This is a genomic window from Streptomyces sp. NPDC023157, from assembly GCF_055560575.1.
Map to the genome: position 1 here is coordinate 221,733 of NZ_JBVHIL010000006.1, position 57,671 is coordinate 279,403.

The window sequence follows — 57,671 nt, forward strand, 5'->3', positions numbered from 1 at the left end:
AGGCGGCTGCCACGGCGGCGGCACGCTCCCCGGCGCGGAACGTGGAGCTACCCCCACCACCGCCCCGGGGGCCGGCACCCGTGTGCCAACCCGGGTGCGCGCCTAGCTTCGTTGACATGAAACGACCTCATATCTCCCTGCTGGGCGCCGGGTTAGCCCTCAGCTTCGCCATCGCGGGTGTCACCACGGCCGCGGCGGAGGCCCGGTCCGTGCCTCCGGCGCCTCAACTCCGCTGGGGCAGTTGTGTCCTGGGGCCCGATGACCGCGAAGGTCAGGACCTCGCGGCTGCCGGGGCCGAGTGCGCGGGTGTCACCGTGCCACTCGACTACCAGCGGCCTCAGGGGCGTACGCTCACCGTCGCGATCTCCCGGATCAAGGCCACGGACCGCGCCCACCGGATCGGGGCGCTGCTGCTCAACGACGGGGGACCCGGCGGGCCGACGATCGGCGCGCCGCCGCGTGTGCGCGACGCCCTGAAGGACGTCGCCAAGCGGTACGACATCATCGGCATGGACCCGCGGTTCGTCGGCCGGAGCAATCCGCTGGACTGCGTGTGGCCCGTGAGCAGCGGCATCACGGCTGCGGGGAACAGCCGGTCCAGCTTCGACCGGCAGGTGGCGTTGAACAAGGACCTGGCAGCCAAGTGCCGGGCGAACGCCGGTGACGTCCTCCCGTACGCGAGCACCCGGAACACCGCGCGGGACATGGACGTGATCCGGGCCGCGCTGGGGGAGCGGAAGCTGAACTACCTGGGCGTCTCCTACGGCACGTACCTCGGCACGGTCTACGGGCAGCTGTTCCCCGGCCGCGCCGGCCGGATGGTGCTCGACGGTGCGCTCGACCCGCGCGCGTACGGGCCGACGATGCTGCCGTCGCTGATCGGGCCGAGCGAGCACGCGCTGAGCGACTGGGCGGACTGGACGGCGGCCCGCGACGGCACGTACGGGCTCGGCGGGACCGGCGCGCTGGTGCTGGCCGCCGTCCGGGACGTCGCCGAGGCGGCCGGGCAGGCGCCGCTGACGCTCGGGGAGGGCGCGGACACCTTCCGGCTCGACGACACCCAGGTGCCGTTCCTGCTGTTCGGGCCCCTCATGGACGACGGCGACGAGAACCGCGGGTTCCTCGCCGACGCGGTGAGGTTCCTCAGGACCGCGGCCGAGGGGCGGCCGACCGGGCCACTGCCGGCGGAACTCGCCGGGCTGCTGCGGCAGTCCTTCACCGACGAGTACTCGGCTTCGGCGAGCGCCCAGATGGCCATCCTCTGCGCGGACGGTTCCGCGCCCCGCGACCCCGAGGTGTACTGGCGGGCCATCGAGGCGAGCCGCGCCGCGCACCCCGTCTTCGGACCCGCGCTGAGCAACCTCAACCCCTGCGCGTTCTGGGAGCGCCCGCGCGAGCGCCGCACCGAGGTCCGCCACGACGTCCCCGCCCTGATCGTCTCGGCGACGGGCGACCCCCGCACCCCGCACCCGGGCGCCGTCGCCCTGCACGGGATGCTGCCCAGCTCGCGCCTGGTGACGCTCGAGGGCGTCAACAGCCATGGCCTGTACGGTTTCTACGGCAACGCGTGCGTGGACGAGACCGTGAACGCGTACCTGGGCACCGGCCGACTGCCGCGGGCGGACGTCACCTGCGCCAAGCAGCGTTGACCGAACGGCCGGACCCGCGCTCCCGGACCTTGCCGCCGAGCAGGTGAGAGTGCCCGCCGGTCCCCGCCGTCAGCGGACGGGGACCGGCGTGGCCACGGCTTCGACGGCCTCCACGGCCGCGACCAGCGAGCTGAGCTCCGGGTTCAGCGCCGCTTCGTCGAGCGCCTCCCGAAGGGCCGCGTCGTTGGTCGGGCGGGCCTCGTCGAGGAGCGCGAGGCCGGACTCGGTGACGTCGGTGTAGATGCCGCGGCGGTCGGTGGGGCAGAGATACCGGGACAGCAGGCCGCGGTCCTCCAGGCGGGAGACCAGGCGGGTGGTGGCGCTCTGGCTGAGCACGACCGCGTCGGCGACCTGCTTCATCTGGAGATGCCCGCCCACGCCGTCGTGCTGGCGGCTGAGCACGTCGAGGAGCGCGTACTCGCGCACGCTCAGGTCGTGCCCGCTCTGGAGGGCGCGCTCGATACGCGTCTCGATCTTGCCGTGCAGGAGGGAGAGCGCGCCCCATCCGCTGGCGAGGGCGGTGAGGGCCGGGTCGGTGGCGGTCATGCTCCGTATCTCCTTCCAGGGGGACGGGGCCAAGGATACGCGCGAATGAAATTACCGGCCAGGGCTCATAGGGGGCTGTTGCAAGTATTCCGGTGGCCGAAATCCCCGGCCGCATCGCACGAGGGTTGGCAGCGTTTGCGCATAGAGCGCGTGTGCAAGTATTGTCTAAGCGTCTAAGGAGCTTGCTCAAGTAATCGTAGAAGGTCGAGCCCATGCCTCTCGCACTCCTCGCCCTGGCCATCGGGGCCTTCGGTATCGGCACCACAGAGTTCGTGATCATGGGGGTGCTGCCCCAGGTCGCCGGCGACTTCGGTGTCTCCATCCCCACCGCCGGCCTGCTGGTCACCGGGTACGCGCTCGGTGTCGTCGTCGGCGCGCCGGTGCTGACCGTCCTCGGGAACAAGGTGAGCCGCAAGCGGATGCTCATGCTGCTCATGGGCCTGTTCGTGCTCGGGAACGCGGTCTCCGCGCTCGCCCCGAGCTTCGGACTGATGCTCACCGGCCGCGTGATCGCCTCCCTCGCGCACGGCTCGTTCTTCGGCATCGGGTCCGTCGTCGCGGCGGAACTGGTCGCCCCGCACAAGAAGGCCGGCGCCATCGCCACCATGTTCACCGGCCTGACCGTCGCCAACATCGTCGGCGTTCCGCTCGGCACGTTCATCGGGCAGGCCGTCGGCTGGCGCGTCACCTTCGCGATCGTCGCCGCACTCGGCGTCGTCGGTCTGCTCGGCATCGCCAAGCTGGTGCCCGCCATGCCCCGCCCCGAGGGCGCCCACCTGCGCCGGGAGCTGACCGCGTTCCGCAACCCGCAGGTCCTGCTCGCCATGGCGATGACCGTGCTCGGCTTCGGCGGCGTCTTCGCCGCGATCACCTACATCGCGCCGATGATGACCGAGGTCGCCGGCTACTCCGAGGGCGCGGTCACCTGGCTGCTGGTCCTCTTCGGCGTCGGCATGTTCGCCGGCAACCTGCTCGGCGGCCGGTTCGCCGACCGTGCGCTGATGCCCCTGCTGTACACGACCCTCGGCGGGCTCGCGATCGTGCTGGCGCTGTTCACCGTCCTCGCCCACAACAAGATCCTCGCCGCCGTCGCCATCCTCCTCGTCGGAGCGCTCGGCTTCGCCACGGTGCCGCCGCTGCAGAAGCGCGTCCTCGACCAGGCCCACGGCGCGCCGACCCTGGCCTCCGCCGTCAACATCGGCGCCTTCAACCTCGGCAACGCGCTCGCCGCCTGGCTCGGCGGCATCGTCATCGCCGCCGGCTTCGGCTACACGGCCCCGAACTGGGTCGGCGCCGCCCTCGCCGCCGCCGCCCTCGGCCTCGCCTTCTGGTCCGCCGCACTCGAGCGCCGTAGCCCCGCGACCGGATCTGACGTGACCACATCGGCCGTGACCGCATCAGCCGCGACGGCGTCGGCCGCGACCGAGACGGCTGTGACGGCATCGGTCGCGACCGCCGGCGCGCCGGCCCGTACGCCCGTTCACCACTGACTTCCCTTTCCGCCTCCCCCCCGTAACCCGCATGCCCTCTAGGAGAAGCGCCATGAGCACCACCGCCACCCCCACCGCTGTCACCCCTCTGACCACCACCGAAGCGGAGGACCTGATCACCTCCGCTCGCCGGGCCGCCGAGGCGGCCGGGGTCACCGTCAGCGTCACGGTCCTGGACGCCGGCGGGCACCTGCTCGCCTTCCGCCGCGACGACCGGGCGGTGCTGATCTCGGGCGAGACCAGCACCCGCAAGGCCTACACCGCCCTCCAGCTCAACGCCCCCACGGCCGACCTGGTCGAACTCGTCAAGCCGGAGGGGCCGTTCCACTCGCTGCCCACCGCGCTCGACCGCCCGCTGCTCTTCATCGGCGGCGGCATCCCCGTCCACCGCGACGGGCACCTGATCGGCGCGATCGGCGTCGGCGGCGGTGCGCCCGAACAGGACCACGGCTTCGCCACCACCGCCCTCCAGGGCCTCTCCCGATGACCCGCACCCCGCAGGACCACGGCATCCGTTTCTACGGCACCGCCCCCTTCTACGGCGCCGGATACAGCACCTGACCCGCGGGCGCGAGCCCGCCGCAACGCCCAGCCCGGACAGGCACCACGCCTGCCCGGGCTGCGTTCGCCGGGCCCGCATCGCGCAACTGATCGATTGTCAGTGGTGGGTGAGACGGTAGGTACATCGATCCGAACGAGGGATCCGAACGAGGGGGATACGTCATGTCCGGGACCCAGAACTACATCAACCACGTCGCGCTCGTGCTGGACGCCAGCTCGTCCATGTCGCGCCTGCGGAACAAGGTCATCGAGGTCGCCGACCAGCAGATCGCGTACCTCGCGCGGCGGTCGAGGGAGCTGGACCAGGAGACCCGGGTCACGGTGTACGTCTTCGCCGACAAGGTGGAGTGCGTCATCTACGACAAGGACGTGCTGCGGATGCCGTCGCTGAAGCAGCTGTACCGGGTCGGCGGGATGACCGCGCTGCTGGCGGCGGCGCTGAAGTCGCAGCGGGAGCTGGCCCAGACGGCGCAGCTGTACGGCGACCACAGCTTCCTGACCTTCGTCCTGACCGACGGCCAGGAGAACGCGAGCCACCGCTCCCCGGACGCGCCGGCGAAGGATCCCCGCGCGCTGGTCGCGGCCGTGGCCGAGATGATCGAGGCGCAGCAGGACAACTGGACGCTCGCGGTGCTGGTCCCCGACCAGATGGGCAAGCGCGAGGCCACGCAGTGCGGCTTCCCGAAGGACAACATCGCCATCTGGGACGCCACGAGCACGCAGGGTCTGGAGGAGGCCGGGCAGGTCATCCAGGAGGCCACCGAGAAGTTCATGGTGGGCCGCACGAAGGGCATCCGGGGTTCCCGGTCGGTGTTCTCCGCGGGCGCGGCGGTCAGCAAGCAGAGCATCGAGGCGGCCGGCCTCACCCCGGCGAACCCGTCGACGTTCGAGCTGATCCCGGTGGCCCGTGACGCAGGGATCCGGGAGTGGGTCGTCGCGAGCGGACACAGCTACCGGACCGGCTGCGCCTACTACCAGTTGAGCAAGTCCGAGCGGATCCAGGCACGCAAGCAGATCGCGGTGCTGGAGAAGAAGACGGACCGGGTGTACACGGGCCCGCAGGCGCGTGCGCTGCTCGGCCTGCCGGACGACGAGGTCCGCGTGAAGCCGGACCACAACGACGAGTTCACCATCTTCGTGCAGAGCACCAGCGTGAACCGCAAGCTGGTCGCGCAGACGCGGCTCCTGCTGATGGTCTGACGCCACCGCCGAAGCCCTCCGGCCGGCGAGCCCCGCCGGCCGAAGGACCCCTTCGCGGCCACCGCCCCACGGACGGACCGCGAGACCTCCGCGCCGCCCGTCGGCGGGAGCCGACGCGGAGGGAGTCCAAACGCGGCGTCCACCGCTCCGCCGCCGCGCCACGGTGTCAGCTGGGCGTGCCGTAGGCCTGGATCACGGTGGCGTTCAGGTCGCACCAGACGGTGGACGTGCCGCCCGACGGAACGCGGTTCCCGAAGTGCCGGTACACGTAGCCGGTGTCGTTGCGCTTGCAGTCGATGACACCGGTGAACGAGGAGCCGCTGCAGGTGATGTCGGCGCCCCGGTGACCGCCGCTGCCGGTGATCAGACGGGCGGAACAGTTCAGAGCGGCCGGTGCCGAAGCGGACGCGGTGGCCGCCGGCGCCGTGGCCAGCAGACCACCTGCCGCGAGGGCCAGAGCGGCGACGATCCCCGTGAAGCGCGGACGAGCATGCATGAGAGCCTCCTCCTGTCGTGTGCTGGGGGCGGCGACTCACCACCACCCCCTCAGGAACCTAGGGCCGGTGTGTGCCGAACCGGGTGGAACGAGGGAAAGTTGGCGAACAGGCGCCACTTGTGACACTTTTCCCACCCGCGTCGGCCTGGGCGCCGGGCCGGGGCTACCGAACGGCGGGCACGGGGCGCACCGGGAGGGATTCGACGCTGTTGCCGATGAAGCTGCGCTGGTGGGGCAGTTCGGAAGCGGGGACGGCGAGGTCGAGGTCGGGGAAGCGGGTGAAGAGCCGCTCCAGGGCGATGGTGGCCTGGAGGCGGGCGAGCGGCGCGCCCACGCAGTAGTGGATGCCGTGGCCGAAGGAGAGGTGCCGGGCCGCACCGGGCCGGGTGAGGTCGAAGCGGTCGGCGTCGGGGCCGTGGAAGGCCGTGTCACGCCCGGCGGCGGTGTAGCCCGCGAGGACGGGGGTGCCCTGGAGGATCACGGTGCCACCGAGAGTCAGGTCCCGGGTGGGGTACCGGAACGGGAACCAGCTGACGGGACCGTCCCAGCGCAGTGTCTCGTCCACCACGTCCGACCAGGTGGCCTGCCCGTCCAGCACCAGCGCCAGCTGATCACGATGGGTGCACAGAGCCCGTACCGCGTTGGTGATGAGGTTGAGGGTGGTCTCGTGGCCCGCGACCAGCATCAGACGCATCATGCCGATGAGTTCGGCCTCGCTCAGCCGGTCGTCGCCCTCCTCGCGGGCGGCTATCAGCGCGCTCGTGAGGTCGTCGCCCGGATCTGCCCGACGGGCGGCCGCGATCGTCCCGAGCAGCTCGACCAGCTCGCGTACCGCGGCCATCACCTCCGCCGGGGTGGTGTCGGTGGCGATGATCACCGTGTAGGTGAGGTCGTGCAGTCGGCCCCGGTGCCCGGCGTCCACGCCGAGCAGCTCGCAGATGACGCTCATCGGGAGCGGCAGCGCGAAACGGTTCCGCAGATCCGCGACACCGTCCGGGTCCTCGGCGGCAGCCCGCCCGAGGTCGTCGAGGAATCCGGCGGTCAGCTCCTCGATCCGCGGCCGCAGCCGCTCCACCTGGCGGGCGGTGAAGGCGTTGCCGACGAGGGACCGCAGTCGTCGGTGGTCGGCGCCGTCGGCGGTGTGCATGCCCTGCGCGTTGGCGAAGACCCGCAGCGGCCAGTTCGCCGGGATCGTGCCGTCGCTCAGCGCCGGGCAGTGACGGGAGTCCTTGGCGACATCGGGATGGGAGAGGAACTCCTTGAGCGCGTCGTGCCCCAGGACGACCGCGGCGGGCACCCCACCGGGCAGGACGATGTCCGCGACGGGCCCCCGGGCCCGCAACTCGGCGTTCAGGGCGTGGGGGCACCCGCCGGCGGGGTCGACGACGTGCGCGGGTACGGGAGCGGGGGTGGGGGAGGACAAGCCGGGACTCCTGACCGTATGGACGAATATCGGCCAACAGTGCGGCCTCGGGGGCGGGTTGCACAACTCCGCGTCGCCGGCAGGGTCGGCAGCCGCCCGCAACCACGACCGCCGCTCCCGGCGAGCGAGCCGATCACGCAGATCGCCGCGATGCCCCGCGCCCGCATCGGCGGCACGCGCGGCCGGCTCGCGTGCTGCGGCATGATGAGCGTATGGACGAACAGGCTTTCGCATGGGTGACCCTCTTCTCCTACGAGAACGTCGCCGGCTGCCCTCGGGCAGGCGACCTGATGGCGGTTTGACTGCGGGACCGGGGCATCGACTGGCATCCGTTCGCCGATGAGGAGATCAAGATCGACTTGATGTGCGGGGTACGCGCGGACGGGCACTGGCACGGCACGATCGCTGTCCGCTTCCGTGCGGACGCCCTCCACCGGCTCGGACTCCACCCCGACCAGCCGACATCCGCTCCGGCGGACCCGTTGCCACCGAAGTGGTGGGGCCCGTGGACCCGGTGAACCGCAAGGCCGGGGACGCGGCCGGGCCGTTGCCGAGGCGGTCGCGTTGAGGGCTGCGTGCCCAGTTCTTCCTTCAGCGGCTCTACGTTCCGCCGGGGATGATCGTCGCGGCCATCGCCGGCGTGGGCCGCGAAGTGCACCTCGCGCCGCGTTCCACCAGCGCGGCCCCCGGAGCACCGGCGGAACCTCCTCGCTAGGCCTCGCCGAAGACCGAGGCCCACCTCGCGGGCGGTGGCGGCGCGCCCGCCCCGTACGCGAGGCCCCTCGGGCCGGGTCTCCTCCGGCTTCCCGCCCCGGTCGCGAGAAAGGGGCCGTCGGGGCAGGATGGGATCTTGTGGGCGCCGGTGGGGCGCATGTACCGCGTGGCTTCGGTTGGCGTGGCGCAGCGGAGCCGGGCGATCAGCCGCGCCCGCGTACGGGAAGCCGCCGCACCGCGCCTGCCCGCGTCCCCCCTCGGCGGTGCACCAGGCGCCGCCCCACCCGCCACCCGCGCAGGAAGGCCATCCCATGGATCCCGTGCTCAGCCCGGACACGCTCGCGAAGCTGCGGCAGCCCCGGCCGTACCCGGCGCTCTCCCTCGTGATGCCGACGCACCGGCGCGAACCCGACAACTCCCAGGATCCCGTCCGGCTGCGCAATCTCCTCGCCGAGGCGGAGAAGGCGGTCCAGGAGGACCCGGACGTGTCGCGCGAGCGGCGGGCGGACGTCCTCGACCAGTTGCGGAGGGCCGAGGCCGAGATCGATCTGGTGCACGCCGAGGACGGACTGGTGGTCTTCGTCGCCCCAGGAGAGCACCACGTGTGGTCGGTGGCCCGTGAGGTGCCGGAACGCGTGGTCCTGAGCGACACCTTCCTCACCCGGAACCTCGTCGCCGCGCAGGCCGCCGAGCAGCCGTACTGGGCGCTGGCCGTCGCCGCCGACCGGGTCTCCCTGTGGGACGGGAGCGCCGAGCGGGCCGCCGAGCACACCGGGGACGGGTTCCCGCTCTCCCGCAGCCTGGAGGACCCGGACGCGGAGCGCAAGGAGCGCATCGGCGACCTCCCCAGCACCTTCCAGGACGAGTCCACGCGCCAGTTCCTGCGCGAGGCGCACGAGAAGCTGCGCGCCCTGCTGGCCGCCGAACCCCGGCCGCTCTACGTCCTCGGATCGTCCGCCGCCCTCGCGCTGCTGACGGAGCTCGGCTCCCTGGGCCCGGCCACCCTGACGATCGAGCACGGCGGACTCGCCGCCGGCCCCGCCGCCTCCGTTCGGGACGCCGTCGAGCCGGTCCGTGCCGCACGCGAAGCCGCCGCGACGGCCACCGTCGTCGCCGAACTGGACGCCGCACGGGGCCAACGTGCGTACGCCGGAGGCATCGACGAGGTGTGGCAGGCCGTGAAGGACGGCCGGATGCGCCTGCTCGCCGTCGAGGAGCACTACCGGACGGTCGTCCGGGACAAGGGCGGCCACCTGGAGCCCGCGGGCCCCGAGGAGGCCGGAGCCAGGGACGACATGGTCGACGAGATCGTCGAACAGGCCCTGGAGACGGGGGCCGAGGTCCGCTTCGTGCCCGACGACTCCCTGAACGGCCGGGGGCGCATCGCCGGGGTGCTCCGGTACTGATACGGAGTGCCGCAGCAGCCGCCGTCTCACCGCTCCCCTACGAAGGAGAAACGATGTCCGAGCTCATCGTGATCGGCTATGAGGACCGCGCGGTCGCCGACAAGGCGTACGCGGAGGTGCAGAAACTGAAGGACGGGCACGTCGTCGACCTGATCGGGGTGGCCGTCGTCACGGTGGACGAGGACGGCACGACCCATGTCGACACGCCGAAGAGAACAGAGGAAGTGGCCCTGGCGGCCACCGCCGGCGCCCTGTGGGGCATGGTCTTCGGCATGGTCATCCTCACGCCGGCCATGGGTGTGGTGGGCGCCGCCGTCGGCGGCCTCATCGGCAAACTGAACCAGATGGGCGTCGACAACAAGTTCCGGGGCAAGGTCCAGGAGATCCTCCGCCCCGGCTCGTCGGCCGTGGTCATCATGGCCTCCAAGGTCACCGAGGACAGGTTCGCCGCGGCGATTGCGCCCTTCGGCGGAACCGTCCTCAAGACCTCGCTCTCCGAGGAGAACGAGAAGGAGCTCGCGGAGCAGCTGGCCGGCCCCGACACGCCGGCGTGAGCCCCACGGCCCACAGCGTCTGCGCAGCGTGCACCCCGCCGCCGCTGCCGCCCTCCCGTGGCCGATACTGCCTGTATGGGGGATCACCACGACACCGTCCGGACACGTCTGCGCGCCGCGTTGCGCGCCGACGACCAGTGGACCGCGCTGGAAGAGCTGAGCGCCGACCGGCCTGATCGTCTCGCCGAGACGGCCGAGGAGCTGTACCGGTCGGACACGGAGCCGGCGACCTTCCGCCCGTACCTCACCTGGCTCCTCCGGATCCTTGGCGATCCCGGCGACGCGGCGCTGCTGCGCCTGCTCGCCGAGCCGACGGCGTTCGCCGCCGCCGACCGCAGGGACCTGCTGAGCACCGCGGTCTCGCGCGAGCTGCGGCTGCCCGCACCCCTGCTGCACGCGTACGCCGAGACCGTTCCACCGTCCGACGGGGGCGACGCCCGCCCGGGCGGCACGCTCGCCCCCGAACTCGTCGACGCCATGGGGCTTTCCGGAGACCCGTCCCTCGCGCCCCGCCTCGGCGCCCTCCTCGAAGACCCCGCCGCCCCGCGGGGCCGCGCCGCGCTCGCACTGGGCCGCCTCGGCGCGCGCGAGTGGACGGTGCCGATCGCCGAGCGGCTGCCCGAGACGACCGGGCTCGAACACACCGCGTTCGCCGTCGCACTGGAGCTGATGGGCGACCCCGCCGCCGTACCGCACCTGCTGCGATGGCTGGCCGACAGCGGCGAGGAGCGGGTGTTCGACGTCCATCACGCGCTCGTACGGCTCACCGGACGCGACCCGCTCCTGCCCGAGGGGGCGCGGGGGGCGGTGTACGCGGCGGCAGTGCGCGCCGCCTGGGCCGACGGCCGCACCGAGCCCGCACCCGCGGAGGTGCGGGACATCGTCGTGGAGTCCGGGGCGTGGGCGCGGTTCTCCGTGGACGGGGGCGCGGGCCGGATCCGGGTCGCCTACGACCCGCCGTCGCCCGGATCCTCCTGGCCGCGCTGGGGCCGGTCCCTGACGTTCGACCGGAAACCGCTGTACGGGGTCGGCTCGATCTGCGACACCTGTGAACTGGGCCTGACCCTGCTGGACTGGCCGGACGACGAGGCGGCCCGGATCGCGGCCCGGATGCGCGAGCGGCTGGCCGGCCTGGACCGGCTCGACGCCGGGCTGCTCGTCGCCTGGGGTCCCGTACTCGGCGAGCTGAAGACCGGCCACTACCGCGCCCTCCTCCTCGACCTCCCGCTGGAGCGGGTCACCGAGCCGGCCCGGTCGTGGTGGTACCGCCGTGCCGCGGACCGGGAAGCCGAGGACGGAGACGACTCCGCGTACGCGGGCTGGCGCCCCGAGGACTCCTGGCCGGGCGTCGCGCACTTCCAGCTCACGGCACCCGTCCCGGGCGGCCGGGTGCCGTGCACGTACGGCGCGTTCCTGCCCTCGCAGCCGCCGGAGGCGCTCGACCCGGCGACCGTCGCCCGGCACGGGGCCGCCATCGCGGCGGGGGAGCGGCCCGCCGCCGTGGTCCTCGGCTGGATCGACGACCGGTCTCCGGAGGCCCGGGACGAGGAGCGGTGGCTCGTCGGCACGGTCCTGGACGGGCACCACCGGCTCGCCGCCTACGCGGCCGCCGGCGTGCCCGCCCGGGTGCTCCTGATCGCCCGCGTGGACGAGGGCTGTGGCGCGGACGGCGGCCGGGAGGGACTGGCGGAGGTGGCCGCGGCGTACGGCTGCCGGGGCTGATCCCTTCGTGGCCGACCGGCCCGAGCTTCGACGCTCGGGCCGGTCATGGGCCGCTCGTGGACCGCTCATGGGCGGGTCACGCCGCCGGGGTGCCGTACACCTTGAACTCCCAGAGGGAGTAGCCGTACGCGGTGGCCCGCTTGGTGCCGTACACGCGGATGTAACGCGCGGTACCGGAGACCGTCAGGTCGTCCGTGCCGCCGTCGCCGGTCGTGGTGGTGGAGAGGTCGGTCCAGGTGGTGCCGTCCAGGGAGCCCTGGACGCGGTAGGCGCTCGCGTGGGCGGCCTCCCAGTCGAGCCGGACCCGCGAGAGGGCGGCGGGCGCGCCGAGGTCGACGCGGAGCCACTGCGGGTCGGCGCCTTCGGCGGAGGCCCAGCGGCTGGTCGAGGACCCGTCGACGGCCTTGCCCGGTTCGAAGCCGGCGGCCTCGGTGGACGAGGCCGTGGCCGGGCGGCCCTGGGAGAGCAGGCTCTCGGTGCCGCCCCCGGTGCCGGTGAGCTGGTAGGCCTTCAGGTTCTTCAGGAGCAGGTACGTGTCGCGCAGCGAGCCGGACGTGTCGCCGAGCGAGCGGTAGATGCCCCACTTGGGCCGGACCCGGTCGGCGAGGAAGGTGTCGACGCCCGTCTTGGTGGCGTCCACGACGGTGGTGCCGCCGCTCTTGACCACCCAGCGCACCGAACCGGAGGTGCCGTCACCGATCTTCATCTCGTACTCGATGTCGATCCACTTGTTCTGCAGCGGCTCCAGGTTGGTCCGGCCGACCAGGATGTCGCCGTCGAAGATCTTGTGCTCGATGGTCTGCACCCCGTTGACCCGGCGCAGCGAGGTCACCGTGATCGGTGACGTGCCGCTGCCCGGCTGCTTCGTCTGCATGATGTGGGTGAAGGTCGTCGTGGCCATCAGCGAGCTGGGGATGTACATCGAGTACGTCACGCGCCAGGTCTCGCCCGGCCGCCACTCCAGGTAACTGGAGGGCGAGGTGCGGTTGCCGGTGACCTCCTGCCGCTGCCGGTCGTCGTACGAGTCGCGGTCCACCATGTGCATGTCGAACCGGTACGCGTCCCCGGCGACCTTGATGTGGGGCGCGCCCCCGGGATGGGAGCCCGCGCGGTCGTCCTCGACCGTCTCGAACGCGCCCAGGCCGTTCGTGGCGACGTCCGGCGACCACTTGAGCGTCCAGGCGGCCGCCGCGTGGGCGGGCGGGAGAGGGGAGACCAGAGTGAGCAGGGACAGGGCGACGGCCGCCAGGGCCGCGATCGCGACGGGGAACGCGCGTCGGCGTGTCATGTACCGCCTCCAGAGGGGGAGTTGGTGCCGAGTTGAGGGGGTGTCGAGTTGAGAGGGGTGTCGAGTTGAGGGGGTGCTGATGTCGATGACGCGCGTCATACTGCCCGTAGCGCAGTCGTTAGTAAAGGTTCCTGACAGTTCTGGGCTCCGAGTGGCGGACGGCCCCGGCCGCCGGACGGGTGCGCTCTGTGGCGGACCGGATCAGGCCGGGCGCGGGATGTACGCGAGGCCGTGGGCGCCGGGTTCCGCGAGTCGGGCGATGTCCAGCCGGGCCAGGGTCCGCAGCGTCTCCAGGTCGACGAGGTCGACGGTGGACGAGACGACGCAGGCCACGTAGGCGATGCGCCCGTCGGGCGACGAGGTGATGGTCAGAGGGAAGTGCCCCACCTCGACCTGGCCCAGCCGTTCGCGGGTGTCGGCGCGGAACACCGTGAGGCGTCCCGGCGCGTGGCGCCCGAGGGAGGACGTCGGGTCCGGTTCCATGAGGAGTTCGCCGGCGAGGAGCTTTCCCGTAGAGGTCAGATGCACCGGCAGGACGATGTTCTCGGTGGGCAGGATGTCGACGACCGAAGCCGTCTTGGCGTCGACGACCCGGATTCCCGGCGTCGGCCGCTGCTCGTCGGTGGCGGCGAACGAGCCGGCGTAGGGCGCGGCGACGAAGACCTGCGAACCGTCGGCCGCGACGGCGAGTCCCTCGCTGCCCGGCACCTCGACCTTCGCCGTGAGCGTGCCCCGTTCGAGGTCGACGACCGAGACGAACGGCGCCTCCTTGTTGGTGGCGTAGCCCGTCGTGCCCGACGGATCGATGGCGAACCAGTGCGGCCCGGGCGCGTCCGTGTCGATCCGGCCCACAGGTCGGCGGGTCTCCGTGTCGATCACGACCACACCGCCGGGCCGGTCCGCCGAACCCTCCACGCTGACATAGAGGCGGCGCCGTGACGTGTCCAAGGCCAGCCCGTGCGGGCCGTGTTCGGGGGCGAGGTCGACGACCTCGACGACGCGGCGCGTGTCGGGGTCGATGACCGTCAGTTCGGTGCGACGGCCGCTGTTGGCGTGGTAGTAGCCCGAGCGGTACGCCGTCGTGCACCACAGCAGCCGCTGCGTCGGGTCGAAGCACAACTCGTGCGGCTCGGCGGGGACTTCCACCGATCCGAGAAGGCGGTCGGAGGCGGCGTCGAAGAACGAGATGGTCGGGCCGCTCTGGCTGATCACGGCCAGAACGTCGCCGTCCCGGCCGGCGTGGGGAGACTGCAGCATGGAGGGCTCCTGTAGGGAAGAGGAAAGGGGGTGTGTCACGCGTTCTCGCGGACACCTCACTCTCGGCCCGGAGCGCCGTCCGCGACAATGCAAAGATGGGCAGTCAATCATTGCCGCAGACGCAAAAATGCAGCTCAGGAGTGTGGGTACGAACGTGGATCTCAACCTGCTGCGAGCCCTCGACGCCCTGCTCCAGGAGAACAGCGTGACGCGCGCCGCCGAGCGGCTCGGCACCTCCCCCGCCGCGACCAGCCGCACCCTGGCCCGGCTCCGCCGCGCCGTCGGCGACCCCCTGCTGGTCCGCGCGGGCCAGCAGATGGTCCCGACCCCGCGCGCCCTCGAACTCCGCGAGGAAGTCGCCGAGTTGCTGCGCGGCTGCGACAGCGTTCTGCGGCCGGGCGCCGGATTCGACGCCGTGCACCTCCAGCGCACCTTCACCGTCCAGGCCGCCGATCTGCTCCTGGCCGGGCTCGCCGGCACGCTGAGCGAGCGGCTCCACGCCGAAGCGCCCGACATGGACGTGGTCTTCCTGCCGGAGGCGCTGGAGGGCGGGCCCGCGCTGCGACAGGGCGGGGTGGACGTCGAACTCGGCGTCCTCGGGCACCTGGACCCCGAGATCCAGACCCGGCCCCTCACCCGCACACCCCTGGTCGGCATCGCCCGCAGCGGCCATCCCCTCTTCGACGGGAAGATCGACGCCCACCGTTTCGCCGCCGCCGACCACATCGGCATCTCCCGGCTCGGCAAACGCCACGGCCCCATCGACAGCGCGCTGGCGGAACGCGGACTGCGGCGCCGGATCGCCGTCGTCGTACCCAGCCACACCAGCGCGATGATGCTCGCCAGAGACACCGACCTCGTCGCGCTCACCCTCGCCGACTGGCTGCCCCGCACCACCGAGGCACTGGGACTGCGCACCTTTCCGCTCCCGTTCGACCTGCCGCCACTCGACCTCGCCATGGCCTGGCACCCCCGCAACGCCGCCGACCCGGGGCACCGCTGGTTCCGCGACCACCTGGCGGCGGCTGTTCTGACCCCGTCGGGGACGGGGGAAAGGGCAGGGGCGTCCGGGGCCTGAGGTCGTAACTCCTGGCCCGCGCACCTGAATTGGGGTGCCAGCCTCTCGGGTACCCCCCGCCCGTCTAGATGGCTTGTCGCGGACTTGACGTCCGACCTGACAAAGAATGCGGCGGGCGCATGCTCCCGCCACGGAAGGGTACGGACACCCCGCGCGACGCGTCGCGCACCACCCGGAGCAGCGGCCACACGCTCCGCACCGGAACCAGGGGGGACACGACATGGCCGGCGCCGCCGACCACATAGCCGACGCTGCCCGTGCCGACCGGCACGAGCCTGGCATCACGCCGACGCAGAGCGGGGGCGACCCGGACGGGCCCGCCGTCACGCCGACGCGGGCCGGGGGCGACCCGGACGGGCCCGGCCGCCCGCACGACACGCCCATCGCGGTCGTCGGAGTGGCGTGCCGGTTACCCGGGGCGGCTAACCCGGAGGAGTTCTGGCGGCTCCTGCGGGACGGCGTCGACGCCGTCGTCCCCACCCCTCCCGAACGTTGGGACGCCGACGCCCTCGCGGAGGCGGCGGCGAGCGGCCCGGGCGGCGCCGGTACGGAGCCGGCCAGCGCAGGTCTGCGGCACGGCGGCTTCCTCGACTGGTCCACCGTCACCGGGTTCGACGCGGCCTTCTTCGGCATCGGCCCCCGCGAAGCCGCCGCCATGGACCCCCAGCAGCGGCTCATGCTGGAACTGGGCTGGGAAGCCCTCCAGGACGCCCGCATGATCCCCGAACACGTCGCCGGCAGCCGGACCGGCGTCTTCGTCGGCGCCATCTGGGACGACTACGCCACCCTGCTCCGCCGCCAAGGGCCCGGCGCCGTCGGACGGCACGCCCTGACGGGCCTGCAGCGCGGCGTGATCGCCAACCGCCTCTCGTACCGCCTCGGACTGCGCGGCCCCAGCCTCACCGTCGACTCGGCGCAGTCGTCCTCCCTGGTCGCGGTGCACCTCGCCTGCGAGAGCCTGCGCAGCGGCGAGAGCGAACTCGCCCTCGCCGGCGGCGTGAACCTCGCCCTGGCCGCGGAGACCGCGGCGGTCGCCGCCGCCATGGGCGGACTCTCCCCGACCGGCCGGGTCCGCACCCTCGACGCGCGCGCCGACGGCTACGTACGAGGGGAGGGCGGCGCGCTCGTCGTCCTCAAGCGTCTCGACCGGGCGCTCGCCGACGGCGACCCGGTCCTCTGCGTGATCCGGGGCAGCGCCACCAACAACGACGGCGGCGGCGAGGGCCTCACCGTCCCCGACCCCCGCGCCCAGGAAGACGTCGTCCGGCAGGCCCACGCGCGCGCCGGCACAGGCCTGGACGCCGTCCAGTACGTCGAACTGCACGGAACGGGAACGCCCGTCGGCGACCCCGTCGAGGCCGCCGCGCTCGGTGCCGCGCTCGGCCGCTCCCGCGACGTGGCCGGGAACGGTCCGCTTCGCGTGGGTTCCGTCAAGACGAACATCGGCCACCTAGAAGGCGCCGCCGGCATCGCCGGTCTGGTCAAGGTGGTCCTCAGCCTGCGCCACCGCCGGCTCCCGCCGACCCTCCACCACCGGACACCCCCGCCGCACATCCCGCTCGACGCGCTCAACCTCCGGGTGCAGACCAGACTTGGGCCGTGGCCCGACGAGCACCGCGAACTCGTCGCAGGTGTCAGCTCCTTCGGCGTGGGCGGCACCAACTGCCATGTGGTGTTGAGCGAGGCGCCGGGGACGGTGGGGGCGGGGTCGGAGCCGGGGCCGGAGCGCTGGTCGGAGCCGAGGTCGGCGTCGGAGCCGGGGCGGGAGCCGGCGTCGGGTCGGGAGTCGGAGCCGGAGTCGGAATCGGAGCCGGAGACGGATTCGGCGCCCCGCCTCGGGCTGGGGCCCGATCAGGAGGCCGACGCGGTCCCGGACGCGGATGCTCCTCTTCCTGTACGTGAAACCGCCCCCGTTCCGTGGGTGCTCTCCGCCCAAGGCCCCGAGGCCCTCCGTGCTCAGGCCGCGCGCCTCGCCGAGCTCGTGACCCGTCGCCCCGGCCTCGACCCCGTCGACGTGGCCCACTCCCTGGTGGTCACCAGGTCGCTCTTCGAGCACCGCGCGGTCGTCGTCGGCACCACCCGCGAGGAGCTGGTGAGCGGACTCGCCGCAGTCGCCGAGGGCAGGCCCGCCAGGACCGCGGTCGTGCCGCAGGGCCCGGCTGCCCGGGGAAGGACCGTCCTCGTCTTCCCCGGCCAAGGGTCCCAGTGGGCCGCGATGGGCCGGGACCTGCTCGACCAGGACGAGGTCTTCGCCGAGCGCATCGCCGCCTGTGCCCGCGCCCTCGCCCCCTTCACCGACTGGTCGCTCACCGACCTGCTGCGCGGCGAGCCCGATGCGCCCTCGCTGGAGCGGGTGGACGTCGTGCAGCCCGCGCTGTGGGCCGTCATGGTGTCGCTCGCGGCGGTGTGGAAGGCCCACGGTGTGGTGCCCGACGCGGTCGTCGGGCACTCCCAGGGCGAGATCGCCGCCGCCCACGTCGCGGGCGTGCTGAGCCTCCGCGACGCCGCGAAGATCGTCGCGCTGCGCTCCCGCGCCCTGGCCCGGCTGGCCGGGACCGGCGGCATGCTCTCCGTGCCGCTGCCAGCCTCCGAGGTCGTCGAACGCATCGCGCCCTGGCAGGACCGGGTCGCCGTGGCGGCCGTCAACGGCCCCTCCTCCACGGTCCTGGCAGGCGACGCCGCCGTACTCGACCGCCTGCTCACGGCATACGCGGCCGAGGACGTACGAGCCCGGCGCATCGACGTCGACTACGCCTCGCACTCGCCGGGCGTCGAGGCGGTACGGGACGAACTCCTCACCACCCTCGCCGACATCACCCCCCGACCCGTCACGGACACCGCCTTCTACTCCACCGTGACCGCGTCCCGCACCACCGACACCACCCGGCTCGACGCCGCGTACTGGTACCGCAACCTGCGCGGGACCGTGCGCTTCGAGGAGACCGTCCGCGCCCTGCTCGCCGACGGGCACCGGCTGTTCGTCGAGTCCAGCCCGCACCCCGTCCTCGCCGTCGGCGTCCAGGAGACCCTCGACCTCGCCACCGACCCGGACGACCCGGCGGCGGTCGTCGGGACCCTGCGACGCGACCAGGGCGACCGAGCCCGACTGCTCACCTCCCTCGCCCAGGCCCACGTGGCCGGCGCGGCCGTCGACTGGACCCCCGCGATCCGCGGCGGCCGGGCGGTCGACCTGCCCACGTACCCCTTCCAGCGACGCCACCACTGGCTGCCGACCGCCGGAGCGGCGGTACCGGTCGCGGCTACGGCCCCCGCCGTACCAGCCGCGCCCGCTCCCAGTCCCGTCGAGGCCGCGGGCACCGGGACTTCGTGGCGGCAGCGGCTCGACGCGGCGCCCGACGCCGAGGCGACGGCCGCCCTGCTGCTCCGCCTCGTCCAGGACGAGGCGACGGCCGTTCTCGGACTGGACCCGGCGGCTCCGGTCGACACCCACCAGGAGTTCAAGGCGCTGGGCTTCGACTCGCTCGCCGCCGTCGAACTGCGCAACCGGCTCGCCGCCGCCACCGGCCTACGGCTGCCCACCACCGTCGTCTTCGCCCACCCGACGCCCCGCGCCCTGGCCACCCGGCTCCGCGACGAACTGTCCGGCCGCGCGCCGGAGGGCACCGTCCAGGAAGCTCGGCCGACGGTCTCCACCCCCGGCGACGACGGCCACGACGATCCCGTGGTCATCGTGGGCATGGCCTGCCGCTACCCCGGCGGTGTCACGAGCCCCGACGACCTCTGGCGCCTGGTCGCCGAAGGCCGCGACGCCGTGACGGGCTTCCCCGACAACCGGGGCTGGGACCTCGACGCGCTCTACCACCCGGACCTCGCCCACCCCGGCACGACGTACACCCGGCACGGTGGATTCCTGCACGAGGCCGACCGGTTCGACGCCGAGTTCTTCGGCCTGTCCCCGCGCGAGGCGCTGGCGATGGACCCCCAGCAGCGCCTGCTCCTGGAGACCTCCTGGGAGGCGTTCGAGCGCGCGGGGATCGCCCCTGCTTCTCTGCGCGGCAGCGGCACCGGCGTCTTCACCGGGCTCATGGCCTCCGACTACGGCCCGCCCCTGCACGAGGCCGCCGGCGACACCGAAGGGCACCTGCTCACCGGCAGCGCGGGGAGCGTGGCCTCCGGCCGCATCGCGTACACGCTGGGCCTGGAGGGTCCGGCGGTGTCGGTCGACACGGCCTGCTCCTCTTCGCTGGTGGCGTTGCATCTGGCGGTGCAGTCGTTGCGTCAGGGGGAGTGCTCGCTGGCGTTGGCGGGTGGTGTCACGGTGATGGCCAGCCCCGGGGTCTTCCTGGAGTTCTCGCGCCAGCGTGGTCTTTCGGTGGATGGGCGCTGCCGGGCTTTTGCGGCCGGTGCGGACGGTACGGGGTGGGGTGAGGGTGTCGGCGTCGTGGTTCTGGAGCGGTTGTCGGACGCTCGGCGCCATGGGCATCGTGTGCTGGCGGTGGTGCGGGGTTCGGCGGTCAATCAGGATGGTGCGAGTAATGGTCTGACGGCTCCGAACGGTCTCGCGCAGGAGCGGGTGATCCGGCAGGCGCTGTCCCACGCGGGCCTGACCCCCGACGAGGTCGACGCCGTGGAGGCGCACGGGACCGGCACCCGGCTCGGCGACCCCATCGAGGCCGAGGCCCTGCTCGCGGCGTACGGGCGGTCCCGCCCCGAGAACCGGCCGCTGTACCTCGGCTCGGTCAAGTCGAACATCGGGCACTCCCAGGCCGCGGCCGGTGTCGCCGGTGTCATCAAAATGGTGATGGCGATGCGTCACGGCGTGCTGCCGAAGACCCTGCACGTCGACGACGCGTCGCCGTTCGTCGACTGGGCGTCCGGTGCCGTGGAACTGCTCACCGAACCGACCACCTGGCAGCGGCGGGGGAGCGGACCGCGCCGGGCCGGGGTCTCCTCGTTCGGGATCAGCGGTACCAACGCCCACGTCATCCTCGAAGAGCCCGCGACAGCGGCAGACCCGGCAGACCCGGCAGAACCGGGCGACCCGGCACAGCGGCCGGAGTTCGCGGCCGGTGCGTCGTTGCCCCTCGTCCTGTCCGCGAAGTCGCCCTCCGCCCTGCGCGAGCAGGCCCTGCGCCTCGGGCGCCACCTGGGCGCCGAGGACGCGCCGAGCCCGTCGGACACGGCGTACACCCTCGCCGTCCACCGCGCGGTGTTCGAGCACCGCGCGGTGGTGCTGGGCACCACCCGGGAGGAGCTGCTGGCAGGTCTCGCGGCGGTGGCGGCCGGTACCGAGGGAGTGGTGCCGCCCTCCGCCGGCCCCGCCGTGGAGGGCGGGCAGGCAGCCCCGCTCTCCAGGGAGTTCGCCCGGGGCGGGGACGTCGACTGGGCGCCGCTGTTCGCCGACGGCGCGGCCCGCACCGTCGAACTCCCCACCTACCCCTTCGTGGGGGAGCGCTACTGGCTGATGCCCCAGATCCAGACTCCGACCCAGCCACCGCTGACGTCGTCCGGCGCCGCGACCGACGAGGCTGAACACCGCTTCTGGGCCGCCGTACGCGCCGAGGACCCGAAGGCCCTCGCCGAGGAACTGGGCCTCCTCGCGGCCCCCGCGACCAGCCGCCTCGACGCGGAATACGAGGAAGACGACGCACACGAGCCGGACGCGGACGCGCCCCCCGCGACCGGCCAGGAAGACGCACCGGCACTCGCCGCGCTCGGCGCGGCACTGCCCGCGCTGGCACGGTGGGACGGACGGCGGCGCTCCGAGGCCGCCATGGACGCCCTGCGGTACCGGATCGGCTGGCGGCGCGTGGACGTCGCCGCCGGAGCGGTCGCGGACGGGCCCTGGATCGTGATCGTGCCCGAGGGGCTGAGGTCCCACCCCTGGGCGGGCGCCGCGCAGGAAGCGCTGACCGCACGCGGCGGCGCCGTACGCACCGTGACCGTGGATCCGGCGGCAGACCGTGAGCGGATGGGCGCCCTGCTGCGCCCCCACCTCGACGAGGCACGCCCGGTCGGCGTCCTCTCCCTCCTGGCCTTCGCCGAGGGCCGCGCGCCCGGACATCCCTCGGTCCCCGCGGGCCTCGCGGCCACCCTCGCCCTGACCCAGGCGCTGGGCGGCGAACCGGCGGCAGCCCGTACCCGTGTCTGGTACGCGACGACGGGCGCCGTCGCCACCGGTGCCGAAGACCCGCCGACCTACCCCGACCAGGCCCAACTGTGGGGACTGGGACGGATCGTGGCCCTGGAGCACCCGGAGCGGTGGGGCGGCCTCCTCGACCTTCCCGAGCGGCCCGACGGAGCCTCCGCCGACCGGCTCGGCGCCGTCCTCGCCGGGGCCGCGGGCGCCGAGGACCAACTCGCCCTGCGCCTCGGCGGCGACCTCCTCGCGCGCCGCCTGGAGCGCGCTCCCCTCCGTACGCCCGCTTCCCTCCGTACGCCGGCCCCGGTGCGTGCGGAGTCCCCTGTGGGTACGCCTGGCCACCGCCGACGCCGACGGCCCCGTGGCACCGCTCTCGTCACCGGCGGCACCGGAGCCCTGGGGGCCCAGGTCGCCCGCAGGCTCGCCGAAGCGGGCGCCGAGCATCTGCTCCTCATCAGCCGGAGCGGTGAACAGGCCCCAGGAGCCCAGCAGTTACGCGCGGAGCTGACCGGCTTCGGCGCGCGCGTCACCTTCGCCGCCTGCGACGTCTCCGACCGCGACGCCCTCGCCGACGTACTCGCCGGCATACCGGACGCCCTTCCCCTGACCACCGTCGTCCACGCGGCCGGCCAGCTCGACGACGCCCTCCTCACCGCGCTGACCCCCGCCCAGCTCGAACGGGCCCTGGGCGCCAAGGCGTCGGGCGCCCGCAACCTGGACGAGCTGACCCGCGACACACCGTTGGACGCCTTCGTCCTCTTCTCCTCCGTCGCGGCCACGTGGGGCCTGCCCGGCCAAGGCGGATACGCCCCCGGCAACGCCTTCCTCGACGCGCTCGCCGAGCGCCGCCGCGCCGCCGGACTGCCCGCCACCTCGATCGCCTGGGGCGCGTGGGACGGCGCCGGAATGGCCGCGGACACCGCCGTGGCGGACGAGTTCGCACGTATCGGCCTGGGCCGCCTCGGGACTCAGGAGGCCCTGGCCGCCCTCGACCTTGCCCTGACCGGTGACGACGTCTGCGTCACCGTCGCCAGGGTCGACTGGGCCCGATTCCTGCCCGCCGCCACCGCGGGCCGCCCCCGGCCGCTGTTCGCCGAGCTGCCCGAGGCGCGGTACGCGACCGACGACACGGCGGGTGGCGGCGCGGCACCGGCCCGCGAGGGCCTGGCCGTCCGGTTGGCCGGCCTCGACGCGGCCGAGCGCGAGCGGGCGGTGTCCGGCGTCGTCCGAGGCGTCGTCGCCGCCGTCCTCGGCTTCGCCTCTCCCGAACGCATCCGTGACGGGCGGCCGTTCTCCGAACTGGGCCTGACCTCCCTCACCGGCCTGGACCTGCGCAACCGGCTCGGCGCCGCCACCGGACTCGTCCTGCCCGCCACCCTCGTCTTCGACCACCCCACCCCGAAGGCGGTGACCCGCCTCGTCCTTTCCCTGCTCACCGGCGAAGGCCAAGGGGAACGCGAAGGCGATGACGGCAGCGGAGGTACCGGCGGCGGCGAGGTCGTTCCCGCGCCGTCCGCCCCGCGCGCCTCGTCCGCCGCCGATCCGATCGCCATCGTCGGCATGGCCTGCCGCTACCCCGGCGACGTCACCGGCCCCGAGGACCTGTGGGAGCTCGTCGCCTCGGGCGGCGACGCCATCGGCGAGATGCCGCGGGACCGTGGCTGGGACCTGGACCGGCTGTTCCACCCGGAGCCGGGCCGGCCGGGGACCACGTACACCCGCAGCGGTGGATTCCTCTACGGCGCCGCCGAGTTCGACGCCGAGTTCTTCGGGATCAGCCCGCGTGAGGCGCTGGCGATGGACCCGCAGCAGCGGCTGCTCCTGGAGACCTCCTGGGAGGCGTTCGAGCGCGCGGGGATCGACCCGGCCTCACTGCGCGGCACCGACACCGGCGTGTACGTCGGCACCTCCCTCGGCGAGTACGGCCCCCGCCTGTCGGAGCCGGCCGAGGGCGCCGACGGCTACGTCCTGACCGGCGGCGCGGCCAGCGTGGCCTCCGGCCGCATCGCCTACGCGCTGGGCCTGGAAGGCCCGGCGGTATCGGTCGACACGGCCTGCTCCACCTCGCTGGTGGCGTTGCATCTGGCGGCGCAGTCGTTGCGTCAGGGGGAGTGCTCGCTCGCGTTGGCGGGTGGTGTCACGGTGATGTCCAGCCCCGGGGTCTTCCTGGAGTTCTCGCGCCAGCGTGGTCTTTCGCCGGACGGACGGTGCCGTGCCTTCTCCGCCGACGCGGACGGTACGGGGTGGGGCGAGGGCGCCGGTGTCGTGGTCTTGGAGCGGTTGTCGGACGCTCGGCGCCATGGGCATCGTGTGCTGGCTGTGGTGCGTGGTTCGGCGGTCAATCAGGATGGTGCGAGTAATGGTCTGACGGCTCCGAACGGTCTCGCGCAGGAGCGGGTGATCCGGCAGGCGCTGTCGAACGCCGGTCTCGCTGCGGACGAGGTCGACGCCGTGGAGGCGCACGGCACCGGCACCCGACTCGGCGACCCCATCGAGGCGCGCGCCCTGCTCGCCACCTATGGCCGAGGGCGTAACGCCGACACCCCCGTCCGTCTCGGCTCTCTCAAGTCGAACATCGGCCACACCCAGGCCGCGGCCGGAGTCGGCGGCGTCATCAAAATGGTGATGGCGATGCGTAACGGCGTACTGCCGAAGACCCTCCACATCGACGAGCCGACCCCGCACGCCGACTGGTCCACGGGGGCGGTCGAACTCCTCACCGAAAGCCTTCCCTGGCCCGCGGCTGGCCGGCCGCGTCGGGCAGCGGTCTCGTCCTTCGGGATCAGCGGCACCAACGCCCACGTCATCCTCGAAGAGCCCGTGAGAACGACCGACCCGACCGGCCAGGCGGCCCCAGGAGACCCGGTGGCCCCGGCGGCCCCGGCGTACCCCGCAGACCGGCCGGATCCGGAGGAGCCGCACGGCGTCGGCGGCACCGTCCCCTGGACGCTATCCGGCCGTACCCCCGACGCGCTGCGCGCCCAGGCCGCACGGCTGCGGACCGCGCTGACGGAAGGCGCGGACGCTACGGACCCGCTCGCCATCGCCCGTGCGCTGACCACCACCCGTACCGTTTTCGAGCACCGCGCGGTGGTGCTCGGCACCACCCGGGACGAACTGCTCGCAGGTCTCGCGGCCGTCGCCGCCGGTGCCGAAGGGGTCGTGGCCACGGCCGTGACCGGCACCACCGACGGGCCCGTGACCGCCGTCGCCGAGGAGTTCGCCCGGGGTGGCGACGTCGACTGGACGCCCGTCCTCGGGCGAGCCGCAGGGACCTGGGCGGCGGAACTTCCCACGTACCCCTTCCAGCGCAGGCGCTACTGGCTGCCGACGCCCGCCGCCCACGCCGCCGCCGCGCAGGGCCCGGGCCAGGAGCCGCTGGACCATCCGATGCTCTCGGCGGTCCTGCGACTCGCGGGGACGGACGAGTACGTCCTCACCGGCCGGGTGTCCGAGGACGCGCAGCCCTGGCTCACGGATCACCGGGTCGGCGACACCGTGCTGCTGCCCGGCACCGCCTTCGTCGACCTGGCGCTCCGCGCGGGCGGTCGGGCCGGTTGCGGCGTGCTCGCCGAACTCGGCGTGACCGCACCGCTCGTGCCCCCGTCTGACGGCGGGGTCGCGCTCCAGGTGGCGGTCGGTGCGGCCGACACGGAAGGCCGCCGCTCCGTACGGATCTTCTCGCGCCCCGAGAACGCCACCGAGGAGCAGGGGTGGCAGCTGCACGCCACAGGCCTGCTCGCCCCCGCCCCCGTCGAATCCGCTCCCTCGGAGGAGACGCTTGGCGCATGGCCGCCGCCGGACGCCTCTGCGATCGACGTGACCGACCTCTACGACCGGCTGGCACGCCGAGGCTACGGATACGGGCCCGCCTTCCAGGGGCTCACCCGGGCCTGGCGGACGGACGGAGCCGTGTACGCCGAAGTCGCCCTGGACGAGCCCGAACCCGAACCCGTACTCGAAGCCTGGCCCGGGTCCGATGGCGGCGCCGAAGCCGTCGCGGAGGACCGGTACGTCCTGCATCCCGCCCTCCTCGACGCCGCCCTCCACACCCTCGGCCTCGCCGCCGACGCACCGGAATCCGGCGCCCCTGAAGAAGCCGGTGTCCTGCTGCCGTTCGCCTGGCAGGACACCACCGTCGAGGTCGAAGGAGCGACGAGGCTGCGCGTCCGGCTCACGACCGAGGGGCCCGATGCCGGGCGGCTGACCGCGTACGACGAGCAGGGTCGGCGCGTGGCGTCTGTCGGCTCCGTCGTCCTGAGGCCCGCGCCGGGCGCCCTGACCGCCGGACCGTCCGTACGGACCGACTCGGGAGGTCCGGGGCTCTACCGGCTCGACTGGCCCCCCGTCGCGATCCCCGCCGCCGTGGGGGACCAGGCCAGTGGTGCGGTGCTGCTCGGCGACACCGACGCACCGCCGCTCGGAGGAGTGGCGCGCCGCCATACCGATCTCACCGCCCTGCGCGACGCGCTCGACGCGGGCGAACCCGTACCCGGGCTCGTCCTCGCCGACGCCGGGCATCATCCACCCGCTCGGGCGGCCGTCAGCGTGCCCGAGACGGCCGCCGCCACGACGGGGCGCGTTCTCGCGCTGGCCCAGGAGTGGCTGTCCGACCCGCGACTCGAAGCCTCCCGCCTCGTCGTGGTGACCCGTTCGGCCGTCGCCGTGTCGTCGAACGAGTCCGCCGATCCGGCCCAGGCCGCGGTGTGGGGCCTGATCCGTTCCGCCCAGACCGAGCACCCCGGCCGGTTCGTCCTGGCCGACCTCGCGGACCTCGCGGACCTCGCCGAGCGCGCCGACCTGGCGAACCTCGCCGCCCTCGCGGCGGACGAGCCGCAACTGGCCCTGCGAGACGGCGTACCGCACGTGCCCCGCCTCGTACGCGCCACCCCGTCGGACGAGCACCCACCGACCGCACCCACCGCCTTCGACCCCGACGGCACCGTGCTCGTCACCGGCGGCACCGGGCTGCTCGGCCGACTCGTCGCCCGGCACCTCGTGACCCGGCACGGCGTTCGCCATCTGCTGCTGGCAGGCCGCAGCGGTGCCGCGGCGCCGGGAGCCGAGGAATTGCGCGCCGAGCTCGCGGCCCACGGCGCGCACGCCACCCTGGCCGCCTGCGACGTCACGGACCCCGACGCCCTGGCCGCACTGCTCGCCGGCATCCCCGACGCACACCCCCTGACCGCCGTCGTCCACGCCGCCGGCGCTCTCGACGACGGGGCGATCACGGCGCTGACCCCGGAACGGCTGCACCGGGTACTGCGCCCGAAGGCCGAAGCCGCCTGGCGACTCCACGAACTGACCCGCGATCTCGACCTGTCCGCGTTCGTGCTCTTCTCCTCGGCCGCCGGAGTGCTCGGCTCGGCCGGGCAGGGCAACTACGCCGCCGCCAACGCCTTCCTCGACGCCCTGGCCGCCCAGCGCCGCACCGCGGGACTTCCCGCGACCGCGCTCGCCTGGGGCCTCTGGGAGGAACGCAGCGACCTGACCGCCGGGCTCGACGAGACCGCCCTGCGGCGCCTCGCGCGCACAGGCGTCCAGCCGCTCGCCACGGCCGACGGACTCGCGCTCCTCGACGCCGCCCTCGCGGCGGACGAGCCCGCCCTCGTGCCGATACGGCTGGTCCTGACCGGCCCCGCCGGCCAGGACCAGCCCGTTCCGGCACCGCTGCGCGAGCTGGTTCGCGGGCAGGTGCACGGCCCGGTCCGCCTGGTCCGGCAGGACCGCCCGCTGCGCCGCCGGACCGCTCCCCAGGGCACCACCACCGCCCCGTCCCACGCCCACGCCCTCGCCGAGCAGGTCCGGTCCATGGCGGACGCCGAGCGTACGAGGACCCTCACCGCCCTCGTACGCGCACAGGCCGCTGCCGTGCTCGGGCTCGACGCGCTCGACGAGACGCAGGACGAGCGGGCGTTCTCGGAGCTGGGCATGGACTCGCTCACGGCTCTCGAACTACGCAACCGGCTCGGCGCGGCGACCGGGCTCACCCTGCCCGCCGGGCTGGTCTTCGACCGCCCCACCCCGCGCGAGCTGGCCGCCTACCTGGCCTCCCAACTGCACGGAGACCCCACGGATTCCGCGGAGACCACACCGACCGGCCCGGGGCTTCACGGCGCGCCGCCGCTCGCCGCCGCCGCAAAGGACGAGGACCCGATCGCCATCGTCGCCATGGCCTGCCGCTACCCGGGCCGCTCAGCGGACACGGCTGGCGGCGACACCACCGGGGACATCACCACTCCGGAAGCGCTGTGGGCCCTCGTCGCCGGAGGCGGCGACGCCGTCGGGGACATGCCGCGCGACCGGGGCTGGAACCCCGACGAGCTGTACGACCCCGAGCCGGGCCGCCCGGGTCGCAGCTACACGCGGCGGGGGTCGTTCCTGCGGGGAGCGGCCGGGTTCGACGCCGAGTTCTTCGGGATCAGCCCGCGCGAGGCGCTGGCGATGGATCCGCAGCAGCGGCTGCTCCTGGAGACGTCCTGGGAGGTCGTGGAGCGGGCGGGCATCGACCCGGCGAAGCTGCGCGGTACCCGGACCGGGGTCTTCGCGGGAGTGATGTACCACGACTACGGGTCCTGGGTGCGCCGGGTTCCCGAGGAGGTCGAGGGGTACCTCGGGTCGGGCACGGCGGGCAGTGTCGCCTCCGGCCGGATCGCCTACACGCTGGGCCTCGAAGGCCCCGCCGTGTCCGTCGACACGGCCTGCTCCTCCTCGCTCGTGGCCCTGCACCTCGCCGTGCAGTCCCTCCGGTCCGGCGAGAGCGAACTCGCCCTGGCCGGCGGTGTGACGGTCATGGCGACGCCGACGCCGTTCGTCGAGTTCTCCCGGCAGCGCGGCCTGGCGTCCGACGGACGCTGCAAGCCGTTCGCCGCCGCCGCCGACGGCACCGGCTGGGGCGAGGGCGTCGGCGTACTGCTCCTCGAACGCCTCTCGGACGCACGCCGCAACGGGCACCCCGTCCTCGCCGTCATCCGCGGCTCCGCCGTCAACCAGGACGGTGCCAGCAACGGCCTCACCGCGCCCAACGGGCCCTCGCAGCAGCGGGTCATCCGCCAGGCACTGGCCGGTGCCGGACTCACCCCGGCCGATGTGGACGCCGTCGAGGCGCACGGGACCGGCACCTCCCTGGGCGACCCCATCGAGGCGGAGGCGATCCTCGCCGTCTACGGCGCGGACCGCGCACCGGACCGGCCGCTGTTCCTCGGCTCGGTCAAGTCGAACATCGGCCACACCCAGGCGGCAGCCGGAGTCGCCGGTGTCATCAAAATGGTGATGGCGATGCGCCACGGGTCCCTCCCGAAGACCCTCCACGTCGACGAGCCGACCCCGCACGTCGACTGGTCCTCCGGCGCGGTGGAACTCCTCACCGAGAGCCTTCCTTGGCCCGCGGCGGGCCGCCCGCGCCGGGCCGGCGTCTCCTCCTTCGGGATCAGCGGCACCAACGCCCACGTGATCCTCGAACAGGCCCCCGCCGAACCGGCCGCGAGCACGACCCCGCGACCCCGCGGACCCGTCAACTCCGCCGCCCTGCCGATGCTGCTGTCCGGCCGCACCCCCGCCCACCTGCGGGACCAGGCCACGCGGATACGCCGACGGCTCGACGAGCGTCCCGACCTGCGCCCGCTCGACGTCGCCGCCGCACTCGCCACCGGCCGCACGGCCTTCGAACACCGGGCGGCGCTCCTCTCCACCTCCCGCGAGGACTTCCTCGAACGTCTCGACGACCTCATCGACGGCGACGGCACACCAGGACCGCCCGGACAGGCGTGGGGACGCCCGACCGGCGGCGGCCTCGCCCTCGTGTTCGCCGGCCAGGGCAGCCAGCGCCTCGCCATGGGCCGGCACCTCGCCGAACGGCACCCCGTCTTCACCGAGGCCTTCGCCGAGGTCCGCGCCGCCCTCGACCCCCACCTCCCGCGCCCCCTGCACGAGGTGATCGACGCCGACGCCGACGCCGGAACCCGGGAGGACGCGGACGAAGCCGCGTTGCTGCACTCCACCGCGTACACCCAACCCGCCCTGTTCGCCGTCGAGGTGGCACTCTTCCGGCTCCTCGACCACCTCGGCGTACGGCCCGACGCCCTCGCCGGCCACTCCGTCGGCGAACTCGCCGCCGCGCACGTGGCGGGGGTGCTCGACCTCCCGGACGCCGCCACCCTGGTGACCGCCCGCGGCCGCCTCATGCAGGCCCTCCCGCCGGGCGGGTCGATGGTCGCGGTGGACGCGCCCGAGGAGAAGATCCTGCCCCTGCTCACGGCGGGCGTGTCGATCGCCGCCGTCAACGGCCCCTCCGCCGTGGTCCTCTCGGGCCCGACCGAACCCGTCCTCGCCCTCGCGCGGCGCCTCGGCGACGCCGGACACCGGGTCACCCGGCTCCGCGTCAGCCACGCCTTCCACTCCCCGCTGATGGACCCGATGCTCGACGAACTGCGGGCCGTCGCGGAGAAACTGACCTTCCACCCGCCCGCGCTGCCCCTCGTGTCCACGGTGACCGGAGAGCCGGTGACCGCCGAGACCTTGTCCTCGCCCGCGTACTGGGCGGAGCAGGTGCGCAGGCCGGTACGGTTCCACGACGCCGTGCGCCGACTCGCCGACGACGGCGCACGGACCCTGCTGGACGCCGGGCCCGACGGTTCGCTCGCCGGGCTCATCGCGGGCTGGGGCGACCCGTCCCTCGCGGCCGTCGCCGCCCTGCGCCGCGACCGGCCCGAGGCCGACGCCCTGGCCGACGCCCTCGGCCGCCTGCACGTACGAGGGGTGCCCGTCGACTGGGAGACCTACTTCGCGGGCACCGGTGCCCGCCGGATCGACCTGCCGACCTCCGCCTTCCGCCCCGAGCGCTACTGGCTGCCGACGGACGCCGAGAACCGGGGCGGGGAAGGCCGCGGCACCGGGGATGGATCCCACGGCGCCGTCGACGGCGCCGGACTCCAGACCCCCGGCCATCCGCTGCTCGGCGCGCGGCTCGAACTCCCCGACACCGGCGAGCTCGTGCTCACCGGCGCGCTGTCCCTCACCACCCACCCCTGGCTCGCCGACCACGAGGTCGACGGCGCGGCCCTGCTGCCCGGCACCGCGTTCGTGGAACTCGCGCTCTGGGTCGGCGCCAGGGCCGGCTGCGGCCATCTCGCCGAACTCACCCTCGGTCGGCCGCTGAACCTGCCCGAGCGCGGCGCCGTGCAGCTGAACGTGCGCCTCGCGGCGGCGGACTCCGGCGGCGAGCGCCGCCTGACCGTCCACGCACGCCCCGTCCCCGCCGAAGGCACCGCCCCGGACACTCCCTGGACGCTGCACGCCACCGGCACCCTGACGCACTCGGATCCGACGGACTCCCCGTCCGAGAAAGCCCCTTGGGCGGACAACGCCGCCTGGCCGCCGCCCGGGGCCACCCCCGTCCCCGTCGAGCCGCTCTACGAGCGGCTGGCGGCGACGGGCGTCGGCTATGGGCCGGCGTTCAGGGGGCTGCGTTCGGCGTGGACCCTCGGCGAGCACCTCTTCGCCGAGGTGGCCCTGGCACCGGAGGAGGCCGCGGACGCCGGGCGGTTCGCCGCCCACCCCGCCCTGCTGGACGCGGCCCTGCACGCCGCCGCGCTCCGCACCGGAGCGGCGTCGGCACCGCTGCTGCCCTTCGCCTGGAGCGGCGTGACGCTGCACGCCGAAGGCGCCGACCGGCTGCGGGTCCGGCTCACCGTGCGGGACTCGACCATCGCGCTGGACCTCGCGGACCCGACGGGCCGGCCCGTCGCCACCGTCGGCTCCCTGTCGCTGCGGCCGGTCCCGGTGCGTACAGCTTCGTCCACCGCGCCGTCGCCCGACGGAGCGGCGGGCGCGCTGTACGCGGTGCGCTGGCGGCCCGGCCGGCCCGGAACAGACCCCGCCCTCACCTCTTCCGTACGGCTCGCCGTCGTGGGGCAGGACCCGGCGCACGGTCTCGCGGACCTGCCCGGCAGCGCGCGCCACGCCGACCTCGAAGCCCTGGTGGCCTCGCTCGAACACGGCCTCCCTGTGCCGGAGTTCGTCCTGGTGCCCGTACCGACCGGTGACGAGGACGAGCACGCGGACGCGGACCTCACGCGACGGACGCGCACCGCTCTGCACCACACCACCGCGCTGCTGCGGTCCTGGGCGGCCGAACCGCGCCTCGACGCCACCCGTCTGGTCCTCGTGACCCGGGGCGCCGTGGCCGCCGGTCCCGACGACGCCCCCGCCGCCCCGGCCACCGCTGCTGTGTGGGGCCTCGGGAGGTCCGCGCAGCGCGAACACCCCGGCCGCGTGATCCTGCTGGACACCGACGGAACGGCCGCGTCGACTGCCGAACTGGCCACAGTGCTGGGTTCCGAAGAGGCCCGACTGGCCCTGCGACAGGGCGCGTTGCTCATCCCCCGGCTCGTGCTTGAAGCGGACCCTCCCTCCCGTACGGAGGGAGGGCAGCGGCCCGCGCAGCGCTTCGGGCCCGACGGCACCGTCCTGATCACCGGCGGCACCGGAGCACTGGGCGGCGCGGTCGCGCGGCACCTGGTCGCCGAGCACGGCGTACGGCATCTGCTGCTCACCGGCCGCCGCGGCCAGGAGGCCCCCGGTGCCGACCGCCTGGCCGCCGAACTCGCCGCGCTGGGCGCCGAGGTGCGCGTCGAGGCCTGTGACGTCTCCGACCGCGACGCGCTCGCCCGGCTGCTCGACTCCGTCCCGGCCGACCGGCCGCTGCGGGCCGTCGTGCACTGCGCCGGCGTCCTCGACGACGGCGTCCTCGCCACCCTCACCCCCGACCGCCTCGCCCGGGTCCTCGGCCCCAAGGCCGATGCCGCCCGGCACCTGCACGAGCTGACCCGCGACCGGGAGCTGACGGCCTTCGTGCTGTTCTCCTCGGCCGCCGGTGTGCTCGGCTCGGCGGGGCAGGGCAACTACGCCGCCGCCAACGCCTTCCTCGACGCGCTCGCCGCCCACCGCCGCCACCTCGACCTGCCCGCCACATCCCTCGCCTGGGGCTGGTGGGACGACGCCCAGGGCATGGCGGGCCGGCTCGGCGCGGTCGACCGGGCCAGGATGAAGGCCTCCGGAGTCATGCCGTTCGCGCCGGGGGAGGGGCTCGCGCTGTTCGATGCGGCGCTCCTGAACGATGGGGCGGCCCTCGTTCCGGTCCGTCTGGACGCCGCCGCCCTGCGCGAGCAGGCCGCACAGGGCCGGCTCGATCCGTTCCTGACGGAGGTCATGCCCGACTCCGAGCGGGGCGGGGCCACGGACACGCCCCCGCCTCGGGCGGCCACCTCGGGACGACCAGGCTCGCGCGTGCCGGTGTGGCGCGAGCGCCTGCGGGGCAGCGCGCCCGAGCGGCGCGCCGATCTGCTGCTCGACCTGGTCCGCCGGGAGGTCGCCAAGGTGCTCGGCCGGCGCTCGCACGTCGGCGTCGACGCCCACGACCGGCTGCTCGACCTGGGCCTCGACTCCCTGACCGCCGTCGAACTCCGCAACCGGCTGGCCGAGTCGAGCGGCCTCCCACTGCCGACGACCTTCGTCTTCGACCATCCGACCCCGGCCCGCCTGACCGGCCGCCTGGGCGAGCTGCTCGCCGAGACGGCGTCCCCGGAGGAGAAGCCGGGCGACGCCGGTGGGAGCGGGGACGCGGAACCCGGAGCCGCCCCGGCCGAGGACGTGCTCGCCGCGCTCGACCTGCTGGAACGTTCACTCGGCGCCGCTTCCCCCGATCCACGGGTCCGTACGCGCCTGGCGGCGCTGCTCGGCCGGCCGGGGGAAGGCGCCCCGACCAGGAAGCCGGGAAACCGACAGGAACCGGGGCACCGACCGGCGGTCGGCAGCCCTCCCGCGCCCGGGAACGCCGTCGGCCCGCCGCCCGCCAGTCCGCCGCCGGCCGGCCCGCCGCCCGCCGGCCCGCCACCGGCCACCGCCGACGAGCTGCTCGCCTTCATCGACGAGAACCTCCGAAAGCCCTGACCCGGGCGATGAGCTGAGCACCGCCCCGCTCGCCCCACCAGCACGCCCCCGACACCCGCCCCGCGCGACACGAGTGAGGATCCGATGGCCGACGACGAGAAGCTCGTCGAGTACCTGCGGTGGATGACCGCGGACCTGCAGGAGACCCGCCGCAGGCTCGACGAGGCCGAGACGGCCGCCCAGGAGCCGATCGCCGTCGTGGCGATGAGCTGCCGCCTGCCCGGCGGCGTCCGCTCGCCCGAGGAACTGTGGCGGCTGGTCGCCGACGGCACCGACGCCGTGACCGGCTTCCCCACCGACCGTGGCTGGGACCTCGACGCGCTGTACGACCCCGACCCGGACCACCCGGGGACCTCGTACACACGCCACGGCGGGTTCGTCGACGGCTACGCCGACTTCGACCCCGCGTTCTTCGGCATCAGCCCGCGCGAGGCCGTCGCCATGGACCCACAGCAGCGGCTGCTCCTGGAGGTGGCGTGGGAGGCGTTCGAGCGCGCGGGGATCCCCGCCGAGCGGATGCGGGGCAGCCGCACCGGCGTGTTCGCCGGGGTCATGTACCAGGACTACGGCAGCCGGGTGCGGCGGCCCGACGAGGAGACCGAGGGCTACCTCGGCACCGGCAGCGCGGGCAGCGTCGCCTCCGGCCGTATCGCCTACACCTTCGGCCTGGAAGGCCCGGCCGTCACGCTCGACACGGCCTGCTCCTCGTCCCTCGTCGCCGTGCACCTCGCCGCCCAGGCGCTGCGCCAGGGCGACTGCGACCTCGCCCTGGCCGGCGGGGTGTCGCTGATGGCCACCCCGGCCACCTTCGTCGGGTTCAGCAGGCAGCGCGGCCTGGCGCCCGACGGGCGCTGCAAGGCGTTCGGCGCGGGCGCCGACGGCACCGGCTGGGCCGAGGGCGCCGGGTTGCTCCTCCTCGAACGCCTCTCCGTCGCCCGGGCCAACGGGCACCCCGTCCTGGCCGTCGTCCGGGGCAGCGCCGTCAACCAGGACGGCGCCAGCGGCGCGCTCACCGCCCCCAACGGACCCGCCCAGCAGGCCGTCATCGCCCGCGCCCTGGACAACGCGGGCCTTCAGCCCGCCGAGGTCGACGTCGTCGAGGCGCACGGCACCGGCACCACCCTCGGCGACCCCATCGAGGCCCAGGCGCTCACGGAGGCGTACGGACGCGAGCGGCCGGCCGGGCGGCCCCTCTGGCTCGGTTCGCTCAAGTCGAACATCGGGCACACCCAGGCCGCCGCCGGAGTCGCCGGCATGATCAAGACCATCATGGCGATGCGCCACGGCGTGTTGCCCAGGACCCTGCACGCCGACGAGCCCACCCCCCACGTGGACTGGGCCTCCGGCCCACTCGCACTGCTCACCGAGGCACGCCCCTGGCCCGCCCCCACCGGCGCGCCGCGCCGCGCGGGCGTCTCCGCGTTCGGGATCAGCGGCACCAACGCCCATGTCGTCCTTGAGGAGGCACCCGGGGCGGGGAGCGAGGCCGAGCCCGAGGTGGGGGACGAGCCCGAGCCCGGGGCGGGGTCCGAGCCTGGGCCCGGTTCCGCGCAGGAAGCGGAGGCGGGCCCTGGTGCCGGCTCCCGTACCGATACCGGGGATACAGAAGGCAGCGGCCCGGCGGCAACCGGACTCCCGCCCCTGTGGACGCTGTCCGCCCGGACCGCCGAAGCCCTCCAGGCCCAGGCCGAGCGCCTGGCCGGGCACGTCCGCGCGTACCCGGAACTGCGGCCCGAGGACATCGGCTGGTCGCTCGCCCGGACCCGTACCGCCTTCCCGTACCGCGCCACGGCCGTCGGCGGCGACCGCGAGGAACTCCTCGCCGCCGTCGACGCGCTCGCCGCCGGCGCCACCGCTCCCGGCACCGCGCGGGCCCTCGCCGGGAGCGGCAGGGTCGCCCTCGTCTTCCCGGGCGCCGGGGCCGGCTGGTCCGGCCGCCTGGCCGGTGAACTGCTCGACTTCTCACCCGTGTTCGCCCGGCGGATCGACGCGTGCGCGGAGGCCCTGCGCCCCTTCACCGACTGGTCGCTGACCGACGTCCTGCGGGGCGCGCCCGGTGCTCCGGCGGCGGACCGCGTCGACATCGCCCAGCCCGCGCTGTGGGCCGTGATGGTCGCGCTGGCAGCCCTGTGGGAGTCCTCCGGCATCGAGATCTCCGGGGTCGTCGGACACTCCCAGGGCGAGATCGCCGCAGCCGCCGTCAGCGGGGCGCTGACACTGTCGGACGCGGCGCGCGTGGTGGCCCGGCGCTCCCAGGCACTCGCCGCCATCACCGGGCGCGGTGGTCTGCTCTCGGTCGCCGCCTCCGCCCGCGACGTACGCGCCCTCATGGCCGAACTCGGTGCGACGCGGGGCTCCCTGTCGATCGCGGTGCTCAACGGTCCGCGTTCCGTCGTCGTCTCCGGCCCCCCGGCCGACCTGGACGCGCTGCACGCCCGGTGCGAGGCCGCCGGGGTGCGCGCCCGGCGCCTCTCCGTGGACTACGCCGCCCACTCGCCGGAGGTCGAGGCGGTACGGGAGGAGCTGTCCGCCGCCCTCGCGCCCGTGGTGCCGCGCGAGGCCCGGCTCCCCGTCTACTCCGCCGCCACCGGCGCGCCCGTCGAACCCGCCGGCCAAGACGCCGCGTTCTGGTACCGGAGCCTGCGCGAGCCGGTGCGGTTCGAGGAAGCCACCCGCAGCATGCTGGAGGACGGCTTCGACCTCTTCGTCGAGTGCAGTCCCCATCCCGTCCTCACGCAGGCCCTGTACGAGACCGCCGAGGACGCCGGTGCCGACATCGCGGTCGTGGGTTCCCTCCACCGTGACGACGCCGGCCCGCGCCGGTTCGCCGGAGCGGTCGCCGAGGTGGTGGCCGCCGGCGCACGACTGGACGCCGACCGGTACTTCGGCCCGGCCCGCCGCGTCGAGCTCCCCACGTACGCCTTCCAGCGCACCCGCCTCTGGCTGCCCGGCGACGACGTGCCCAGGCCCATGTCCACCCCCGCCGCCGGTGTCCCGGGTGCGGGCGCGGACACGGGGCCGTGGCGCCTCGCCGTCACGGAACCCGGCAACCTGGCCAGCCTCGTCGCCGTGCCCGCGCCGGACGTCCGGCGCGCTCTCGCTCCGTACGAGATCCGGGTCGGGGTGAAGGCCACGGGCCTGCACTTCGGCGACGTGCTGACGGGGCTCGGCCTTGCGGCATTCGGCTCGTTCGGCTCGGTCGGCGGGGACGGTCCGTTGGGTGCGGTGGGCGCCGTGGGTGCGGCGGGCGCGTCGAGCGGAGGGCTCGGGGCCGAGGCAGCCGGAGTGGTCCTGGAGACGGGGTCAGAGGTCACCGAACTCGCCCCAGGTGACCGGGTGATGGGCCTCTTCCCCGAGGGCGCCGCCGGGCCCGTCGGGGTCACCGACCACCGTTTCGTGGCTGCGATGCCGACGGGCTGGACCTTCGCCCAGGCCGCCGCCGCCCCACTCGTTCATCTGACTGCCCACCACGCCCTGTTCGGACTCGGCGCGCTCGCCCCGGGCGACACGGTCCTGGTCCACGCGGCGAGCGGCGGCACCGGTCTCGCGGCGGTGCGGCTCGCCCGCCACCACGGGGCACAGGTCCTCGCCACCGACGCCCCCGGCGCGATGGCGGCCCTGCACGCCCTGGGACTGTCCGAGGACCGGATCGCCTCCTCCGCCACGCCCGGGTTCGCCGAACCGCTCCTTAAAGCGACCGACGGACGCGGAGCGGACGTCGTGGTCAACTGCCTGACGGGCGAGCACATCGACGCGGGCCTGCGGCTGCTGCCCCGAGGCGGGCGCTTCGTCGAGACCGGCCGCACCGAACGCCGCGAGCCCGCCCGGATCGCCGCGGACCACCCCGGCGTCCGCTACCTGGTGGCCGACCTGGCCGAAGCGGGACCCGACCGCGTCCAGTCGGCCCTCGCCGAGCTCGCCCCGCTGTTCGCCGACGGCACGCTGCCCCCGCCGGACGTCCCGAGCTGGCCGACGGAACGAGCGGCCGATGCCCTGGACCACCTCGCCGAGGCCCGGCACACCGGACAGGCGGTCCTGCTCGCCCCGCCCGCAGCCGCGCCCGCGCAGGTCACCTCGACACAGCCCGCCCCGACCTACACGGCGACGCTGCGCGCGCTCGCCGCCCCCGACCGCCGCCCCCACCTGGTCCGCCTCGTCCGCACGGAGGCCGCGGCGGTGCTCGGCCACGCGGACGCCGACGCGATCGGCTCCGACGCGCGTTTCCAGGACCTCGGGATCGACTCGCTCACCGCCGTCCAGCTACGGAACCGGCTCGCCACCGCCACCGGACTCCGCCTCCCAGCCACCCTCGTCTTCGACCACCCGACGCCCGGAGCCGTCGCCGACCACATCCTGACGCTCGGGGCGGGGGAACCACCGGCGCCCACCTCCCCGCCCACCGACTCGCCTGACGCACCCGACGCGTCCGTCGCATCCGTCGACGCCGACCCCGTCGTGATCGTCGGGATGAGCTGCCGCTTCCCCGGCGGAGTCAGCTCTCCCGAGGACCTCTGGCGCGTCCTCGACTCCGGTGCCGACGTCATCGAGGAGTTCCCCCGTGACCGCGGATGGAACCTCGCCGAGCTGTTCCACCCCGACCCCGACCGCCCCGGCACCACGTACGCGCGGCACGGCGGCTTCGTCGACGGCGTCGCCGACTTCGACGCGGGCTTCTTCGGGATCTCGCCGCGCGAAGCCCTCGCCATGGACCCGCAGCAGCGCCTGCTCCTGGAGGCGACGTGGGAGGCGTTCGAACGCGGCGGCATCGACCCCGAGTCGGCCGCCGGAGCGTCCGTGGGCGTCTTCGTGGGCACCAACGGCCAGGACTACCCGAGGGTGCTGGCCACCGGGAAGGACGACCTGGAGGGGTACGTCGGGACCGGAAACGCGGCGAGCGTCCTCGCCGGGCGCCTCGCGTACGCCTTCGGCTTCGACGGCCCGGCCGTCACCCTGGACACCGCCTGCTCCTCCTCCCTCGTCGCCCTGCACTGGGCCGCGCAGGCGCTGCGCCGGGGCGAGTGCTCGCTCGCCCTGGTCGGCGGCGCCACCCTCATGACCAGCCCTTTGCTGTTCACTGAGTTCAACAGGCAGAAGGTGCTGTCGCCCGGCGGCCGAGCCCGGTCCTTCTCGGCGGACGCGGACGGCACGAGCTGGAGCGAGGGCGTCGGGGTGCTCCTCGTCGAGCGCCTGTCGGACGCCCGCCGTCTCGGGCACCGGGTGCTCGCCGTCGTCCGGGGCTCCGCCGTCAACTCCGACGGCGCCAGCAACGGCCTCACGGCCCCCAACGGCCCCGCCCAGGAACGGGTGATCCGGCGCGCGCTCGCCGACGCCGGTCTGACACCCGGGCAGGTCGACGCGGTCGAAGCGCACGGCACGGGCACGAAACTCGGCGACCCGATCGAGGCGCAGGCCCTGCTCGCGACCTACGGGGCCGAGCGCCCCGAGGACCGGCCCCTTTGGCTGGGCTCCGTGAAGTCGAACATCGGCCACACCCAGGCCGCGTCCGGCGTCGCCGGCATCATCAAATTGGTTGAGGCGATGCGGCACGAGCGTCTTCCGAAGACCCTGCACCTGACCGAGCCGAACCCGCACGTCGACTGGGCGTCCGGCGCGGTCGAACTGCTCACCGAGGCCCGCCCGTGGCCCCGGGGCGAGGCCCCGCGCAGGGCCGGCGTGTCCTCGTTCGGCATCAGCGGCACCAACGCCCACGTCGTGATCGAGGAACCGCCGACGGAGACAGGCGTGGGGGAGCCGGCGACGGAGACCGCCGTGCGGGGATCGGCGATCGAGACCGCCGTGGGGGAGTCGGCGACTGCGACCGCCGTGCGGGGACCGGCGATGGAGACCGCCGCGGGGGACCTGCCGGGGGAGACCGGTGTGAGGGAGCCGGCGCCCCAGACCGTCGGCTCCGAGACCCGCCCCGTCCCGTGGGTGCTCTCCGCGAGGACCCCGGAAGCGCTGCGCGCCCAGGCCCGCGCGCTCGCCGCCCGGCTGGCGGACACCCGGCCCGAGCCGCGCCCCCTGGACGTCGGCTGGTCCCTCGCCACGACCCGCGCCGCCCTCCGCCACCGCGCGGTCGTCACAGCCGAGGACCCGGCCGCCAACCTGGCCGCGCTCACGGCGCTGGCCGAGGGCCGTGAGGCTCCTGGGGCGGTCCGTGCCGAGGCACGCGAGGGGCAACGCCTCGCGTTCGTCTTCGCCGGGCAGGGCAGCCAGACCGTCGACATGGGCCGGGACCTGTACGCCGCCCACCCCGTCTTCGCAGCCGCCTTCGACGCGGCGTGCACAGCACTCGACCCGCACCTCACTCGACCCCTGAGGGAAGTGGTCTTCGCCGAGGACGCCCAGCACGCCGAGGACGCCGAGCACGCCGACGTCATCGGGGATCCGGAGGCCCGGCAGGCCCGGATCGACCGCACCGAGTACGCCCAGCCCGCCCTGTTCGCCTTCGAGGTGGCACTGTTCCGGCTCCTGGAGTCCTGGGGGGTCGTGCCCGAGCTCCTGGCCGGTCACTCGGTCGGCGAGATCGGGGCCGCCCATGTGGCGGGGGTGCTCTCCCTCTCCGACGCCGCCGAACTCGTCGCCGCCCGGGGCCGACTGATGCAGGCGCTACCCGAGGGCGGCGCCATGGCCGCCGTCGGAGCAGACCCCGACGAGGTGGCCGCCCTACTCGCCGGAGCAAAGGCCAAGGCAAAGGCCAAGGCCAAGGCCGAAGTCGAGGCCAAGGCAGAGGCCGAGGTGCGCGTCGACGGCGACACCGACCTCGTCGGGATCGCGGCTGTCAACGGCCCCCGCTCCACCGTCCTGTCCGGCGCACGCGACGCGCTGGCGCCCCTGGTCGCCGAGCTCGCGGACCGGGGCCACCGGGTGTCCTGGCTCCGGGTGAGCCACGCCTTCCACTCCCCGCTGATGGACCCGATGCTGGACGCGTTCGCGCGCGTCACCGAACGGCTGACCTACCACCCGCCGCGCATCCCGGTCGTCTCCACCCTCACCGGGCGCCCGGCGAGCGACGCCGAGCTGTGCTCGCCCGCGCACTGGGTACGCCATGTCCGGGGCACCGTACGGTTCCACGACGCGGTCCGTGCCCTCGACGAGGCCGGCGCGACGGCGTACCTGGAGGTGGGCCCGCTCGGCGGACTCGCTTCCGCCATTGCAGACGGCCTGGACGGCGGCCAGGGCACGGTCGTCGTCGCCGCGCAGCGCAAGGACCGCCCCCAGGAGGCCTCGCTGCTGCAGGCCCTCGGCCTGCTGCACGCGCACGGCGCCCCGGTGGACTGGCGCGCCGTCCTCGGTGGGCGCGGTGCGCGGGTCGTCGACCTCCCCACGTACGCCTTCCAGCGCAGCCGCTACTGGCCGCGCCGGAACCTCACCGGACACGGCGCGCCGGGCGCCTTCCCGGCCGGCGCGCAGGACACCGGACACCCGGTGCTGGACCCGTTCGTACAGCTCGCCGACGGGGACCGGTGGCTGGCCACGGGCCGTGTGGCGGTGACCGCGCTGCCCTGGCTCGCCGAGCACGAGATCTTCGGTGCGACGGTGGTGCCCGGCACGCTGTGGGTGGAACTGGCCGTACGGGCCGGGGCGGCGGTCGCCCTCCCGGCGGTACGCGAACTCACCCTCCACGCACCGCTGTTGCTCGCCTCCGACGACACCGGCGAAGCAGTCGCTGCTGTCGCCCTGCAAGTGCTGCTCGGTGAGCCGGACGATTCCGGCGCGAGGCCGCTCCACATCTACGCCCGTCCTTCCGATGACGCCATGTCCGGAGCGGGGGAGTGGACCCTGCACGCGAGCGGCACCCTCGCAGCCGACTCTCCGCCCACGGCCACGCCCATGGCCGGCGGCCTGCGCGACTGGCCGCCGACCGGCGCCGATTCCGTACCGGTGGACAGCCTGTACGAGGACTTCGCCACCCAAGGCGTACGGTACGGCCCGCTGTTCCGGGGCGTCCGGGCGGCGTGGCGGGACGGTGACGTGCTGTACGCGGAGGTGACCCTCCCGGACGACGCCGACCCCGGGACCTTCGCCCTGCACCCGGCGCTGTGGGACGCGGCGCAGCACCTGGCCGCGATGGACGGCTTGGGCTCCGGTTCGGGGGCGGCCGTGCCGTTCTCCTGGGCGGGCGTACATCTGCACGCCGCCGGGTCCACGCGGCTACGGGTGCGGATCGCACCGGTCGGTGAGTCCACGGTGACGATGGAGCTCGCCGACACCCACGGCGACCCGGTGCTCGCGGTCGAACGCCTCACCGCGCGCCGGGCGTCCGCCCAGCAGATGGGCGGCACGGGCACCCAGCGGACCGGCGCCCTGTACAGCCTCGACTGGCTGCCGCAGGACCTGGCCCGGACCGGCGAACCGCCCACGCTGACCTGGCTCGGCGACGCCACGCCGCCCGAACCGCTCGGCCCTCTCCTCGCCGCTCCGTCCGCGCGCGAGGCCGCCTTCACCCTCGTACCGGTCACGGCCCCGGACGACGCCGACCCGGCACGGTTCGCGGCCGCCGCGACGAGGGCGCTCTCAGCGGTACGGTCCTGGCTCGCCGACGAGGAAGGCCCGGCTCAGGGGCAGCTGGTGCTGCTCACCACCGGCGCGGTCGCCTGCGCCCCCGACGAGCGCGTGGACAGTCCGGCCCGCTCGGCGGTCTGGGGCCTGACCCGCGCCGCACAGGCCGAGTACCCCGGGCGGGTCGTCGTGGCGGACGTGGACGGTGCCGAAGCCACCTGGGCGGCCCTGCCGACGGCTCTCGCCTCGGGCCACGAACAGTTCGCCCTGCGCGCGGACCGCCTGTCCGTACCGCGACTGGCCCTCGCCGACGAGCCGACGCGCGGACCCGCCGACGTGCCCGCCTCCAGGGCGGACGCCGCTCGCCCCGGCGATGGCGCGGGGAACGACGTCCGGCCCGTCCCCCCGGCCCGTCCCGGGTCCGTCACAGCCCCTGAGGGCTCGGGGAGCGACGCCCCGTACGTCCTCGACCCCGACGGCAGCGGGAGCGATGCCCGGCCCGCCCTGGACCCGGAAGGCACCGTGCTCGTCACCGGCGGTACGGGGGACCTCGGCGCGCTCGTCGCCCGCCACCTCGTCACGGCGCACGGTGTCCGGGGGCTCCTCCTCGCGAGTCGTCGCGGGCCGGACGCCGAAGGGGCCGCGGAGCTCGTCGCGGAACTGCGCGCGGCGGGAGCGGAGGTGACGCTGGCGGCCTGCGACGTGGCGGACCGCGAGGCGCTGTCCGCCCTGCTCGCGGCCGTACCGGCAGAGCGGCCGCTGACGGCGGTGGTGCACGCCGCCGGCGTCCTCGACGACGGCGTGATCGCCACCCTCACCCCGGAGCGCCTGGCGCGCGTCATGGCCCCCAAGGCCGCCGCCGCCCTGCACCTGCACGAGCTGACGAAGGACCGGGACCTGGCGGCCTTCGTCCTGTTCTCCTCCGCGTCGGCCGTCCTCGGCTCCGCCGGTCAGGCCGCCTACGCCGCCGCCAACGGCTTCCTCGACGGACTCGCCCGGTGGCGGGCGGCCGAGGGGCTGCCCGCGACCTCGATCGCCTGGGGCCTGTGGGAGCAGGCCGGGCGCGGTATGGCGGGCGGACTCACCGAGGCCGAGCGGAACCGGATCGTCCGCGCGGGGTTCGGGGCGATCTCGCGGGACATCGGGCTCGCCCTCTTCGACCAGGCCCTGCGCCGGCCCGAACCCGAGCTCGTCGCGGCCCGCTTCGACGTGTCCGCGCTGAGGGCACGCCGTGCGGAAGCCGCCTTCCCCGCCGTCCTCCGCTCCCTGGTGCGCCCCCTGCCCGGCGCGGCCAACGGCACTGCGCCCGGCGGAGCCGCAGCGCCCGCCGACCGGACGACCGCCGAGGGCCCCGCGCTCGCCGAGCGGCTGCGGCCGCTGGACGACGCCGGGCGCGAGTCCCTGCTGCTCGACCTGGTGCTCACCCAGACCGCCCTGGTCCTCGGCCACAGCACACCGAGGGCCGTCGCGGCGGACCGGCCGTTCACCGAGTCGGGACTCGACTCCCTCGGCGCCGTGGAGATCCGGGGCCGGCTGGAGGCGGCCACCGGCGTCCGGCTGCCGGTCACGGCGGTCTTCGACCACCCCACCCCCGTGGCCCTCGCCGGGTGGCTCAAGGACGAACTCGTCCCGGCAGGACCCGGGGCCGCCGACACCGCACTCGCCGACCTCGACCGGCTCCGGGACACGCTCCCCGAACTCGCCGCGGACCCCGGGGCGGCCGAACCGGTCCGGCTGCGGCTCAAGGCCCTGCTCGCGGCCTTGGACCAGGCCACCGCCCGGGCGGACGCCTCAGCGGGCCCGGCCGACCCGACCGTACGCACCGGTGCCGACGACCACCACGCCCTGGACGCCGACGAGCTCGACGCCGCCGACATCGATCAACTGCTCGCCATCATCGACGAGGAACTGGGGGACGCCTGATGACGGGCACCACGGGTACGACGGGCACCACCGGCACCGCGGGCACCACGGGCGCCGCGGGTGCGGCCGGCACCACTGGCCCCACGGGCACGACTCCCGGGTCCGACAAGGTCCTGGACTCGCTCAAGCGGCTGACCGCCGAACTCCGTCAGACGCGTAAACGCCTGCGCGACACCCAGGACGCGGCCCGCGAGCCCATCGCCGTCGTCGGCATGGCCTGCCGCTACCCCGGCGGCGTCCGCACCCCCGAGGACCTGTGGCGGCTCGTGTCGCAGGGCCGCGACGCGGTGTCCGCGTTCCCCACCGACCGTGGCTGGGACCTGGAAGCCCTGCACGGCCCCGATGCCGACGCCACGGGCACGAGCGACGCGCACGCGGGCGGTTTCCTCTACGACGTCGCCGACTTCGACCCGGCGCCCTTCGGCATCGGACCGCGCGAGGCGACGGCCATGGACCCCCAGCAGAGGCTGCTCCTGGAGACCGCGTGGGAGGCGTTCGAGCACGCGGGCATCGACCCGGCGACCCTGCGCGGCAGCAGAACCGGTGTGTACGCGGGGGTCATGTACCACGACTACGCCGCCCGGCTGCCCGAACTCCCCGAGGAGGTCATGGGCTACCTCGGCACCGGGACCTCCGGCAGCATCGCCACCGGACGCGTCGCGTACACCTTCGGCCTGGAGGGACCGGCCGTCACGGTGGACACGGCCTGTTCCTCTTCCCTCGTCGCGCTCCACCTCGCCGTCACCGCGCTGCGCCGCGGCGAGTGCTCCCTCGCCCTGGCGGGCGGCGCGACGGTCATGGCCTCGCCGTTGCCGTTCGTCGACTTCAGCCGCCAGGAGGGCCTGGCCTCGGACGGGCGCTGCAAGTCCTTCTCGGCCGCCGCCGACGGTACGGGCTGGGCGGAGGGCGCCGGGATGCTCCTGGTGGAGCGGCTGTCGGACGCCCGCCGTCTCGGGCACCGGGTGCTCGCCGTGATCCGGGGCACGGCCGTGAACTCGGACGGGGCGAGCAACGGCCTCACCGCGCCCAACGGACCCGCGCAGCAGCGGGTGATCCGGCAGGCGCTCGCCGACGCGGGTCTCGCGGCGGGCGATGTGTCGGCGGTGGAGGCGCACGGCACGGGCACGAAGCTGGGCGACCCGATCGAGGCGCAGGCGCTCCTCGCCACCTACGGCGCGGGACGCCCCGAGGACCGGCCCCTGTGGTTGGGCTCCCTGAAGTCGAACATCGGCCACACGCAGGCCGCCGCGGGCGTGGGCGGCGTGATGAAGATGATCCTCGCCCTCAGGGAGGAGGAGCTGCCGAGGACGCTCCACGTGGACGCGCCCAATCCGCACGTGGACTGGGCGGCGGGAGCTGTCGAACTCCTCACGGAGGCCCGCCCGTGGCCGAGGGGTGAGGCCCCGCGCCGGGCGGGCGTGTCCTCGTTCGGCTTCAGTGGCACCAACGCCCACGTCGTGGTCGAGGAGCCCCCGGCCGCCGAGGACGCACGGGACGGTGCGTTGTCCGCGCGTACGACGGGGGTGGCGGCCCGGGCCGCCGAGGACACGCCGGAGAGTGCGCCGTCCGCCCGTACGACACCGAGCGCGGCGGCAGCTCCGGCAACAGCGGCTCCGGAAACGGCGGCTCCGGCAGCGGCGGAAGCCTCCACAGACGCCCCCGAGGCACCCGCCACGCCCGTCACACCCGCCACGTCCCCCGGCCCGCCCCCGCTCTGGGCCTTGTCGGCCGTCACGGAGCAGGCCCTGCGCGCCCAGGCCGGGAAGCTCTCCGCGTACCTGCGCCGCCGCCCCGGGCACCGTCCCCTCGACGTCGGGTACTCCCTGCTCACCACCAGGAAGGCCCTGGAGCACCGGGCGGTCCTGGCCGGCCGCGACCGCGAGGAACTCCTCCGGGACCTGGAGGCCTTCGCGTCCGGTCGCCCCACCACCGCGCTGCGGCACGACCGCTCCGTGCCGGGCCCCGTGGCCATGATGTTCACCGGCGGCGGCAGCGGCCGAACCGGCATGGGCCGGGAACTGTATGCCGCGTTCCCGGCGTTCGCGGAGGCGTTCGACGCCGTCTGCGCCGAGCTGGACCGGCACCTGCCGCATCCGCTGCGGCCCGTGGTCCTGGGCGCGGGCAAGGCCGAGGGCGGCGGACCCGGTGCGGAGCACGCCGCCCGCCTCCTCGCGGGGCAGGCGTACGCCCAGCCCGCGCTGTTCGCGATCGAGGTGGCGCTGTACCGGTTGTTCGCCTCCTGGGGCGTCGAACCCGACCACGTCCTCGGCCACTCGGGCGGCGAACTGGCCGCCGCCCACGTCGCCGGGGTGCTCACCCTGTCCGACGCCGCGGCCCTGGTCGCGGCGCGCGGGCGGCTCACCCAGGAACTCGCCCCCGGCGGGGCGATGGTGGCGGTCGCCGCCTCGGCGGAGGAGGTCCGCCCCCTGCTGACCCACGGTGTGGAGATCGCCGCCGTGAACAGCCCGGGGGCCGTGGTCCTGGCGGGCGACGAGGAGCCGGTCACGGCCCTCGCCGCAGCCCTCGCCGCCCAGGGCCGCAGGACCCGCCGTATCGACGTCAGTTACGCCTCGCACTCCGCCCGCGTCGAGCCCATGCTCGACGCGCTGCGGGAGGCGGCCACGGGCCTGGACTACCGGCCGCCCCGCATCGGCTTCGTCTCCACCGTCACCGGCCGCCCGGTGGACGAGAAGGAGCTGTGCACCCCCGACTACTGGGTACGCAACGCCCGCCGGCCCGTCCTCTTCGCCGACGCCGTACGGCACTTGGCGGGCGAAGGCGTCCGCACGTTCCTGGAACTCGGCCCGACCGCCGCCCTCACCCCCATGGCGGAGGCCTGCCTCGACGGCACCGGCGCGGCGGCCCTGTCCGCGCAGCACGCCGACCACGACGAGGTGCTCGCCGCGACGACGGCCGTCGGCCGGCTCCACGCCCGCGGCGTCACCCTCGACCGGCAGGCCCTCTTCCGGGGCACGGGAGCGCGGAGCATCCAGCTCCCCACGTACGCCTTCCAGCGCACCCGCCACTGGCTGGAGGCACCCGCCCGGCGCCGCCTCGACGTGTCCGCCGCCGGGCTCGGATTCCCCGATCACCCTCTCCTCGGCGCGAGCGTCACGGTGGCCGACTCCGAGGAACTGCTCCTCACCGGGCGGCTCGCCCAGGGCACCCAGCCGTGGCTGTCCGACCACGCCGTCGGCGACCGGGTCCTCCTGCCCGGCACCGCGTTCCTGGAACTCGCCCTACGGGCCGCCCGGCAGGCCGACTGCGACACCGTCGACGAACTCACCCTGACCGCACCCCTGGTGATCCCCGCCGACGGCGCGGTACTCCTCCAGATCCGCGTCGGACCGCCCGACGGCGAGGGGCGCCGGGCGATCGAGGTGTACGCGCGTGAGGAAGACGGCCTGCCCGACCGGACCACCTGGGCACGCCACGCTTCCGGCACGCTGTCCGCCGCCGCGCAATCGGCCGCCGGTGAGGGCGGCGGTGGCGGTGCTGGTGATGGCGACGTCGACAGCGACCGTAAGGGCGGCGGCCTCGGCTCCGGCCAACGGCCTGGTGAGCTGTGGTCCGGCGACTGGCCGCCCGCCGCCGCGACCGCTCTCGACCTGGACGGCCTGTACGACCGGCTCGCCGCCGAAGGGCTGCGCTACGGCCCCGCGTTCCAGGGCCTGCGGGCCGTCTGGCGCCGCGACGACGAGACGACGGCCGAGGTGGCCCTGGACGCCGAGCAGGACCGGACCGCCGAGGCCTTCGGCCTGCACCCCGCGCTCCTCGACTCCGCCCTCCACGCCCTGACCTTGGGCGCGCTCCCGGAGACGGCGGACGGCCCCCTCCTGCCGTTCGCCTGGCGCGGGGTCCGGCTGCACGCCACCGGCGCCGGCCGGGCCCGCGCGCGCTTCACCCCCGCCGGTGCCGGCGCGGTGTCCGTCGAGGTCGCCGACCCGGCGGGCCGACCGCTGCTCAGCGTCGCGTCGCTGGCCCTGCGCCCGGCCGGGCGGCTCGCCACGAGCGCGGCCACGACGGCCCGCGAACCGCTCCTGCGGGTGGTGTGGTCGCCGCCCAGGGTGCCGACCGACGCGGCGGTGTACGGCGTGACCACACCGCTCGAAGAGGCGCTGACCGCCACGGCGGCGGCACCGCCCGACACTGTGCTCCTTCCGCTGCTCGAACCGCCCGCCGCGGCCACCCCCGCCCACGCCGCGAGCGAGGCCGCCGGGCACGTCCTGGAGCGCGTGCAGGCCTGGCTCGCCGCAGCCCACCTCGCCGACACCCGCCTGGTCGCCGTCACCAGCGGTGCCGTGGCGGCGGCGCCCGGCGAGGACGTGACGGACCTGGCGCACGCCGCCGCGCTGGGCATCCTGCGCTCGGCACAGTCGGAGCACCCCGGACGGATCGTGCTCGTGGACACGGACGACCCCGAAGCCCTGCCCCGTGACCTGCCGACGGCCCTCGCCACCGACGAACCGGCCCTCGCACTCCGCACGGGCCGCCTCCTCGTCCCCCGCCTGGCGCCGATCCCGGCTGCCTCCGACCCGGCCGCCACCTCCGCCGAAGCAGTCGCGGACGCCACCTCCGCTGACGCAGTCGCGGACGCCACCTCCGCTGACGCGGTCGCGGACGCCACCTCTGCCGAAGCGGTCCCCGATGCCGCCTCCGCTGACGCGGTCTCCGCCGCCGCGGACGCCGGCAGCGCCCCGCCCATCACCTCCGACCGCGCCACACCCCCGGACCGCGACCGCCGTACGCCGCCCCGCTCCGGCCACGGCCTGGGACCGGACGGCACCGTGCTGATCACCGGCGGCACGGGGGCCCTCGGCGCGCTCCTCGCACGTCACCTCGTCGTCGAGCACGGCGTGCGCGGACTGCTGCTGACCAGCCGCAGCGGTCCGGCCGCCCCCGGCGCCGCCGAACTGGCCGCCGAGCTGGAGGACCTGGGCGCCAGGGTGACGGTCGCCGCCTGCGACGCCTCCGACCGCGGGGCGCTCGCGGAACTGCTCGCGCGCATCCCGGTGGACCACCCCCTCACCGCCGTGGTCCACGCGGCGGGCGTCCTCGACGACGGCACCGTGGAGTCCCTCACCCCGGAGCGCGTACGCGCGGTGATGGCCCCCAAGGCCGAGGCCGCCTGGCACCTCCACGAGCTGACGCGGGACCGGGACCTCGCCGCGTGCGTGCTGTTCTCCTCCGCCGCCGGCCTGCTGGGCGCGCCCGGCCAGGCCAACTACGCGGCGGCCAACGGCTTCCTGGACGCCCTCGCCGTCCACCGCCGCCGCCTCGGCCTGCCCGCGCTCTCCCTGGCCTGGGGCCTGTGGGAGGGCGCGTCCGGGATGGTCGCGGAGGCCGACGCCGCCACCCGCCGGCGCATGGCCCGCCTGGGGATGCGCCCGATCCCCGCAGCGGAGGGCCTGGCGCTGTTCGACGCCGCTCTCACCAGCGACGTACCGGTGGCGGCCCCGCTGCACCTGGACCCGCGCAGATCCGCCACCGACGCCGCCTCCGTACCGGCGCTGCTGCACGATCTCGTACGGCCCGTCAGGCGCCGGTCGCGCCCCGCCGCGGCGGACGGGGGCGGGACCGCGCGACCGGCCCCCGTGCAGGGCCTCGCCGCCCTCCCCGAGGCCGAGCAGCTGCGCGAACTGACCGCGCTGGTACGCGGCGAGGCCGCGGCGGTCCTCGGACACGCCGCCGCAGGGGACGTGGCGGACGGCCGCAGCTTCTCCGAACTCGGCTTCGACTCGCTCGGCGCGATCGAGCTCCGCAACCGGCTGACCGCGGCCACCGGACTGCGGCTGCCCACGACCATGGTCTTCGACCACCCCACCCCCGGCGCGCTCGCCGCCCATCTGCGCCCGCGCCTGTTCGGCCCGCCCGCGACCGCCGCCCTGCCGGGCGCCCCCGACCCTGCCCTCGCCCGCCGCCGCGCCGCGTCGGACCGGGACGAGCCCATCGCCATCATCGGCATGGCCTGCCGCTACCCGGGCGGGGTGACCTCCCCCGAGGAGCTGTGGGAACTGGTGCTGTCCGGCCGCGACGCCGTCACCGACATGCCGCGCGACCGGGGTTGGGACATCGACGGACTGTACGACCCCGCCCCCGATCCGGCGGGCCGCCGACGCGGCACGTTCAGCACGCGCCAGGGCGGATTCCTGGACGGGGCCGCCGAGTTCGACGCGGGCTTCTTCGGCATCAGCCCGCGCGAGGCCCTGGCCATGGACCCGCAACAGCGCCTGCTCCTGGAAGTGTCCTGGGAAGCGATCGAGCGAGCCAGGATCGACCCGCGTACGGTCCGGGGCACCGGCACCGGCGTCTTCACCGGCGTGATGTACCACGACTACGGATCCTGGGTGAGGCAGCCGCCGGAGGAGGTCGAGGGCTATCTCGGCGCCGGCACCGCGGGCAGCGTCGCCTCGGGGCGCGTCGCCTACGCGCTCGGCCTGGAAGGCCCCGCGGTCACCGTGGACACGGCCTGCTCGTCCTCCCTGGTCGCCCTGCACCTCGCCGCGCAGGCGCTGCGCGCGGGGGAGTGCTCCCTGGCCCTGGCCGGCGGCGTCACCGTCATGGCGACCCCGGGCCCCTTCATCGAGTTCAGCCGCCAGCGCGGCCTCGCCCCGGACGGGCGCTGCAAGTCCTTCGCCGCCTCGGCCGACGGCACGGGCTGGGCCGAGGGCGTCGGCGTCCTCCTCGTCGAGCGCCTCTCCGACGCCCGCCGCCTCGGCCACCCCGTCCTCGCCGTCGTCCGGGGCTCCGCCGTCAACCAGGACGGCGCCAGCAACGGCCTGACCGCGCCCAGCGGACCCGCGCAGCAGCGGGTGATCCGCCAGGCGCTGGCCGCCGCGGGCCTCACCCCCGGACAGGTCGACGCGGTGGAGGCGCACGGCACGGGCACCGTCCTCGGCGACCCGATCGAGGCGCAGGCGCTCCTGGCCACGTACGGCAGTGAGCACACCGCCCGGCAGCCCCTCTGGCTCGGCTCGCTCAAGTCGAACATCGGCCACGCCCAGGCCGCGGCGGGAGTCGGCGGCCTGATCAAGATGGTGCAGGCGATGCACCACGGAACGCTGCCCCGCACCCTCCACGTGGACCAGCCCACGCCGCACGTGGACTGGTCGGGCGACGGCGTACGCCTGCTGACGGAGGCCACGAGCTGGCCCGACACGGGGGAGCCGCGCCGGGCCGGTGTGTCGTCCTTCGGGATCAGCGGCACCAACGCCCACGTCATCATCGAGCAGGCGCCGGAGAACCTGCCCGCCGACGTGCCCGCCGGTCTGCCCGTCCCCGAACCGGCCCCGGTCCCAGACGCGGGCGCCGCTCTCACCGCTCCCGTACGCCCGGGGGACACCCCGGACGAGGCCGAGCCGTGGCTCCTGTCGGCCGAGACACCGCAGGCGCTCCGCGCGCAGGCCCGCCGACTGGCCGCGCACGCACGGGCTCTGACCTCACCCTCGCCGTCCGGGGCGACGGACCGCGACCTCGCGTTCAGCCTGGCCACCACCCGCGGCGCACTGCGCCACCGGGCGGCCGTCCTGACCGGCGGCCGCCTGGAGCGGGCCGCCGCGCTGGAACGGTTCGCCGACAGGGGCGCGACCGTCCCGGGGCGGCTGGTAGCCGGGCGGGCGGGCGAGGGCACCCTCGCGTTCCTCTTCAGCGGCCAGGGCAGCCAACGGCCCGGTATGGGCCGCGAACTGGCCGCCGTCGACCCGGTCTTCGCCGAGGCCCTCGACGAGACCTGCGCCGCCTTCGCCCCCCACCTGGACGTCCCGCTGCGCGACGTCCTGCTCGCCGAACCGGGCACCCCCACCGCCGCGCTCCTGGACCGGACCGAGTACACCCAGCCGGCGCTCTTCGCGATCGAACGGGCGCTGCTGCGCCGCCTCGACACGTGGGGGCTGAGGCCCGACGTCGTGGCCGGGCACTCGGTCGGCGAGTACGTCGCCGCGCACGCGGCCGGGGTGCTGGACCTCGCGGACGCCGCCAGGCTGGTGGCGGCACGGGGCCGCCTGATGCAGGAACTGCCCGGCGACGGGGCGATGACGGCGGTGGAGGCCACCGAGGAGGAGGTCGCCCCGCTGCTCTCCGACGGGGTGGCGCTCGCCGCGGTCAACGGCCCGGCCTCGGTGGTGCTCTCGGGCGACCCCGACGCCGTCGAGGCGGCGACCGCACGACTGGCCGAGTCGGGCCGGCGGACCCGGCGACTGCGCGTCGACCGAGCCTTTCACTCGGCGCACATGGACGCCATGCTCGACGCGTTCCGGAACGTCGTGGACGAGACCGACTTCCACCCGCCGACGCTGCCGTTCGTCTCCACGCTGACCGGGCGGCCCGCGCCCGCCGAGGAACTGTGCTCGCCCGCGTACTGGGTACGGCAGGCGAGGCAGCCGGTGCGGTTCAGAGAGGCCGTCGCTCGCCTGGAGGCCGACGGCGCGACCGTGTTCGTCGAGATCGGCCCCGGCGCCGCCCTGACCGCGGCGGCCCGCGACAGCCTCACCGACCGCGACCGTGCCGTGGTCACCCTGCTGCGGCCCGGGACGCCGGAGCCCCAGGCACTCGCCGCGGCCGTGGCCGAGGCGCACGTCGGTGGCGCGGTGGTCGACTGGACGGCGTACTTCGCCCACACCGGCGCCCGCCCCGTGGACCTCCCGACGTACGCGTTCCAGCGCCGCCGGTACTGGCTGGACGCCGAGTCCACGGAGTCCAAGGAGTCCAAGGAGTCCAAGGAGTCCACGGAGTCCACGGAGTCCACGGAGTCCAAGGAGTCCAGGGAGTCCAAGGAGTCGACGGCCCCTGGCCGGGACCACCCCGTCCTGGCGCCCGGCTTGTCCGCACCGGGCCTGGCCGGCACCGTGTTCGCCGGGGAACTGGACCCGCGGGCGCTGCCGTGGCTGGACCAGCACAGGGTCGCCGGGGCCGCGCTGCTGCCCGGCGCGGCCGTCGTGGAGCTCGCCCTGCGGGCGGGCGCCGAACTCGGCTGCCCGGTCGTCGACGACCTCGTCCTGGAGACCCCGCTCCTGGTGGACGGCCCGGCCGCCGTGCCGTTGCGGTTGTCCGTCGGGGATCCGGACGAGGACGGAACGCGCTCCTTCACCCTTTACGCCGCCGGCGGAGCGGACTGGACCCGCCACGCCACCGGCACCCTCGCCCCGGACAGCGACCGGGCGCTCTCGTCGGGCACCGGAGACGGGGCTTCCCCGGCTGTCACCGGCGCCTTCGACCCGGACGACGAAGAGGCGCCCGCCCCGGTCACCGCGCCTTGGCCGCCCGAGAAGGCCACCCCGCTCGGGCTCGACGGCGCATACGAGCGCTTGGCCGAGGCCGGGCTCGCGTACGGCCCCGCCTTCCGGGGCCTGCGGGCCGCGTGGCGTGACGGCGAGGACCTGCTCGCCGAGATCGTCCTGCCCGACGGCACCGCCCCCGGACGGTTCGGCATCCATCCGGCCCTCCTGGACGCCGCCCTGCACGTGCTGGGACTGGCCACGGACGAGGCGCCCGCCCCGGCGGCGCTCCCCTTCTCCTGGCGGGGCATACGGCTCCACACCACCGGGGCCCGGGAACTTCGGGCCCGCCTCACGCCCTTGACCGAGTCCGGCCCGTCGGGTCCGTCGGGTCCGCCGGGTCCGACCGGCGCGTCCGGCGCGCTGGCCCTGCACCTGACCGACCGCGCCGGCAACCCGGTCCTCACCGCGACGTCCCTGACCCTGCGCCCGGCTCCGGCGGCCGCCGGGTCGCTGCTCCGGCTCGACTGGCCGCCGCTGCCATTGCCCACGCCCGAGGCGGCCGACGGTCAGCTCACCGACCCCACCACCTGGGTGGTTCTCGGGCCCGACCTCCCCGCCCCGCCGCCGCCCGCCGAGGACGGCTTGGCCGACGCCCTGGGGGCGTTCACCTGGGTGCCCGACCTGACCCGCGTACCGGAAGACGCTGACGTCGTCCTCGTACCGTTCCCCGCGTCGGACACTCCGCTGGCCCCAGGCCCGGTCCTGCGGGCACTGGAGCTCGTGCAGGGCTGGCTGGCCGACGAGCGGCGGAAGGGCGCGCGGCTCGTGGTGGTCACCCGGCGCGCGGTGGCGGCCGGCGGCGACGAACAGGACGGGCCCGACCTGGCGCACGCGCCCCTGTGGGGCCTGCTCGGGTCGGCCGCGGCGGAGCATCCGGGGCGGTTCGCGGTGGTCGACGTCGACGGCACCGCCGCGTCCTGGCGTGCCCTTCCGGCCGCAGTGACCGCCGTCGCCCCGGGGGTGGACCGGCTGGCGATCCGGGACGGACAGCCGCGCATCCCGCGCCTGACGCCCTCCCCGATCACCTCTTCGGCCGCCTCCCCGTTCGGCGCCGACGGCACCGTGCTGATCACCGGAGCGGCAGGCGCGTTGGGCGGCCTGATCGCACGGCACCTCGTCTCGGCCCACGGCGTCCGTCGGGTCCTGCTGGTGGGCCGCCGGGCCGACGACCCGCGCTTGGACGGTCTGGCGGCGGAGGTGGGGCGGTCGGGCGCCACGGCGACCGTCGCCGGCTGCGACGTGGGGGACCGCGCAGCCCTGGCCGCACTTCTGGACACCGTCCCCGCCGAGCACCCTCTCACCGGCGTGGTGCACTGCGCGGGAGTCCTGGACGACGGCGTCGTCGCCTCCCTGACGCCCGAGCGGCTGGCACGGGTGCTGCACGCGAAGGCCGCGTCCGCCTGGCACCTGCACGAACTGACGCGCGAGCGGAAGATCTCCGCCTTCGTGCTGTTCTCGTCCGCCGCCGGCCTGCTCGGCGCGCCCGGTCAGGCCAACTACGCCGCTGCCAACACCTTCCTGGACGCCCTGGCTGCCCACCGACGGGCGCACGGCCTGCCGGGCCTGTCGCTGGCCTGGGGGCCCTGGGCCCTGGCAGACGGGATGGCGGGCGACGCCGAACGGCGCAGGACCGCCCGCGCCGGAGTGGAGGCGCTCACCCCCGAGCAGGGCCTCGCGCTCTTCGACGCCGCCGTCACCTCGGGGCTGCCCGCCCCCGTACTGGCGCCGCTCGCGCTCGCCCCGGGACGACTCGCGGCCCACGCCGACGACCCGGCACTGCCGCACCCCCTGCGCGCCCTGGCCCAGCCACGGCGACAGGACCGCACACAGGAGCCCGAGGCACCGGCCGCGCTGCGGGGCCCCGCCCGGGAGAGCGCGCTGCGCGAGCTCGTACGGACCGAGACGGCGAACGTCCTGGGCTTCCCGTCCCCGGACGAGGTGGATGAGCGCAGGTCGCTGCCCGAGCTGGGCCTGGACTCCCTCACGGCAGTGGAACTACGCAACCGACTGGACCGGGCGACCGGCCTGCGCCTCGCGGCGACGGTGGCCTTCGACCACCCGACGCTCCCGGGCCTCGTCGCCCACCTGCGGGACGAACTGGCACGGGGCACGGCGTCGCCCGCGCCCCAGGCGGAGCCCACGCTCCCTGGGGAGTCCACGCCCGGGCCGGCGCACGAGCCCGCTCGGACCCCCTCCACGGAGGACGGCATCGGCGCGCTGTTCCGCCGGGCGAGGGACACCGGACGCACCCTGGAGGGCATCGAACTGCTCCGCACCGCTTCCCGGTTCCTGCCGTCATTCACCGACGCTGCCGACCTGCCGAACCTGCCTGAGCCGGTACGCCTGGCGGCAGGCGACGGAAACCGGCTGCCGCTGTTGTGCTTCCCGCCGGTCGTGGCGCTGTCCGGACCGCACCAGTTCGCGCGCTTCGCGGGCGCGCTGCGCGGGCGGCGCGAGGTGCTGGCCCTGCCACAGCCCGGGTTCAGGCCGGGGGAGCCGCTGCCGGCCGACTGGGAGGCGGTCGTGGAGGTGCAGACGGCGGCGGTGCGCCGGTACGCGGCCGGGGGGCGGGTGGCTCTCCTGGGGTACTCGTCGGGCGGCTGGATCGCCCACGCGGTGGCGGTCCGCCTCGCCGAGACAGGACAGTCCCCGCACGCCCTGGTCCTGCTGGACACCTATCTCCAGCACGAGACCTCCACCACCCTCGCCGCCGCCCTCACGGACGGCCTGTTCACCAGGCACGGGGATACGACGGCAGTCGTCGGCCCCTCGCTCACGGCGATGGGTGCCTATCTGCGGGTGTTCGAAGACTGGATCCCTGGCACCCCTACCTCACTCACCTCACCCACCACCCCCACCCTCTTCCTGCGCGCGGCCAATCCCCCGGCCGGTGCCGAGGCCGAACCGCGGCCCTCCTGGGCTGCGGGCGCCACGACGCAGGAGACCCCCGGCGACCACTTCTCGATGCTCGAAGAACACGCCGCGACCACCGCGCGAGCCGTCCACGACTGGCTCGACGGCCGGCACGGCACCGTCCATCACGTACAGGAGCCCACACCATGACCGAGATCACCCCCGCCCTCGTGGAGAAGGCCTACATCGCCCTCCTCTCCTGCGACCGGGACGAGGCCTCCCAGTACTGGTCGGAACAGGTCCGCTTCTCCGTTCCCGGTCGCCACGCCCAGGCCGGCTGGCGCGAGGGGATCGACGAACTGCTCGCGTTCCGGCGGGCGCTGACGGACGCGGCCGGCGGTGACTTCCAGGTCGAACTGGTCACGTCCATGATCAGCGGCAACGAGTCCATGGACGTCGTCAAGGTCCACGCCCGCCGCCCCGGCGCCCCCGCCGACAGCACCTCGCCCTTCGACGTCCTGGACGCCCTCGGCGTCCAGGTGTTCCGCTGGGAGGACGGTCGCGTGGTCGAGGGCCGCGCCGGTTTCTTCGGCGACGGCGCCACCAACTACGACCAGTGGTGGTCCCCCCTCGACGCGGACGGCAACCGGCGCGACATATGACGTGCATGCTCCGCCGGGACCGGGGCAGGCGGAGCTCAAGCGGGGCGAACCCCGTGGTGAAAGGCACACGGAAGAGAGGGGCGGCCGTGATCCGCGGGCCGTCCCCGTCTACCGGAGGAGTTGTTTTCGCGTGACTGAGCACGTCTGGAACTACAAGTCGACGTCGGGCCACCTGGCCGGGGCCGATCTGACCGGCTACAAGGTCGAGGCGACCGACGGCGGCATCGGCAAGGTGGACAAGCACTCCGACGAGGTCGACGACGCCTATCTGGTCGTGGACACCGGCCCTTGGATCTTCGGCAAGGAGGTCCTCCTCCCTGCCGCCAGCGTGGTGCGGATCGACGTGGACGACCGAAGGATCTTCGTCGAACAGACGCGGGAGCAGGTCAAGGACGCTCCCGAGTTCCACCGCGAGAAGCACCTCGGCGATCCCGACTACCGCCGTGAGCTGGGCACGTACTACGGGTTCGGAGGCCCGTTCGGCGGCCCGATGCTCTGAGAACCCCCGTGTGACGGAGGGCCCGAACTCACCGAGTTCGGGCCCTCCCGCGTGGCGCGACGGCGGAGGAGTCCGGCCACGCCACGGCCCCCTCGGCTGCCGGCTGCCGGCTGTCGGCCGCCGGCAGCGGGGAATCGTTCCTTCGCCTCCAGCGGCGCGTCCCCGTGCTTCGGTGTCCCGCCGGTCACGCTGACGGGCCACCCGGCGGGACAAATCGTTCATAACGGCATAGATTCTTGATCCATTAGGCAGGCCGGTCCGGCGCCTGCCCAGCTTCGAACATGGGCGCGATGAGGGCGGCCGGTCTGCCCGTCGGCGCAAGGCCGACGAGCAGACCGGCTGCGGCCCCCGCGGCGCCACGAGGTGCGCCATGACCCATGCCGACCAGCATGCCGACACCGTCCCGGGCGAGTCCCCGCCGACCGCCAAGCTGACGCTGCTCACGCTCACGGCGATGGTCGTCGGATCCATGGTGGGCGCCGGCGTCTTCTCCCTTCCCAGGAGGTTCGCCCAGGAGACGG

At 74.8% G+C, this 57,671-nt stretch carries 18 protein-coding genes and 3 pseudogenes (2 of these 21 cut by a window edge); 15 read left to right on the plus strand and 6 right to left on the minus strand.

Translation table 11 applies throughout. The annotated features are described in order from the left end of the window. Nucleotides 1-2 carry a 2-nt sliver of an AraC family transcriptional regulator ligand-binding domain-containing protein gene (locus ACZ3ZE_RS23025; RefSeq protein ID WP_361172688.1) on the plus strand. Its footprint begins 1,102 nt before the window's first position, so only 2 of the gene's 1,104 nt are visible here; the start codon falls outside the window, past its left edge; only part of the stop codon is in view: it crosses the left edge, with 2 bases visible at nt 1-2. A 114-nt stretch (nt 3-116) separates the two neighbouring features. Continuing rightward, on the plus strand, nt 117-1,649 hold the full coding sequence (locus ACZ3ZE_RS23030; RefSeq protein WP_467260454.1) for an alpha/beta hydrolase: 1,533 nt from the start codon (nt 117-119) through the stop codon (nt 1,647-1,649). Between the two features lie 69 nt (nt 1,650-1,718). On the opposite strand, the gene ACZ3ZE_RS23035 is transcribed toward ACZ3ZE_RS23030, so the two are convergent. After that, nucleotides 1,719-2,195 carry a MarR family winged helix-turn-helix transcriptional regulator gene (locus ACZ3ZE_RS23035; RefSeq protein WP_363290644.1) on the minus strand — a complete coding sequence of 159 codons (477 nt, stop codon included), beginning with the start codon at nt 2,193-2,195 and terminating at the stop codon, nt 1,719-1,721. 212 nt (nt 2,196-2,407) lie between these two features. Between ACZ3ZE_RS23035 and ACZ3ZE_RS23040 the strand changes: the two genes are divergently transcribed. The 3 genes from ACZ3ZE_RS23040 (at nt 2,408) to ACZ3ZE_RS23050 (ending at nt 5,446) form a co-directional block, all read left to right on the plus strand. Further along, a complete protein-coding gene (locus tag ACZ3ZE_RS23040; RefSeq protein ID WP_361172697.1) occupies nt 2,408-3,685 on the plus strand; it encodes an MFS transporter in 1,278 nt (425 codons plus the stop codon). 52 nt (nt 3,686-3,737) lie between these two features. Beyond that, nucleotides 3,738-4,172, plus strand: coding sequence for a GlcG/HbpS family heme-binding protein (locus ACZ3ZE_RS23045; protein WP_361172700.1), 435 nt, complete (start codon nt 3,738-3,740; stop codon nt 4,170-4,172). Nucleotides 4,173-4,408: 236 nt separating this feature from the next. Continuing rightward, a complete protein-coding gene (locus tag ACZ3ZE_RS23050) occupies nt 4,409-5,446 on the plus strand; it encodes a vWA domain-containing protein (protein WP_363290643.1) in 1,038 nt (345 codons plus the stop codon). Nucleotides 5,447-5,612: 166 nt separating this feature from the next. On the opposite strand, the gene ACZ3ZE_RS23055 is transcribed toward ACZ3ZE_RS23050, so the two are convergent. Together ACZ3ZE_RS23055 and ACZ3ZE_RS23060 are read right to left on the minus strand one after the other, a co-directional pair. Further along, nucleotides 5,613-5,942: a hypothetical protein gene (locus ACZ3ZE_RS23055; RefSeq protein WP_361172705.1), complete on the minus strand. Its 330-nt coding sequence runs from the start codon at nt 5,940-5,942 to the stop codon at nt 5,613-5,615. A gap of 163 nt (nt 5,943-6,105) precedes the next feature. Further along, complete coding sequence (locus ACZ3ZE_RS23060) at nt 6,106-7,365, minus strand: cytochrome P450 family protein (RefSeq protein WP_467260457.1); 1,260 nt, start codon at nt 7,363-7,365, stop codon at nt 6,106-6,108. 1,025 nt (nt 7,366-8,390) lie between these two features. Between ACZ3ZE_RS23060 and ACZ3ZE_RS23065 the strand changes: the two genes are divergently transcribed. The 3 genes from ACZ3ZE_RS23065 to ACZ3ZE_RS23075 all read left to right on the plus strand — a co-directional run bounded on the left by ACZ3ZE_RS23065 (nt 8,391) and on the right by ACZ3ZE_RS23075 (nt 11,761). After that, nucleotides 8,391-9,485, plus strand: a complete 1,095-nt coding sequence (locus ACZ3ZE_RS23065; protein ID WP_361627945.1) for a baeRF3 domain-containing protein — start codon at nt 8,391-8,393, stop codon at nt 9,483-9,485. Between the two features lie 53 nt (nt 9,486-9,538). Continuing rightward, nucleotides 9,539-10,039, plus strand: a complete 501-nt coding sequence (locus ACZ3ZE_RS23070; RefSeq protein WP_467260459.1) for a DUF1269 domain-containing protein — start codon at nt 9,539-9,541, stop codon at nt 10,037-10,039. A gap of 75 nt (nt 10,040-10,114) precedes the next feature. Beyond that, entirely contained in the window at nt 10,115-11,761 is a 1,647-nt protein-coding gene (locus tag ACZ3ZE_RS23075) for a HEAT repeat domain-containing protein (protein ID WP_467260461.1), read from the plus strand. Between the two features lie 76 nt (nt 11,762-11,837). On the opposite strand, the gene ACZ3ZE_RS23080 is transcribed toward ACZ3ZE_RS23075, so the two are convergent. The 3 genes and pseudogenes from ACZ3ZE_RS23080 to ACZ3ZE_RS23090 form a co-directional block, all read right to left on the minus strand. Next, on the minus strand, nt 11,838-12,284 hold the full coding sequence (locus ACZ3ZE_RS23080; protein ID WP_361172890.1) for a discoidin domain-containing protein: 447 nt from the start codon (nt 12,282-12,284) through the stop codon (nt 11,838-11,840). Further along, nucleotides 12,258-13,049: pseudogene (locus tag ACZ3ZE_RS23085) on the minus strand (Tat pathway signal sequence domain protein); the annotation flags it as partial. The pseudogene ACZ3ZE_RS23085 and the gene ACZ3ZE_RS23080, both read right to left, overlap by 27 nt. A gap of 201 nt (nt 13,050-13,250) precedes the next feature. Further along, on the minus strand, nt 13,251-14,306 hold the full coding sequence (locus ACZ3ZE_RS23090) for a YncE family protein (protein WP_467260464.1): 1,056 nt from the start codon (nt 14,304-14,306) through the stop codon (nt 13,251-13,253). Nucleotides 14,307-14,460: 154 nt separating this feature from the next. Here ACZ3ZE_RS23090 and ACZ3ZE_RS23095 point away from each other — a divergent pair, with 154 nt between their 5' ends. The 7 genes and pseudogenes from ACZ3ZE_RS23095 to ACZ3ZE_RS23125 all read left to right on the plus strand — a co-directional run. Further along, nucleotides 14,461-15,384 carry a LysR family transcriptional regulator gene (locus ACZ3ZE_RS23095; RefSeq protein ID WP_467260466.1) on the plus strand — a complete coding sequence of 308 codons (924 nt, stop codon included), beginning with the start codon at nt 14,461-14,463 and terminating at the stop codon, nt 15,382-15,384. A gap of 220 nt (nt 15,385-15,604) precedes the next feature. Continuing rightward, nucleotides 15,605-33,436: an SDR family NAD(P)-dependent oxidoreductase gene (locus tag ACZ3ZE_RS23100; RefSeq protein WP_467260469.1), complete on the plus strand. Its 17,832-nt coding sequence runs from the start codon at nt 15,605-15,607 to the stop codon at nt 33,434-33,436. Nucleotides 33,437-33,562: 126 nt separating this feature from the next. Continuing rightward, nucleotides 33,563-43,861, plus strand: a pseudogene (locus ACZ3ZE_RS23105) (type I polyketide synthase); the annotation flags it as partial. Continuing rightward, nucleotides 43,861-56,139: pseudogene (locus ACZ3ZE_RS23110) on the plus strand (type I polyketide synthase); the annotation flags it as partial. The pseudogenes ACZ3ZE_RS23105 and ACZ3ZE_RS23110, both read left to right, overlap by 1 nt. A gap of 56 nt (nt 56,140-56,195) precedes the next feature. Continuing rightward, nucleotides 56,196-56,651, plus strand: coding sequence for a nuclear transport factor 2 family protein (locus tag ACZ3ZE_RS23115; RefSeq protein ID WP_361172735.1), 456 nt, complete (start codon nt 56,196-56,198; stop codon nt 56,649-56,651). Nucleotides 56,652-56,781: 130 nt separating this feature from the next. After that, on the plus strand, nt 56,782-57,150 hold the full coding sequence (locus ACZ3ZE_RS23120) for a PRC-barrel domain-containing protein (protein ID WP_467260471.1): 369 nt from the start codon (nt 56,782-56,784) through the stop codon (nt 57,148-57,150). A 370-nt stretch (nt 57,151-57,520) separates the two neighbouring features. Continuing rightward, nucleotides 57,521-57,671, plus strand: partial view of a basic amino acid/polyamine antiporter gene (locus ACZ3ZE_RS23125; RefSeq protein ID WP_361172741.1) — the 5' end (the start) only. The gene runs 1,310 nt beyond the window's last position; the window shows 151 of its 1,461 coding nt (coding positions 1-151); the start codon lies at nt 57,521-57,523; its stop codon lies beyond the right edge, outside the window.

Excerpts from the sequence above, each read along its gene's own strand:
- ACZ3ZE_RS23055 (WP_361172705.1), bottom strand. The coding sequence starts at position 5,942 with ATGCATGCTCGTCCGCGCTTCACGGGGATCGTCGCCGCTCTGGCCCTC.
- ACZ3ZE_RS23115 (WP_361172735.1), top strand. The coding sequence starts at position 56,196 with ATGACCGAGATCACCCCCGCCCTCGTGGAGAAGGCCTACATCGCCCTC.
- ACZ3ZE_RS23040 (WP_361172697.1), top strand. The coding sequence starts at position 2,408 with ATGCCTCTCGCACTCCTCGCCCTGGCCATCGGGGCCTTCGGTATCGGC.
- ACZ3ZE_RS23075 (WP_467260461.1), top strand. The coding sequence starts at position 10,115 with ATGGGGGATCACCACGACACCGTCCGGACACGTCTGCGCGCCGCGTTG.
- ACZ3ZE_RS23035 (WP_363290644.1), bottom strand. The coding sequence starts at position 2,195 with ATGACCGCCACCGACCCGGCCCTCACCGCCCTCGCCAGCGGATGGGGC.
- ACZ3ZE_RS23090 (WP_467260464.1), bottom strand. The coding sequence starts at position 14,306 with ATGCTGCAGTCTCCCCACGCCGGCCGGGACGGCGACGTTCTGGCCGTG.
- ACZ3ZE_RS23070 (WP_467260459.1), top strand. The coding sequence starts at position 9,539 with ATGTCCGAGCTCATCGTGATCGGCTATGAGGACCGCGCGGTCGCCGAC.
- ACZ3ZE_RS23100 (WP_467260469.1), top strand. The coding sequence starts at position 15,605 with ATGGCCGGCGCCGCCGACCACATAGCCGACGCTGCCCGTGCCGACCGG.
- ACZ3ZE_RS23065 (WP_361627945.1), top strand. The coding sequence starts at position 8,391 with ATGGATCCCGTGCTCAGCCCGGACACGCTCGCGAAGCTGCGGCAGCCC.
- ACZ3ZE_RS23030 (WP_467260454.1), top strand. The coding sequence starts at position 117 with ATGAAACGACCTCATATCTCCCTGCTGGGCGCCGGGTTAGCCCTCAGC.
- ACZ3ZE_RS23045 (WP_361172700.1), top strand. The coding sequence starts at position 3,738 with ATGAGCACCACCGCCACCCCCACCGCTGTCACCCCTCTGACCACCACC.
- ACZ3ZE_RS23050 (WP_363290643.1), top strand. The coding sequence starts at position 4,409 with ATGTCCGGGACCCAGAACTACATCAACCACGTCGCGCTCGTGCTGGAC.